This is a genomic window from Lacrimispora struthionigena (genome assembly GCF_048627165.1).
Classification (GTDB): Bacteria; Bacillota; Clostridia; order Lachnospirales; family Lachnospiraceae; genus Lacrimispora.
In genome coordinates, this window is the sequence record NZ_JBMBWP010000002.1 from 3,260,958 (window position 1) to 3,318,628 (window position 57,671).

Below are 57,671 nucleotides of genomic sequence, written 5' to 3' on the forward strand. Positions count from 1 at the left end.
GAGAAATCAGTGTTTACCGAAATATAGAGTGGTATGAAGCTGCATTGGCAATATTAGTGGCCGCTGCCGCAGCTGCAGCTGTGTGCGGTGGTGTAAAAAGTCAGTATTCCATGACAAAAGAGAGGGGAAGAGCCGCTAACTCCCTTCTGGCTTACCGGGCTGACTGCGAGTTTCGATATTCAAGGCAAAATGATAATTTAGTGAATAGCGTTGTGACCCATGTGATCATACCCCGTGATACTGGGGGAAGTAACCACTCTTCTGGAGGCGGAGGCATGTCTTCTGGGGGACAAAGTACGGTTCATACTAATTCCGGTCGCACCATGGGGGGCGGGGGAAGGAAATTTTAAAACAGGATAGAAGTTTAAAAAGCTATATACATCCCAGCTTTTTAAAACTTCTATCCTGTTTTTTAATCTATAAAGTTTCGTCAGTTATGATAGATTTGTTTCTAAATAGCAAAGTGAATCGTTCTCCAGCTATGGAGAGCCCAACCCCTGCGGCAACCAGAAGACCACCTGAAAAGGTTGCCATAGTAAAACCTTTCCTGGTAATCAGATCCAGTATAATTCCTGTAAAAATCTGTCCCGTAAAGGATAGAAGCGTAAGTCTGAATGAAGGGATTTTGGGAACTGTTACATTGAAAAGTAAAACAGTGATAACTCCTAAAGTTCCTCCAAGGTAGATCCAGACATGAGGCGAAAGTGTGAAATTTTGAAAGACTGCTTCATTTCTTCCGAAGAGAAACAGAAGAATCAGTGTTACCGGAAGTCCTGTCAGATGATTGATAAAGGAACCCTTAAGAGCTCCGGTATGTTTTGACAAACCAGCATTGACCGTGCGGGAGAGAACGATGGTAGTCCCGCTTAGAAAAGAGATCAGAACCGGGAATGCTGTTCCGTAAAACGAATGATTCAGCATGACAACAATGCCAAGAAACGCCAGGATCAGTCCAGCCAGCGTGTGCTTTTTAGGCGGATATGCTGTCATACCAAAGAGTCCCAGCCAGTCTATCACAAGGGAAGCCATTGCCTGTCCCAGAAGTCCTAAGGCAATGATTCCTGTTATGCTGATTTTCCCATATGCGAAATTACTAAATGCAGTGGTCAGCACTCCGATGATTCCGCCTGTATATAGCCACCAGGGGAGTTTTTCTTCTGACTTCTGACTGGAGTCACGAAGAAACTGAAGCAGTAGGAATGCAAATAAAACGCCTACGATATGGATGATAACAGCCGCTCCAAATACCCCGTACTGTGCTGTCAGACCTCCATTGAGTGCAATCATAAAGGATATAATAACGCCGGCAAGTAAAGAAAGAAAATTATACATAAAATCACCTCCGATTTCGAATCCAAGCATACCATACCCCGTTGACAAGACGGTATGACATATGTCATACTCCTGAAAGAGACAGGAAGGAGGCAATGCAGATGAATATCACGGAACAGAGGATCAGAAATATATTTCTTCAGTTTCATTTATCAGACATGGATCTTGGTGATTCTGCTTTGCTTCGGTTTGCACCTGGAGAGCTGATCTTACAGGAAGGTATGGAGATGGAATACTTTCTTCTGGTCGTTTCCGGAAAAGCAAAGGTCTGTTCTGCTTCTGCCAATGGAAAGGATCTTTTGCTTTGCTATTATATTTCAGAAGGGATCATTGGGGATGTGGAGTTAATGACGGGTTCCCATATTGCAAATGCTACCATCAGTGCAGTGACAGAGTTTATCTGCATCGGTCTTCCCTATAAAAAGTACGAAGAGAAATTAAAACAGAATCTCCCTTTTGTCAATGACATAGGGAAAGAACTGGCATCAAAGCTCATAAGAAGTTCCAAAAAGAGTGTGATAACCGCCCTTCATACCTGTGAAGAACGGCTTTGTGCGTTTATTCTGTTTGCGGAACAGGAAGGAATTTTCCTGGAGACACTGGCAGATACGTCAAAATCCATTGGAGCCAGCTACCGCCAGACATTCCGGGTTATGAACATGCTTTGCAGGGACGGTGTTATAAGAAAGGAAAACAGGGTATACCGGATTGTTGACCGAAAGGAGCTTTTATCCCGCACCCCGGATTTCTATCTGGAGTGAGGAAGAATGATCGGGTTAGTCCAGAATCAAAGGTACCGGCTGGTCCACAATCATGGAGTTCTCCGTAATCTGGCAGTCATATGCAAGGATGTGGACTCCTGCAGCTAAGGCCTTTTTTAAGGCTTCTTTAAATTCAGGCTGGGTTTCTTCGTTGGGAGAGAAACCGGTCATTCCTTTCATCTGGATCACAAACAGGAGATAGGCCTCATATCCGTCATTTTTTGCATGAATCAGTTCTTCGATATGCTTGATCCCCCTTATTGTGGGAGCATCAGGAAAAAGAGCATGGTTGTGATTTTCCAAGGTCACCCCTTTTACCTCCATGAATGCAGGTGTGCGGGTTACACATCCGGACTCATCTTTGCCGATTAACTGAAAAGCCAGATCAAATCGGGATTGACCATAGGTAACCTCTCTTTTCACATCACAAACTGATTCAGATCCAAGGATCCATTCATAAGCTGCTAAATTAGGTGCCTGGGAATCCATATTGATTAACAGTGTGTCTTTTTCCCTTTTTTTATAGACCCCGATTAGAGAGTATTCTGTTTTCCTGCCGAGGACAGAGGCTTCCGGATGATACTGAAGGAGTACTGTAACGCCCGGCAGCAGAAGTTCTTTGCACCGGCCTGTATTTTTAACATGGCAGATTACGGTCTTTTCTTCTCCGTCCCCTGATAAAATCTGCACATAAGCGATAAAGCGGTTTGGGCGGTTTATAAAACTGCCTTTTACAATATTAGGATAGTTCAATGTGACAGTGACTCCTTTCTGTATTTCTGACAGTATCTTACCACATCATCAGCGGAGATGCAAATTAGAAAAGTGTCCTCTATACAAGAACATATGTCCGCAATAAGAAAACTTTTTTGCCTGTTTTTCTTGCACCTAAGTTTAAAGTGTGCTACAATGCTGGCAAGGTTTTTTCAATCACACTTATTAAGAGAGAGCAGGAAAGGAACGCGATACCATGGAATTATCCTATCAGAGTACCAGAGGCAAAGAAGCCAATGTGACGGCTTCCCAGGCAATTTTAAAAGGGCTGGCAGCAGATGGCGGGTTGTTTATGCCAAGCTTTATCCCGAAGCTAGACAAGACCATGAAAGAACTTTCTACATTGACATATCAGGAAACTGCTTATGAAGTCATGAAGCTGTTTCTCACCGATTACACAGAGGAGGAATTAAAAAGCTGTATTAACCGAGCCTATGACAGCAAGTTTGATACGGAAGAAATTGCCCCTCTTGCCAAAGCGGACGGTGCATACTATCTGGAATTATACCATGGCAGCACCATTGCGTTTAAAGATATGGCACTTTCCATACTTCCCCACCTGATGACCGTTGCTGCTAAAAAGAATCAGGTAAAGAATAAGATCGTGATACTGACGGCAACCTCCGGAGATACGGGGAAAGCAGCCATGGCCGGATTTGCCGATGTGGAAGGAACGGAGATTATTGTTTTCTATCCTAAAAACGGAGTGAGCCGTGTCCAGGAGCTTCAGATGTCAACACAAAAAGGAAAGAATACCCACGTAGCAGCCATACATGGGAATTTTGACGATGCCCAGACTGGTGTGAAAAAAATCTTTGGTGATCACGAATTTGCTGCTCAGTTAGAAGAGAAGGGTTATCAGCTGTCTTCTGCGAATTCAATCAATATAGGAAGACTGGTTCCTCAGGTGGTTTATTATGTATATGCATATGGGAAGCTGCTGTCAGGCGGAGAGATATCTGATGGAGAACGAATTAATGTGGCAGTTCCCACAGGTAACTTTGGAAATATTCTGGCTGCTTATATAGCCAAGCAGATGGGAGCGCCTATTGATAAATTAATCTGTGCTTCCAATGAAAATAAAGTTCTCTATGATTTCTTTCAGTCAGGAACTTATGACAGAAACAGAGAGTTTATACTCACCAGTTCCCCATCCATGGATATCCTGATCTCCAGTAACTTAGAACGTCTCATCTATTTAAGCACCGGCAGCGATGCTGCGGTAAATGCAGGGCTGATGAAGGAACTTAGTGAAACAGGAAGCTATACCGTCACACCAGCCATGAAAAAGTTCATGGAAGATTTTGTAGGCGGATTTGCAGAGGAAACAGAAAATCAGACAACGATTAAGGAGCTGTTTGACAGTACCGGTTATCTGATTGATACCCATACAGGTGTGGCAGCGTCTGTTTATCATCAGTATAAGAAGCAGACGGCGGATGAGACGAAGACAGTGATTGCTTCCACAGCCAGCCCATATAAGTTTTCTGGAAGTGTTTTAGAGGCTCTGGAAGGAAAGAAGTCTGAGGAAGATGAATTTAAGATTATTGACCGTTTATCGGATGTATCAGGAACCGAGATTCCCCAGGCAGTTGAAGAAATCCGCACGGCTCCTGTCCTTCATCAGAGTGAGTGTGACAGGGATAAAATGAAAGAGACAGTTATGAGCTTTTTAGCTTAAAATAGTTTTGAAAGTAAATGTAACTTTGTTATAAAAAAAACAATCTTTGAAAAAATAATCTTTCCAAATAAGTTAAAATAGGTTATAATAAAAAAATGTAAGACAATAAATAATATGGAGGTCTGTGATATGTTAGTTTCAGCAAAAGAGATGCTTGAAAAAGCAAGAGATGGAAAATACGCAGTTGGACAGTTCAACATCAACAACCTTGAGTGGACAAAGGCTGTTTTACTGACAGCCGAAGAACTGAAATCCCCGGTTATTCTGGGAGTTTCCGAAGGCGCTGGCAAATACATGACAGGTTATAAAACTGTAACAGCTATGGTAAAAGCCATGATAGAGGAATTAAAGATCAGCGTTCCAGTGGCACTTCATCTGGATCACGGTTCTTATGAAGGCTGTTATAAGTGCATCGAGGCAGGTTTTTCTTCCATCATGTTTGATGGTTCCCATTATCCAATCGCTGAGAATGTGGAAAAGACAACCGAGCTTGTAAAGGTTTGTAATGAAAAGGGCCTTTCCATCGAAGCAGAAGTTGGTTCTATCGGCGGCGAGGAAGACGGCGTAGTTGGTATGGGTGAGTGTGCAGATCCTGATGAGTGCAAGCAGATCGCTGACTTAGGCGTAACCATGCTGGCAGCAGGAATTGGTAACATCCATGGAAAATATCCGGCAAACTGGGCTGGTTTAAGCTTTGATACTCTGGCAGCTGTAAAAGATAAAGTAGGCGGCATGCCACTTGTTCTTCATGGTGGGACAGGTATTCCGGAAGATCAGATTAAAAAGGCTATCAGTCTTGGCGTAGCTAAGATCAATGTTAACACAGAGTGCCAGCTTACCTTTGCTGAAGCAACCCGTAAGTATATTGAAGCAGGCAAAGATTTAGAGGGTAAGGGATTTGATCCCCGTAAGCTTCTTGCTCCTGGAACAGATGCCATTAAAGCAACTGTGAAAGAGAAGATGGAGTTATTCGGTTCTGTTGGAAAAGCTTAAAAACCTTCTAAAAAAAATATTTTTGAAAAAAGTACTTGATTTTTTTAGGAAAATGGTTTATTTTAATTAAGAACAATGGCGTTCTCCTTATGATAGGAGGGCGCCTTTTCTGATTTATGCGCATATTCAGATAATGAGGAGACTAAAATAACAATCAGACTTAATTTTATTAAGTAGAAATTAAATATGAGAGGATGGAAAATTTATGAGCGAAGTTGTGAATGTAGCCGAGCTGTTCGGTAAGAATGTATTTAACGAGACCGTTATGAGAGAGCGTCTGCCTAAAAGCGTTTTCAAGAAGTTAAAGAAAACAATTGAAGACGGTGCAGAACTGGATCCTTCCATTGCAGATGTAGTAGCTCATGCAATGAAGGATTGGGCAATTGAGAGAGGCGCAACTCACTATACACACTGGTTCCAGCCGCTGACAGGCATTACTGCCGAGAAGCATGACTCCTTCATCTCCTCTCCCACATCAGAAGGTAAGGTAATCATGGAGTTTTCCGGTAAAGAGCTGGTAAAAGGCGAACCAGATGCCTCTTCCTTCCCTTCCGGTGGATTAAGAGCAACCTTTGAAGCAAGAGGTTATACTGCATGGGATTGTACCTCACCTGCATTTTTAAGAGAAGATGCAATTGGTGTTACACTTTGTATTCCCACTGCTTTCTGTTCTTATACAGGAGAAGCGCTCGATAAAAAAACTCCTCTCTTAAGATCAATGGAAGCGGTTGATGAGCAGGCATTAAGAATCTTAAGACTGTTTGGTAACACCACTTCAAAGAGAGTCACTCCTTCCGTTGGACCGGAACAGGAATATTTCATTGTTGATCATGAAAAGTATTTACAGAGAAAAGACTTAATTTACGCTGGAAGAACCTTATTCGGTGCAATGCCTCCTAAGGGACAGGAAATGGAAGACCATTACTTTGGTTCCATTCGTGAAAGAATTGCAGCGTATATGAAGGAAGTAAATGAAGAACTCTGGAAGCTTGGCGTACCCGCAAAGACCCAGCATAATGAGGTTGCACCTGCTCAGCATGAGCTGGCACCAATCTATGAGCAGGCCAATGTGGCAGTTGATCACAATCATGTTGTTATGGAAACCTTAAAGAAGGTTGCAGGACGTCACGGATTAAACTGTCTGCTTCATGAGAAGCCATTTGCAGGCGTAAATGGTTCCGGTAAGCATAACAACTGGTCCTTAACCAGTGACGACGGTATTAATTTATTAAATCCAGGCGAAACACCACATGAGAACATTCAGTTCTTACTGGTATTATCCTGTATCTTAAAGGCAGTTGACAGGCATGCCGATCTTCTTCGTCAGTCTGCAGCAGATGTTGGAAACGATCACAGACTTGGCGCAAACGAGGCACCTCCTGCAATTATTTCCGTATTCATCGGCGAACAGCTTGAGGACGTAGTGGATCAGCTTTGCAGCACAGGTGAAGCAACTCACTCCAAGTCAGGCGGTACCTTAAAGACAGGCGTTAAGACTCTGCCAGATTTATTTAAAGATGCAACTGACAGAAACAGAACTTCACCATTTGCATTCACCGGCAATAAATTTGAATTCCGTATGGTAGGTTCTTCTGATTCCATCTCATCACCTAACGTTGTATTAAATACCATTACAGCAGAGGCATTTAAGGAAGCGGCAGATGTACTTGAGAAAGCAGAAGACTTTGATACGGCTGTACATGATATGATTAAAGAGCAGCTGGCAGCACATAGGAGAGTAATCTTTAACGGCAATGGTTATTCTGATGCATGGGTAGAAGAAGCAGAGAGAAGAGGACTTCCAAACATCAAAGCAATGGTTGATGCAATCCCTGCACTTACAAAAGAAAAATCCATCAGCATGTTTGAATCATTCAAGGTATTTACTAAGGCTGAGTTAGAGTCCCGTGTTGAGATCGAATATGAGACCTATTCAAAAGCCATTAATATTGAAGCAAGAACCATGATTGATATGGCAGGAAAGCAGCTGATTCCGGCTGTTGTGAAATATACAACCGTTCTTGCAGATTCTTTAGGAAAGGTTAAGTCAGCATGTCCGTCTGCTGATACCAGTGTACAGGAAGAACTTCTCACCGAAGTGAGCGCATATCTTTCTGATATGAAGGTAGCACTTTCCGCTCTCATTGATACTACTGACAAATGTGCGGCAATTGGAGAAAACAAAGAACAGGCAGCTGCTTACCACAGTGAAGTAGTACCTGCAATGGCAGCTCTTCGTGAGCCGGCAGATAAGCTGGAGATGATTGTAGATAAGGATTTATGGCCACTTCCAAGCTACGGCGATCTGATTTTTGAAGTATAATAAAAAGTGATGACTGGCTGGAAAGCATACCGGTACGCCCGGATGGCTTTCCAGCCTTTTTCGTATTTCACTGGATTTCCGTTATAAGATCTGCTAAAATAGAAAAAAACCAGAAAAGAAGGCTAATATGATGGAAACAATGACATATGTAACAACCATATTGGAAAAAATCGTGAATATTCCAAGTCCCAGCGGATACACCAAAGAAGTGTTAAAGGCAGTGGAGAAGGAAGCTGCAGGGTTTGGATATGCTTGCTGTTATAATAAAAAAGGCGGACTGATTATTGAAGTTCCAGGTGAAGAAAAGGAAGTTCTTGGTTTATCCGCTCATGTTGATACGCTGGGCGCCATGGTGCGTTCCATTACCTCAAAAGGGATGCTCATTATGGTTCCAGTCGGCGGTTATATGATGGAGTCCATAGAGGGAATGTACTGCAAAGTTCATACCAGAACCGGAAAGACTTATACCGGTACAATCCTTACCAAAGAGCCTTCTGTTCATACTTATGACGACGCCAGAACTTTGGAAAGAAAGCCAAAGAACATGGAAGTACGGTTAGATGAGATGGTTGACAGTGAGGAAGATGTGAGAAAGCTGGAGATATCACAAGGTGATTATATCAGTTTTGATCCCATGTTTTCCTATACAGAAAGCGGCTATATCAAATCCCGCCATTTAGATGACAAGGCTTCAGTCGCAGTTCTTTTAGGAGTTTTAAAAGACATCAGTGAATCTGGGAGAAAGCCGAAAAAGACGTTAAAAATTGCAATCAGCAATTATGAAGAGGTGGGATTTGGCGCAAGCTGGATACCGGAAGACATTGAAGAGTTTATTGCAGTGGATATGGGGGCTCTTGGAGATGATTTATCAGGGGACGAACGAAAGGTATCGATCTGTGCTCTGGACTCATCCGGACCTTATGATTATGAGATGACCAACCGTCTCATTTCCCTGGCAAAGGAGAAAAAGATTGATTATGCTGTGGATGTATTCCCACATTACGGTTCTGACGCCGGCGCAGCCATCCGTGGGGGACATAACATCAGGGCTGCACTGATTGGACAGGGCGTACATGCTTCCCATGGAACAGAGCGGACCCATGTAAAAGGAATGGAACAGACATTAAAGCTGATTGAGGCTTATATAGAACTGATATAAAAAAAGGAGGTCCTGTGGGTAGGACCTCCTTTTTTCAGCCTTCTATGGAGATGTAATTGTTCTGTTCTATCTCAGTTTTCTTATTCTTTGGAACGGACAGCTTCAGAATTCCATTTTCAAATTTAGCACGTATATCTTCCTCTTTTACAGCATTGCCTACATAGAAACTACGGCTCATGCTACCAGAATAGCGTTCCCGGCGGATATAACGGCCCTCTTTGTCTTTTTCTTCTTTATTCTCTCCTTTTGATGCAGTTATGGTTAAATAGCCGTCTGTGAGCCGGGCTTTAATATCCTCCTTTTGAAATCCTGGAAGATCGATATCCAGTTCATAGCCGTCATCAACTTCCTTTACATCAGTTTTCATACCTTCTTTTGTGCCGAAAAAGGAACGGTCAAAGGGGAAATCCATCCAGTTACTCAATAAACTCTCACCAAAAATGCTAGGCATCATCATAGGTCATATCTCCTTTCCAATGATTAAATGATTTATTTGTTATATATGTAATATAACACGCATTGTTAGCACTGTCAACGGGTGAGTGCTAATTTAATAAAAAATTTATTTTTTGCTGTTATACCCCCAATTTCTTTCAAAATAATGAATATGGTAGTATGTTTTATTGTTTTTATGATATAATCATAGCCAGACAAAAACAAACGTATTTTGAGGTAAAGAATGAAACCACATACATTTGCAATCTGTGCATATAAGGATTCGCCTTATCTGGAATCCTGTATCCGATCGATTAAAACCCAAAGTGTGGAATCCGATGTGATTTTGTGTACTTCCACGCCAAGTACCTATATAAGAGGTCTGGCTGATCAGTACGGGATTCCCCTTTTTATCAGACACGAGAAAAGCAGTATCCGGGATGACTGGAATTTTGCCTATTACATGGCAGATGCCACATTTGTGACCATTGCCCACCAGGATGATCTGTATCAGAAAGACTATGTAAAAAATCTGCTGAATTGTTATGAACGATATCCGGACATGACTTTATTTACCGGCGGTTATGTTGTTGTAAAGAAGGACAAGCTGGCAGCATTTGAGCCGGTTGAATTTATCAAGCGGATTTTACGTCTGCCTTTAAGGCTGCGCTTCCTTAGTCATCTGTCCTGGGTTAAAAAAAGTGTCCTGCTTTTTGGAAATTCCATATGCTGTCCTGCATGTGCATATAATAAGGAACAATTGGGGGAACCACTCTTTACCTCCCCCTATCATTTTGCCCTGGACTGGGATACGCTTTACGAGCTGTCTAAGCGGCCAGGACGTTTTATCTGTGTGGAGAAACCCATTCTTTATTATCGGGTCCATGACGAAGCAGCGACAAAGGCAGCCATAGAGGATAACAGCCGTATAAAAGAAGAGACAGAGATGTTTAAAAAGATGTGGCCGGGACCAGTTGTAAAAGTGCTGATGCATTTTTACCGGAAGGCTTACCATGAATATGAATAAGAAAATGTCAGGAGGAAGCAGGATGAAGGTTGTATTATTAGCAGGGGGTCTTGGAACGAGAATCAGCGAGGAGAGTCATTTAAAACCAAAGCCAATGATTGAAATCGGTGAAAAGCCCATTTTATGGCATATTATGAAATATTATTCCCAGTTTGGATTCCATGATTTTGTGATCTGTCTGGGATACAAGCAGTATGTAGTGAAAGAATTTTTTGCGGATTATTTTCTTCATACCTCCGATGTGACGTTTGACCTTGCCAACAACAGCATGGAGGTACATAATAATTATTCCGAACCGTGGAAGGTAACCCTTGTGGACACGGGACTCAATACCATGACTGGCGGAAGAGTCAAACGGATACAGCCCTTTATAGGAGAGGAGCCGTTTATGCTTACCTATGGAGACGGAGTCTGTGATGTGGACTTAAATGCACTTTTAAAATTCCATGAAAGCCACGGGAAAATTGCAAGCATGACAACGGTTAATATTGCCCAGTTAAAGGGCGTTTTAGATATTGATGATAGCGATGTGGTGCGTTCCTTCCGGGAAAAGGACGAGACCGATGCCAGCCTGATCAACGGCGGATTTATGGTATTTAATCCTGAGATTTTTTCTTATCTGGAAGATGACTCCACAGTTCTGGAGCAGAAGCCATTACAGAGACTGGCAGCAGAAGGAGAACTGATGAGCTTCCATCACACCGGCTTCTGGCAGTGCATGGATACCCAGAGAGAGATGAAGAAGCTGGAAGATTTATGGCAGTCCGGGAAAGCACCCTGGAAGATATGGGAGAAATAATATGACGAATAAAACAAATGACCGCTGGAAGGAATTTTCTGAATTTTACAAAGGAAAGAGAGTTCTTCTTACCGGGCATACCGGTTTTAAAGGGGCATGGCTCAGCCGTATGCTGATAAAAGCAGGAGCAGAGGTAACTGGGTACTCACTCCAGTCACCAACGGATCCCGCTCTGTTTGAAGTAGCAGATATATCCGGACAGATGAATTCTGTCATTGGAGATATCCGGGATTTAAAACATTTAAAATCTGTTTTTGAATTGGCTAAACCGGAGATAGTTTTTCATTTAGCAGCACAACCCATTGTAAGAGATTCCTATAAGGATCCGGTTTACACCTATGAAACCAATGTGATGGGCACGGTGAATATTTTAGAATGTATCCGCCTTACTGAGACGGTTCGTTCTTTTCTCAATGTAACAACTGATAAAGTATATGAAAATAAGGAATGGGAATATGGTTACCGGGAATGTGATCCCTTAGATGGCTATGACCCATACTCCAACAGCAAATCCTGTTCGGAACTGGTGACCCACAGCTATGCCAAGTCTTTCTTTTCCCAGGGCAAAACAGCGATCTCCACTTCAAGGGCTGGCAATGTTATAGGGGGAGGAGATTTCGCTAATGACAGAATTATTCCGGACTGCATCCGGTCTGCCATGAAAAAACAGGAAATCGTACTTAGAAATCCTGATTCTACAAGACCTTACCAGCATGTCTTAGAGCCTCTGGCTGTATATATGACAATAGCCATGAAGCAGTATGAGAATTCTTCTTATCAGGGATACTATAATGTGGGTCCCGACGATAAGGACTGTGTCACAACCGGAGAGTTAACCCATTTATTCTGTGAAGCATGGGGGCAGGGAATTACCTGGTCTGTCACACCCGATGGAGGACCTCATGAGGCAAACTTCTTAAAGCTGGACTGTTCAAAGGTGAAAAAGGTATTTGGCTGGACACCCAGGTATGGAGTGAAGGAAGCCGTGGAAAAGACCGTGGAATGGACCAGAGAATATCTGGCCGGAGCAGATATGATTGAGGTAATGGACCGGCAGATCGAAGAATTTTTTAACTAATAGATTAAGAGAGGAAATAATTCTATGTTTGATAAAAAAACAGAAAAAGAAGCAAGGGAAGAAATCCTTGCACTTGTAAAGGAATACTGTGATACGTATCACAATCAGAAAAAGCCGTTTGAAGAAGGTGACAGGATTTCCTATGCGTCCAGAGTATATGACAGCAAGGAAATGGTTAATCTGGTAGACAGTTCTCTGGAGTTCTGGCTTACCTCAGGACGCTATACCGATGAATTTGAGAAGAAATTTTGTAAATATTTAAATGTGAGGTTTTGTTCCCTGGTCAATTCAGGATCATCAGCAAATTTACTGGCATTTATGGCACTTACTTCCCCGCTTTTAAAAGAGCGTCAGATTAAAAGAGGAGATGAAGTAATTACAGTAGCGGCAGGGTTCCCCACAACCGTAACGCCAATGATTCAATATGGCGCAGTACCAGTATTTGTTGACGTGACCATTCCCCAGTACAACATCGATGTTACCATGCTGGAGGCAGCACGCTCTGAGAAGACAAAGGCAGTCATGATTGCCCATACACTTGGGAATCCTTATGATTTAACGGCAGTTAAGGCATTCTGCGATAAATATAACTTATGGCTTGTGGAAGATAACTGCGATGCACTGGGCACTGTTTATACCTTAGATGGGAAAGAGCATTTCTCAGGTACCATCGGAGATATTGGAACCTCCAGCTTTTACCCGCCTCACCACATGACCATGGGAGAGGGCGGAGCTGTTTACACCAACGATTCCCTGTTAAACCGGATTATCCGTTCTTTCCGGGATTGGGGACGTGACTGTGTGTGTCCTTCCGGTACAGACAATTTATGTGGACACCGGTTTGACCGCCAGTACGGCGAACTTCCACTGGGATATGACCATAAGTACGTTTACTCTCATTTCGGCTATAATTTAAAGGCAACGGATATGCAGGCTTCCATTGGCTGTGCACAGATAGAGAAGTTCCCCTCCTTTGTTGAACGCAGACGTCATAATTTCAGCCGTCTTTACGAGGCATTAAAAGATACAGAGGGAAAACTGATTCTTCCGGAGGCCTGTCCTGGATCACGACCAAGCTGGTTCGGATTTCTTATTACCTGTAAAGAGGGCGTTGACAGAAACCAGCTGGTTCAGTATGTGGAATCAAAAGGTGTACAGACCAGAATGCTCTTTGCAGGCAATTTAACCAAACATCCATGCTTTAATCAGATGCGGGAATCAGGAAGCGGATACCGGGTTGTAGGTGAACTGAAGAATACGGACCGGATTATGCAGGATACATTCTGGATTGGAGTTTATCCGGGTATGACCGATGAGATGATCGATTACATGGCAAAGACCATAAAAGAGGGCTTAAACCAGCAGGCTTAAGTTTTGTTTTTCTGATTCAGTCAGAATGGAGGAGTTATGAAGGAGTATGATTTGACCAAGGTGCATCAGGCGAATCTGGGTATTCTAAAAGAGATTGACCGGATCTGCCGAAAGCACGGGATCCAATATTTACTGGATGCCGGGACACTTCTGGGTGCTGTCAGACACAAAGGATTTATTCCCTGGGATGATGATGCAGATGTGGCGTTTACCCGTACCAATTATGAGGCGTTTTTGCAGGTGGTACGGTCGGAGCTGCCGGAAGACATGGAACTTCTTGAACCAAAGGATCTGAGAAGAGGAAAGGCCTTTTACGATTTCACAGCCAGAATTATTTATAAGAAAAGCAGAACCCATGAGGATACTGCTGAGATGAAATATTATGAAGGCAGACTGAATCATCTGTGGGTAGATTTATTTACCATTGATGAATTGCCGGAAAACAAGATTTCATCAACCGTAACTTTGCTGCTTCATACCGTTATCTATGGACTTTCCATGGGACACAGATATAAGCTTGATTTAAGAAAATACAGTCTGTTAAATGGAATATGCGTGGGAATTCTGGCGTTGATTGGCAAGTTAATTCCCATGGGGGTGTTAAGAAAACTTCAATACTGGGCAGCTGTGAAAGACCGGAAGAAAAAAAGCAGTCTGCGTTATTATAGTAATTATCAACCGGATTATTTATATGTGACCTTAAAGAAAGAATGGTGTGAGGAAACTGTGGATCTGGAATTCGAGGATACCAAACTGATGGCACCCAAGGGCTGGCATGAAGTTCTTACCTGGATTTATGGAGATTATAAGAAACTTCCTCCAAAGGAGAAGCAGGTACCCTCTCACTCTAGTACGGAAATTCAGATTTATGAATAAAAAAAGACTGCTGCAGATTTTGCAGCAGTCTTTTTTCAGGAATGTTCTAAATATTCCTTTGCATCCCGAAAGAAGCTGATGATAATGAGAAGAATGATAATGCCGATGGGGAAAGCGGCAATAATGGATACAGTCTGTAAATTTGCCATCGAATTTTCTGAGAAAATAAGTGCAATTGGAAATAGCATCAGAAGGATAGCCCAAAACAGCTTTACGTGTTTATGAGGCTCTTCATCTTCCGGCAGCTCCTTATAGGAATAGGAAGCGGCAACCAGTGTGAGTGCATCGAATGAGGTGGCATAAAAAGCAATCATGGTAAGAGCTAAAAGCACCAGACCCATCTTGAAAAATGGAAGTGTTTCTAAAATAGCCATAATAGTCTGATAAAGGTTTTGTGTTGCCTGGTAGATGCCCATAACATCAAGAATACCCTTTGTCTGAAGAGCAAGACTGTAATTACCTAATATAATAAAAGAAGTAAACGTTCCTGACAAGCCAAAGAAATATCCCCCCAGAACAGTCTGTCTGATCGTCCGCCCTTTGCTGATGGCGCCGATAAAAAAGGGAGTGGCCACACACCACACCATCCAGTATGCCCAGTAAAAGATGGTCCAGTTCTGAGGAAAGGAAGAGGTGCGAAGTGCATCAGTCCAGGTGGACAGACCGATAAAGTTTTGTGTCAGGTTACCGATTGCTGTTATTCCTGTTTCAATGGTATACCTGGCCTGACCTCCGCCAATGAGAACATAAAGGAGAAGCCCGAAGAATAAGTAGGTACAGGAATCAGCAAGCTTTGAAATTCCCTTCATGCCAAAATATACTGTAAACGTATATACTGCGCAGATAATGATCAGGATTGCTATGGTTAAGTATCTGGATTCAGGCAGTCCGGTCACCCGGCTGACTGCCATGGAAAGAAGCGGTGTTGCGAGAGAAAATGTGGTAGCTGTTCCTGCCAGTAAAGCGAAAACAGCGATTAAATCAATCAGTTTCCCGGCTGGCCCGTCTACCAGTTTACCAAGGATCGGACGGCAGGCCTCTGAATACTTTTGTTTTGTCCGTTTCTTTACATGAAGCATAAAACCAAATGCAACGGCCAGAACCAGATAAAAGCTCCATGGTATTGGACCCCAGTGAAACAGAGGATAGGTGGAAGCCCAGTCCTGTACAGAGCCCATATCTTTTATATGGGGCTCCCCTGCATAGAGCAGCCATTCACAAAGAGAGTAAAATAATATGTCAGCTGCCAGACCTGCGGTAAACATCATGGCTCCCCATTTGAAATTTGAATATTGGGGTTTCTCACAGTCTCCCAGCCTGATTGCTCCATATCTGGAAAAGGCCATGTAGAGGGAGCAGATAAATGTGAATAGTCCTATGATCAGGTAGTAGCTGCCCAGCTCATTTCCAATAAAGGATCGTATGGAGGCCAACACAGCACCTGATGCCTTGGGATATGTAAGAAACAGGATACATAATAAAACGATTGCTGCAAATGGTACCAGTGTGGTCATAATATCCAGCTTTTTTATCAATGATATTTTCTCTTTGTTGTTCATGACATGGCTCCTTTATAGTTCAAAAATAATATTTATATCTCAATATTGAACATGATACCACGGTCTATAAAAAAATGCAAGGCTGAATCATATAAATTTATTTTTCAAGCCTCAGCTAAAACCTTAATACAGAGGAAAAACAAGCCATTAATACCAGCAAAAAGTCTAACGCAATTGTGAAGTTTTTCTGACTTTTTGCTGAAAGCACTACAAAAAAAGGACAGGATCGGATATAATGGTGATGTTCATTAAGGAGGATATTATGATGAGGAACAAAGTGCTAATGATATGTGCCGTATCAGCGATGCTGTTAACGGGCTGTACCCAGAGCCATATTCTTGCAGGCGGTGGTCCTGCAGAACCTGTCTTTGAAACGCAGCAGGGAATCGTATTGGACTGGACTCAGATTGGAAATGATATGGATGAAGAGTTTGTGGATAATAATGAATATCCTATGGCTCTCAGTGTAAACTACAGCATGGATCCGAAGGAGAAAAAACTTGATTTAAATCTGGTTGTTAAAGCAGGGACGACTCCGGATGAAGCAGTTACATTTGCAAATGCCGCAGTTCGCTATTTAAACGATGTGGTAGCAGATCAGGATTTCAGCTTTGAGAAATCAAGTGAGACTTCTTACGGCGGCTTTTTTAAGGATTATGATCTGCATATAATTGTTATGCCGGATTATACAATGAAAGAGCAGCAGTACTGGCTGGTAGATATGGATATTCCAAAAGGCTCTGACCAGAAGATTGTACCAAAGGAAGGTGCAGTTGTAATGGAAACAACCGCAGCGGATGATACAGAAGAAGCGGATGATACGGAAGCAGCAGATGAAACAGAAGCGGAGCAGACACAGGCTTCCAAGTAAAGAATGTATGAAAAGCATGGATAAACGCGAGGCGTTTTAAGATCCATGCTTTTTTAATATAAGAATATAAATATTAGTTGGAATCAACAGCCAGTCCGCTGTGATACGAATAATTACCCAGTTCCCGTAGCAATTTGTTATGATCCAGGCTGTTTAACGGGACAGGAGACGTGAGTTCTTCATTTAACCGGAAGAATACATTTCCGCATTTGGACATGGACTGATGGAACAGCTCCGGAAAGGAAGCTTTGGAAGCAAGCCTGCGGTCCCAGGGATTGCACCACGTATCATGGTTAAGATTAAATGTCACTACCGGGTCAGAGGTAATATCAGTAACCAGTTTACGGGAAGCAACAGGATTTTTAAGAAATAAGGATTCCACAAATTCAATGCTGTTTTTCTTTCTGCTGTTTGGATCTGCAAGTGTCCGGCAGCCCAGACGCATCGCCAGGATGGATCGGGATACCATACGGGGGGTGACCTGATAATTATTCCGATAATTTAAGGGATAGTAGGTTTCATTGATGCAGGATGATAAAAAACCGGAAATAAACTGCATTTCCTGACCGTTCAAGCAGATGGTTGCAGCCTGGTTAAACTGGGAAGGCTTTTTTTGCTTATAGATCATGAGTAACAGTGCATCTATATCATTCTCAAGCATGGCATGAAGCCCATGGTGATAGTTTCCGGAGTTTTTGATATCGTACTCGATCCTGCCATATACATAAGGATGGCAGATGGAGTCTCCAATATAGTGACAGAAGTAACCGCTCATGTATGCGATGGCCTGCTCACGCTGCTGTCTTGATTCAATGGCTCCAATATGATTTAGGCAGGTAACGAAAAAGCTATTTACGTGATTTTCATGCATATAGGAACCTACATTGCGGTAATCCCTGTGACGAAGAATGGGGATATTATAAAAAAATATATCCGGACCCTGTAGACCCAGCTGATAGAGCCAGCGATATTTGGATATGATTCGTTTTAAAGGAGTGTTTGGCATATTGTTGTATGCTTTAACGCCTAATAAGTAATGGGTGGTAAAACCGGGCATATTGTTCACCTCGCGTTAGTTGTTTAAATTCAGCACATAGTAAGATTATATCATAGTAAAGTTAAATTTGTATAAAAATGAATGGAAATTTTCATACAATCATTCCGGCACGAATATGTGATAAAGAGGACATAAGGGAGCACAAGGAATGATTCATTACATACACGAAATGGTATGGGGACCCTGGCTGTTAATCCTGTTTCTGGGAATTGGGATCATTTATTCGGTTAAAACCGGATTTTTTCAAATCAGAAAGCTTGCTTATTGGTGGAAACAGACCATTGGGAGCATACAGGAGGAAGACGAAGAGGGAGACAAAGGAGATGTGACCAGATTTCAGACCGCCTGTACAGCTCTTGCAGCAACAATAGGGACTGGAAATATTGTGGGTGTGGCGACTGCTTTGACAGCCGGAGGACCTGGAGCCATCTTCTGGATGTGGGTATCTGCTGTAATCGGTATGATGACAGGATATGCAGAAACCATGTTAGGAATCCGGTACCGTTACAAAGATCAGAACGGAGCATGGGTCTGCGGGCCTATGGTATATCTGGAAAGAGGGTTGAAACTGCCGGCGCTTGGTATGATTTACAGCTTTCTCTGCATCATGGTATCTCTTGGCATGGGAAGTATGGTTCAGTCTAACTCCATTGCGGAAACGCTTAAATACTCCTTTCAGGTTCCAACTGGGTTGGTGGGGATTTTTCTGACCGGACTGGTGTGCCTCGTTATTCTAGGCGGAATCAGCCGGATTGCTTCTGTTTCGGAACGTATGATTCCCATTGCCTCCGGAATTTATATGCTGTTCTCCATGGTTGTTATTATGTCCTGTTATGATAAAATTCCATATATTTTTCATGTTATTTTTCGGGATGCATTTCAGCCTGTATCTGTATTTTCAGGAGCAGCCGGTTTTGGAATCAGTAAAAGCCTTCAATACGGCATTTCAAGAGGTGTTTTCTCCAATGAAGCCGGTCTTGGCAGTATGGCTGTTTTACATGGAGCAGCGGAAAATACCACGCCTGAAAAACAAGGAATGTGGGCAATGTTTGAAGTTTTCTTTGATACGATTATTATTTGCACCATGACCGCCTTTGTTATTTTGTGTATGACAGAAGGGGACGCGGCAGGCTCCGGCTATGACGGTGCGGCCCTTACCGCATTCAGCTTTTCTAAACGACTGGGTGGACTTGGGGAATATGTAGTATCCGGTTCCATGCTGGTATTTGCATTTGCAACTATAATTGCCTGGTATTATCTTGGAAAGCAGGCTGCGGGATATCTGGCGGAAAGCCTGAAAAAGCGAAACATTCTCTATCTGCTGCAGCGTATTTTAAGAGGTAAGATCTATACACTTCTCTATCTGTGTGCAGTCTTTGTGGGATGCCTGGCGAAACTTGAGACAGTTTGGGAATTTTCAGACATCTGGAATGGGCTGATGGCAGTTCCAAATATTATTGCGCTTATTTTTTTAATGAAAGAAGTGAGAGTACCGGAATAGAAAATGGTAGTCCCACGTATTCTGCAGTATAATACTGCAATATGGGAGCAGGCGAAATGCCTGCTCCTTATTACATCTATAAGGGCAGGGTTTTGAAATATAAGCTTAAGTGGCACATTTTTGATTCTGAATCATGTTGCAGGTTGAACCATCGAGGTGTCTGGTGATATCATATGGATGGAGTTAAAAAAGTGGTAAACAAATGAGATATATAAAGGAGGGTTCCCAAAATGTGTACAAGTTTTGCAGTATACAGTCAAAAAAAAGCTATTTATGGTATGAATTTTGATACTGAAGATATTGACTTAAAACTGAAAGTCAGTAATTATAATGATATGAACTTATTTTTCTTTTCGGCCTTAGTAAATAACCAATACAGGGATATTGCTGGTTTTAATAGTGAAGGTCTTTTTATTTGTACTCAGGCAGTCCAATATAACCCAGGTTTTAAATCAAGCTGTGACGAAAATGATTGGTTTGCTTTTGATACGTTTGATGAGGCGCTGAAAAAAACAAGAAAAGCATCTGAATTTTATGACATACTTAATAAAAGAGTAATCTCGTATCCTAGAAATCCATTATATCCAGATTTAGGGTTACATACTATTATTGCTGACAAAACTGGTGATGCCTTTATTCTGGAAGAAGGAAATGAAACAAATATAATAAGTCCAATTCACAAAGACCTTATTATTATGACTAATTTCCCAAACGGGGATTTTAAAAAAGTAAATTATGATAAAGTGTATGGGATTGGAGCTGACAGATATATTTGTGCTCATGAATATATTCAGAATAATATTCATGGCTTTGGCATAAATGAAGCCTTTGAAGCTTTAAGGAAAACCAGTCAGGAGAATACTCTGTGTTCAATCGTATATGAAGCAACAAAAAATGAAATTTATATAAGTTTTAAAAAGAATTTAAGCAAGAAATGGAAAATTTCGGTTATCGAAAAGACAATCCAATCTTTAGATGGATTTTTAAACAATAATAAAATTCAATTTACAAATGAAGAAATATTTGTAAAGGATCTCATTTGTTTATATTAGTGGGTATAATAAGGCTGTATCTTTATTTAAGGAGGTAATGCCCTATGACAACAAGCAAAATATCCAATCGATTAATACATGAAAAAAGCCCTTATCTACTTCAGCATGCTTACAATCCAGTGGACTGGTGGCCTTGGTGTGAACAAGCATTTACAAAAGCAAAAGCGGAAGACAAACCAATTTTTTTATCCATCGGCTATTCTACCTGTCACTGGTGCCATGTCATGGCTCATGAGTCCTTTGAAGATCAGGAGGTGGCAGGCCTGTTAAACGAAAATTATGTTTCTATTAAAGTAGACCGTGAGGAACGGCCTGATATTGACTCGGTTTACATGTCGGTCTGCCAGGCACTTACAGGCTCAGGCGGCTGGCCACTGACAATTATTATGACTCCGGATCAGAAGCCTTTTTATGCGGCCACTTATCTGCCAAAACACAGCAGATGGGGAAATACCGGACTGATTGAGGTTTTGAATGCCATAGACGGCCTTTGGAAAAATGACAGGAAAAAGGTGCTGCAGGCCGGAGAAGAAATAACCCGGTATCTAAATGGAGAGGAAAAAAACAGTGGGGGAAGTAAGGATGATCCCGGTAAGGAATTGTTCTTAACGGCTGCCGCGCAGTTAAAGCGTTCCTATGATAAAACATGGGGTGGTTTTGGGAGAGCCCCAAAGTTCCCCATGCCCCATAATCTGATTTTTCTCCTTCGCCACTCCATCTATGAAAAGGATGAGTCTGCCAGAGAGATATGTGAATCAACCTTAAGGCATATGTACCGGGGTGGGATTTACGATCATATTGGGGGAGGGTTTTCCCGTTACTCTACCGATGAAAAGTGGCTGGTTCCTCATTTTGAGAAAATGCTCTATGATAATGCCCTGCTTTCTTATGCCTATCTGGAAGCTTATAAAATAACCAGAGAACCATTTTACCAGTCAGCAGCCAGAGGAATATTGGGTTACATTATGAAAACCCTTACTGATAAAGATGGTGGATTTTATTGTGGAGAGGATGCAGACAGCGAAGGGGTAGAAGGAAAGTTCTACGTTTTTGACCGGGATGAAATCACACAAATTCTAAAAGAAGATGCCCCATTTTACTGTCAGTGGTTTGGAATTACAAAAGACGGAAATTTTGAAGGGAAAAATATCTTAAATCTCATTAATAATCATGATTATGAAAAAAAAGATGAAAAGATTATCGCGCTTAGCAGGAAGCTTTATGATTATCGTCTTATGCGGACGGAACTTCATAAAGATGACAAAATTCTGACCTCCTGGAATGGTCTGATGATTGCAGGGATGGCAAAGGGGTATCAGATTCTTTTGGAGGAAGTATATTTACAGGCAGCCAGAAATGCACAAGCATTTATTGAAGAAACGCTGACGGACAAGGAGGGCAGACTATTTATCCGCTACCGGGATGGAGAAACCGGACATGATGGTCAACTGGATGATTATGCATTTTACGCGTTCGGATTGTTAGAACTATATCAGGCATGCTTTGAGATATCATATCTTCAAAAAGCAGTCAGTATTTGTGAAAAGATGGTCAGCTTATTTTTTGATGAGGAAAATGGCGGATTTTATATGTATGCACATGACAGAGAAAAACTGATCAGCCGCCCCAAGGAACTGTATGATGGTGCTTTGCCTTCAGGCAATTCTGTGGCTGCATACGTGATAGGGAAACTTTATCATTTAACCGGTGAAATTACATGGCAGGAAATATTAAATAAGCAGTTAAAGTGGATGGGAAGAGAAACACAGACCAGTCCGGCGAATCATAGTTTTACACTTTTGGCGTTTCAGACGGTTCTTTATTCTCATACACAGCTAGTTGCAGTCTCGTCTCAGCCGGGAATCGAGAACGAACTTGCCGGTTTAAAAAGGGAAGTTCTCACGGATATTGAGATTATATTTAAAAATCCGGAAAATGAAGTGCTTCTTTCAAAAATCGCTCCGTTTACAAAGGATTATCCCGTAGATTCTGAAAAAAGCCAGTTTTATCTCTGTAAAAACGGAACGTGCTTAAAACCCGTGGATTGTATTTCCCAATTAAAAGAAGCAATTGAATCTATATCATCATAAATCGGACAGTCAGCCATATATATAATTAAATAATCAAAACCAGGGGAATGACAATGTGTACGGCTATGACATTGCAGACGAAAGAAGGGGAGGTTTTTTTCGGAAGAAATATGGATTTTTCCTATGAAATAGATCCTCACTTTTTCAGAGTTCCTAAAAGCTATCAATGGATCAATGCTCTCACCGGTTCCTGGATGCAGGATGATTATAGCTTTATTGGAATTGGGCAGGAGACAGACGGACTTTTGGGATTCTTTGACGGAGTGAATGAAAGAGGATTTGCAGCGGCAGCTCTTTACTTTGCAGGATATGCCAGATATGAAGAAATGGGAAAGGGAGAAAATCGGTTTCCCATTGCTTCCTTTGAATTTCTTCATTATATATTAGGAAAATGCGGGTCAGTTCAGGAACTAAAAACACTGGCAGCCCAGGTTTCCATCATTGGGATGGAAGACCCGGTTACAGGATCGGCGGCACCTCTTCACTGGATTGCAACAGACCGGGCCGGTGCCTGTGCGGTAATTGAACTAACTGGTAAGGGACTGATTATTTTTGATAATCCCATGGGTGTTCTGGCAAATAGTCCGGATCTTCCCTGGCATATGACCAATTTAAGAAATTATATGGAGGCAAGCCCTGACCAATTGGAAGAAGTCAGCTGGAGCGGCATAAAGCTTACTCCATTCGGTCAGGCTGGAGGAACAAGAGCACTTCCAGGTGGCTTTACCTCTCCCGATCGTTTTGTCCGTACAGCATTTTTAAAATCATTTCTTCCAGTTCCCCAAAATCGGAAAGAAGCTGTGGTATCCTGTTTTCACGTCATGGAAGGGGTGACGATACCAAAAGGAGCAGTCATGACAAGCCGTGGGTCTTATGATTACACAAAGTATACGGCATTTTTAAATACTGCAACATGTGAGTACTATTTTAAAACCTATGATAGTCTCCAGGTTTGTGTGGCGGGATTATTTGAAAATAATATGGATATCATGCAACCGGTTCAACTGGGATGAATACGTCAAATTCCAAAGGGAATAATAAAAAGGAACTGCCAGGCCGGCAGTTCCTTAAAAGTTATTTCAAAAAGGGAGGAGAGCTGATAACGGAATTATCAGCTCAAGTATTATGAAAAAAATCTTATAAACATATTTAATTTACATTTTTAGTATAACCATGAAACGTGAAGAAATCATGTTGTTTGTGTAAAAGATTTTTGAATGAAATTGAAACAAAGTATGAACAGCTAGACAAAAACTTAATGATTTGATAAAATACACACATATGTTAAACTTTAAACAAGAAAGGGAAAAAACATGAACAATCCTGTTATTACAATTACAATGGAGAACGGTGATGTGATAAAAGCTGAGCTTTACCCTGAAATTGCACCGAATACAGTGAATAATTTTATCAGTCTTGTAAAAAAAGGCTACTATGACGGACTGATTTTCCACAGAGTCATCAACGGATTTATGATTCAGGGCGGATGCCCACAGGGAACCGGAACCGGCGGCCCTGGATATTCCATTAAAGGTGAATTCAGCCAGAATGGAGTTTCCAATACCTTAAAGCATTCTGAGGGAGTCCTTTCCATGGCAAGAGCCATGAGCCCGGATTCAGCAGGCTCACAGTTTTTTATCATGCATAAGGCGGCTCCTCATTTAGATGGCGCTTATGCTGCATTTGGAAAAGTAATCGAAGGCATGGATATTGTCAATAAGATTGCAGACGTGAAAACCGATTACAACGACCGTCCGATGGCTGAACAGAAGATACAGTCTATGTCAGTAGATACCTTCGGAGAAGAGTATCAGGAACCGGAGACTTTATAAATTATGGTGTGGGAACGGGAGATTGCCATTGAAGGGAAGAATTTCCAGGTTACCATATCAGACGAATATGAAGCCCTGCGCTCTGCTTTTGCAGAAGGCAGGGCTGTTATTGGTTTATGGGACCGAAATCGGACGGACCAGTGTCTCTCGCCGGCGTCCTATCTGGTGGAATCTTATGAGGATATTACAACGGAACTTTTAGAACGTGTGGTCCGGAGAAAAGAGGGGATGCCCTGGAATATTACAGACACCAGACGTCTGCTGATCCGGGAGTTTGTGACTGGTGACGCAGATGAAATTCCAAATGAGCCGGATGGAGGAGAGGCGGGAGCCCTTTTTTATAGCAGAGACTCATTAGAAAGCTATATCCGGCAGCAGTATGGATTTTATGAATATGGAATATGGGCTCTTTATGACAGAGAAAAAAAGGTCATTGTTGGAAAAGCAGGGCTGTTTAATTTTGATCCTGGGGATAATGAGGAGTTGTACTCCTTCATGAAAAAAAATGATACCCCGCTGGAACTGGGATATCATATTTTTACACCTTACAGGCGTCAGGGATATGCAAAAGAAGCATGCCAGGCGATATTAACATATGCCGCCTCTTCTCTGACAGACAGGATCTACGCCAGAGTTCTGGACGAAAACCGCGCCTCTGTCAATCTTTTAAAAAACCTGGGATTTCACCTTACAGGCCGTACACATAGCGGATCAGCTTCACCGCAGTGTCTGTACGAGTGGAATTGCTTATAATGCCTAAAATCGGATCATTCATGGTTAATCCTGTCTTCTTCAGGAAATCCGTATTACCGATTTTAATACCACAGGCAATTGTCTCGCCAGTCTCTGAATTGGTAACCTCATAGAGCTGATCCTTTACCTGGTCGTAGACGTCAGGGGGAAGAACCTCTTTTAAGTCTAAAAAGCCGCCCATCTCACCAAAGTGGTCGATGCTGTCCTTTCTTGCGATCATTACGTCCAGCTCTTTGCTGGAGATCAGGGCAGACAGCTTAGCCAGCTCTGCGTAGGTAAATTCAGTCATATTGGAATTGTCAAAACTTATGGACATGGAATGGTCCACATCAATCTTTGTCTCGTCGGTCAGACCCAGGTATTCACGAAAGCCCTGGTCAAAGTATTCGCTTACCAGGTCCTTTTCACTTTCAGGCTGACTGTTTAAAATGACGCAGGAAAGAGCAGTTTCAAACCGGTTATTGTGTACGGCAGAGAAAATTGAGAGTATAAGGAAAACAGCTACTACAGTTCCGATTATGGGTATCTTATAGTATTCCCAGATGTACCATAGTCTGTCCTTTAAGCTCATATTCTTTAACTTATTCTTTTCTTCCTGCAGTGAATCTTTTAAAGTTTTGTCTTCATAGGGGGTCATATTATACGCCTCTTTCTGTTCTTAATCCGGATACTTTTATGATTATATCACAGATTTAACAAATTTCCTCTATCTATAATTATAAAAAATTGATGAAATGGAGGAGAATGTTTGCTTTTTAAAAATAAATCCGCTATAATGATTTTTGACGTTAACGAGAGAAGGGGAATGACATATGTTATCAGGTTTTTTTAATTATGATAATCCGGTCTGGCGCTTTATCGGCAAGTTCGGAGATTTAATTATTCTAAATGTTTTATGGCTGGTCTGCAGTCTCCCAATTTTCACCATAGGAGCTTCTACAACTGCAGTGTATTATGTGACGCTGAAACTTGCAAGAGACGATGACGGCTATACCATACGCTCCTTTTTTAAATCCTTTAAAGAGAATTTCAAGCAGTCTACCATAATATGGCTGATCCTTCTTTTGGCAGGAGCCATTCTGGGTGTGGACTTATATTTCTTTGCCCGGCTTTTTAATGGTTCTTCCACGGTTAAGACGGTTATGCTTACTGTATTTCTGGCCATGGCTTTAATCTATGCTGCTGTAGCCATGTATATTTTCCCGCTTCAGTCCAGATTTTATAATCCGCTGAAACGTACATTTTTCAATGCGTTCTTTATGTCCATCCGCCATTTATTCCGTACAATTGGTATGATCGTCATAGATGGTGTGCTGGTTGCAGCCGGTTTTGTATTTATGATTCCACCTGTACTGATGATTTTTATGCTGTTCGGTTTTCCACTTTTGGCATTTATTAATTCCTATATTTTATCGCCCGTATTTAATATTTATATGCCAAAGGAAGAGCGGGTAGAGGAAGAGGGATTAAGACCGTTATTTACCGATGACAGTGAGCCTGTAAGCAGTATTCTGATGGCAAAGGGTGATGAGACAAAGACTGACGACCAGAAACTTACAGACGATGATAGAACAAAGTAAAAAGACAGATTACACCGGTCCCCTGGATTTTAAAGTCCCAAGGGGACCTTTTTTTGTATCCATGATCGTTCAAAGTTTGGACACGCTATGGACACAAAAAAACGATATACTTGAGATTGATACGAGAAATGTTTTGGAGGCAGAATATGACCGAAGAAGAATACTTAAGTTTCATTCAGCCCTACGAAGATGCGCTGAATAACATACAGGTCAGGATCGATGTGCTGAATAAGGATTACAGAAGGAAACAGCTGAATTATCCCATTCATCATGTCCAGTACCGGATAAAACAGAAAGAAAGCATTGAAAATAAATTAACCAAATGCGGAAACGATACAACCACGGATGCAGCCAGAAACTGTCTGACTGATATTGGGGGAATCCGGGTGATCTGTTATTTTGTCAGAGATATCTATGGAATAGTAGATTTGCTGCGTAAGCAGACAGACATTGTAGTAATAAAGGAAAGCGATTATATCAGGACACCAAAAGAAAACGGATACAGAAGCTATCACATTGTGTTCGGAGTTCCGGTTTATCATACAGACGGCATGGAGTATTATCCTGTAGAAGTTCAGCTTCGCACTATGGCTATGGATCTGTGGGCCAGCATGGAGCATCGGATCTGCTACAAAGGGGAAAAAAAGGATGAAGCAGCGGCTGAATTTATCAACTATGGTGCTGCTTTAAAACAGATGGAGGAGGAGATGGAAGGGTTTTTATCGGAATGATAGCAGTAAAAAACCCCGGCGATGTTATGCCGGGGTTTTTTGGAAGTAAGATATATAAAAATATGAGGGAAAGCTGATTATTTATCCATACGGAAGCCAGTATAAGCTGACATCCCGTGTTCGTGGATATCCAGACCATCCAACTGCTCCTGATCGGATACTCTTAACCCAATGGTCTTTTTAATAACGGTGAAGATGATAGCTGCCATTACTCCGGCATAAGCCACCACAGATACAACACCGATTAACTGAGGCAGGAAGCTGACACCTTCGCCGAATACTCCGGTAAGAAGGGTGCCCAGAAGACCGCAGCAGCCGTGAACGCCAACTGCACCTACCGGATCATCAATCTTAACAACTTTATCAATGAATTCAATCGCAAGAACCACTACGAAACCTGCAATGGCACCAATAATCATTGCTTCATAAGGAGTTACTACATCACAGCCAGCTGTAATGGCAACCAGACCAGCTAAGGAACCATTTAAGGTCATGGAGACATCGGGTTTACCATAACGTTTCCAGGTGAACAACAGTGTTACCAAAGTGGAAGCAGCCGCAGCCAGGTTTGTAGTCATGGCAATATCACCTACCGTTGTAGTAGCAGCGGTTGTAGATCCGCAGTTAAAACCAAACCAGCAGAACCAGAGTATAAATACACCAAGAACGCCTAAAGGAATGTTGTGTCCTGGTATTGCGTTGGGAGTTCCGTCTTCATTATATTTTCCGATACGGGGACCAACGATCTTTGCTCCAACCAGAGCACAGATACCGCCTACCATATGAACGGCAGTAGAGCCTGCGAAATCATGGAAACCAATACTTGACAGCCAGCCGCCGCCCCAGATCCAGTGACCGGTAATCGGATAGATAAAGACGCTGATACATGCGGAATAGATTAAATAGGAAGAAAATTTAGTACGTTCAGCCATTGCCCCGGAAACGATTGTTGCAGCGGTTGCACAGAATACGGTATGAAAGATCATAAATACTGCAATGGGAAGTCCATTGAATATTCCATCGGAATCTGCAAGAGAATAGGGGTTAAAAAATCCGGATCCGCCAAGGATTCCTCCAATGTTGTTTCCGAACATAAGAGGAAAACCTAAAATGAAGAAGAATAGGGAACCAAGGACAAAGTCCATCATGTTTTTCATACAGATATTTCCAGCGTTTTTTGCCCTTGTAAAACCAGTCTCAACCAATGCGAAACCTGCCTGCATAAAGTAGACCAAAATTGCACCCAGCATAGTCCAGATAATGTTTAGTAACAAAGTAGTATTTTCCATAATTATAACTCCTCCTGAATTTTATGTTGGAATAGCACGGAATGTAAAATAAAAGAGGATAACTGCCTTTGTAAAGGCAATTATCCTCATCGATAATTTATATTCATTCCATATTCAGTTGATATCTTTCCGTTTTTTCTACAAAGCCTCCCGGCCATGTTCACCAGTTCGGATTCGTACTGCATCCTGAACATCGTAGACAAATATTTTACCATCTCCAAATGTACCGGTATTAATTTCTTCCACGACTGCGTCAATAATTGGATCAGCCAGTTCTTTTGGTACGACTGTCTCAACTTTAACTTTAGGGAGCAGATTTACATTATACTTGGTACCACGGTACATCTGAGTATAGCCTTTCTGATTTCCATAACCCATGACATTGCTGATCATAAGCCCGTTAACTTTACAGCCTTCCAGTACTTCTTTCAGGGCTTCAAGCTTTTCTGGCTTGATAATAATTTCCAATTTTTTCATACAGCACTACCTCCTTAAGTTAATAATACAAAAAAGAGCAGTTCCACTTATGGAACGCCCTCGTTCGTTATAACAACATTATACATGGATCCTGAAGAATGTCAAATATAAAATTTTAACAACATGACTATGAATATTTATGAAAAGTTAACAAAACTTTAATGAAAGAAAGGATGGACAAAAGAATATAAAACACTTGTGCTTTTATGTACTTGGGTATATAATAAATACTGTATACAAAAAAATAGAAAAATACAATCCGAAAACCGAAAAGTGAGGGATGTTTGCTTATGATAAGGCATCTGGGATTAAAGGCCTATGGAAAGATCAATCTGGGTTTAGACGTGTTAAGAAAGCGGGATGATGGTTACCATGAAGTTCGGATGATCATGCAGACTGTGGGTCTATATGATAAGATTGATATATATTTAAAAGAAACACCTGGGATTGAAGTCGTTACAAATTTATACTATCTGCCGGTGAATGAGAATAATCTTGTTTACAAAGCGGCAAAGCTTCTTATGGATGAATTTCATGTTCCTCATGGGATCCGGATTCACTTAAAAAAATTTATCCCGGTTTCCGCAGGTATGGCGGGAGGAAGCAGTGATGCTGCCGCAGTGTTGTTTGGGGTAAATAAGATGTTTCAGCTTGGTCTTACAAGGGAAGAGCTGATGAACCGGGGGGTAAAGATTGGAGCAGATGTTCCTTATTGTATTATGAGAGGAACTGCATTATCGGAAGGAATTGGAGAGATCCTCACCCCTCTGACAGATATGCCCCAGTGTCAGGTGCTGATTGCAAAACCTTCTGTAAGCGTTTCCACCAAGTTCGTTTATGACCATCTAAATCTGGCTGAACTGAAAAAGGAAGATCACCCAGATATTGACGGAATGATAGAGGCGATTAAAAGTCATGACATTTATAAGGTGTCAGAGCGTCTTGGCAATGTATTAGAGACTGTAACTATCACGGAATATCCCGTGATAGCAGACATAAAAGAAAAACTGAAGGAGCTGGGTGCCGTTAATGCACTGATGAGCGGAAGCGGTCCTACGGTTTTTGGTATTTTTACCAATCCGATCGCCGCAGGCAGAGCATATGAAGAACTGCGGTATGGAGAATGCAGGAATATGGCGAAACAAGTTTATTTAACGAATTTTTATAATACCAAGGAGGTACCCAATGGGTAATGATCTAAAAGTCAATATGAATGAATATCTGCCGCTTCGTGATGTGGTATTTAATACCTTAAGGCAGGCTATACTAAAAGGAGAGCTGGCACCAGGGGAACGTCTGATGGAGATTCAGCTGGCAGAGCGTCTCGGGGTCAGCCGTACCCCCATCAGGGAAGCAATCCGTAAGCTGGAACTGGAAGGCCTGGTTCTCATGATTCCGAGAAAAGGTGCCGAAGTGGCTAAAATTTCTGAGAAAAGCTTAAGAGATGTGTTGGAAGTACGTCGTTCATTGGAAGAGCTGGCGATTGAACTGGCCTGTCAGCGTATGACACCGGAGGCAGTTGCAGAACTGGAGATGAAGCAGGATCAGTTTCGGAATGCAGTGCTGAATGGAAGACCTATGGATATTGCTGAGACAGATGAGGCTTATCATGATGTGATTTACAAAGGTACCTGTAACGACAGACTGATACAGATGATCAATAATTTAAGAGAACAGATGTACCGGTATCGCCTGGAATATATCAAAGATGAAGATAAACGTCAGGTACTTCTTTTAGAGCATGACAACATATTAAAGGCAGTAAGGCAGCGCAGAGTGGATGAAGCTAAGGTAGCTATGCGGGAACATATCGACAATCAGGAAATTACAGTATCCAAAAACATTAAGGGACAGGAATAGAAAGAGGATTGATATGACATTTAAAGAAAAATATCTGGCTGGTGAAATTGATTTTGAGACAATCGATGATTATATTGACGAATGGAATAGCAGCACAACATCAGACACGCTTGCCACTTTCCTGGGGCTCAATGAAGAGGAAGAGGACCTATGGATTGAGGAAAGTGATGAAGCCTTAAAAGACTATCTGGACAGGAATAAATAAACTAATCTGGAAAATTATTAAATAAATATAACCTTTATTGACAAGGTGACAGGGTGTCATTATAATAAATGACATGTTGTCACCTTTTAATTTTATACAAAGTCATGCGGAATAAATAATAGAAATGAGGTGTAAGGATGCCTACGGAGCGTTTTTATAATCTTCCGGCGGAGAAAAAGAAAATAATACGGGATGCTGCAACCGAGGAGTTTATCAGAGTGCCCTTTGAAAAGGCTTCAATTAATAAGATAATACAGAGCGCAGGAATTTCAAGAGGAAGTTTTTACACTTATTTTGTTGATAAGCGGGATGTGCTGGGATATATTTTTGAAGACGCTGGAGATAATTTCCAGGAGTCATGGGTCAGATGTGCACAGAAAAGTAATGGTGATTTATGGAAGACAGCGGAGTCTTTTTTGCAATATTCCATTAATAATACCCAAGAAAAGGTCTTAAGGCTGGTTGAAAATATTCTGGATAGTGAAAAACTTTTTGGAGTAGTTCATAATTTGTGTCATGAGAAAAAGGATAAACAGACTGAATTGCGTGAGGTAATGTATCGTTGTATTGATATGTCAGATTTCAGGTATACAGATATTGATACTTTTGGCAGATTAGTTTCCATGATCCTTTTTGAACTCGCCCGCTGTATGGGCTGGTATTACCATCATCCGGAAGATGAAGAAAAAATTAAGAAAATTTTTCAGGAAAAATTAGACATTTTACAGTATGGAATTCGAAAATAATAATTAGAATCATATTATGACTGAGAAGATAATAAGGAGCTTGATATGACAAAGAAAAAAGTATTTATAATTGCAGGGACTGTTGTAGTTGTGGCTGTTCTCGCAGGGCTTATGCTTCCTAAGATTCTTAATGGGGGCAAGGAAGAGCTGATAGCTGAAGCGCCGCCGGTGGTAACCGCCCAGAAGCCGGAGATCCGGACAATAGAAATTAATAATGAACTGATTGGTACCATTGAACCGGACAGCATCGTTCATGTTACACCACTTGGCTCAGGAGAAGTAACCAATGTAGCTGTGAAAACCGGAGATACCGTGACAGCAGGGCAGCTGCTTTGTGTGATTGATACAAAGCTGGTTGAAAGCACACGGATTCAGATGGAAACTTCCAGAATCACTTATGAGGATGCAAAGAAAAATCTGGACCGTTATACGGTTCTTCATGCAGCAGGTGATGTTGCAGAAGCCGATTATCAGTCCACTGTAGACAAGGTGGATATGGCCAGGCTTCAATACGAAAATGCAAAGATTACTTATAATAACCAGTTGGAGAGCAGCCAGGTGACTGCCCCCATTTCCGGTAAAGTAGAAAGCTTTAATATCAGCCTTCATGATATGATTTCTCCTCAGACAACAATCTGTGTAATATCAGGTGATGGCGGAAAGTCTCTTACCTTTTATGTTTCTGAGCGTATTATAAGCGGATTGAAGGCCGGTGATGTTATTCGGGTAGAGAAAAACGGTACAGATCATGAAGCGACCATAACGGAAGTAAGTACCATGGTCGACAGTGGAAGCGGATTATTTAAAGTGAAAGCTTCTATTCCTTCCGGAGATTCACTTGCTACAGGAACCTCTGTAAAGCTTTATGTAACGGCACAGAAAGCAGAAAATGTACTTACGGTTCCTGTTGACAGTGTTTATTATGAGTCAGGAAATCCATTTATCTATACATATTCCAATGGAACATTGAAAAAGAATGCAGTTACCATCGGGCTTACAAATAATGAGTTTGCAGAGGTTCAGTCTGGAATTGGCGCAGATGATCAGGTAGTCACCACATGGACCAGCGAATTATACGACGGCTCAAAAGTAACTCTGGCGGAGACCGCTGCGGAAACTGCTACAGAAACCGAGACGACACAAGATAATGGACCCGAGGTAGAGACTTCTGCTTCTGCACAATAAGGGGGCGGTAAAATGGGAATGACAAAATTTGTATTAAAGCGGCCCATAACTGCCATATTAGCAGTTTTATGCCTTCTTGTATTTGGATTATCCTCCGTTATTTCTTCCAAACTGGAATTGACACCGGAGATGAATTTCCCCATGCTTTTAGTAACAACCACCTATGCAGGAGCAAGCCCGGAGGATATTAACGATCTGGTTACTAAACCAATCGAAGAGTCTGTAGGTACTCTTTCCGGTGTTAAAAATATTCAGTCCAGCTCTCAGCAGAATATTTCTATCGTGTACATGGAATATAATTACGGTACCGATATGAATAAGGCATACAATGATTTAAAAAAGAAAATGGACGGTCTGGATCTTCCAAAGGATGTAGAAAAGCCCTCCATTATGGAATTTAACATTAATGATATGCCATCCATGACGCTTTCCATCAAAGATCCATCCCAAAACAATCTTTACAATTATGTAAACGATAAGATTGTCCCTGAATTTGAGAAAATTACCTCCGTCGCCAGTGTCAATATCAGCGGCGGCCAGGAAGGTTATGTAAGAGTGAATCTGATACCTGAAAAGATGAAGCAGTATCATCTTACTATGGACTCCATCAGCCAGGCGATTAAAGCAGCTGATTTTACATATCCCGCTGGCAAAACAGAAGTGGGAAAACGGGATTTATCGGTAAGTACCGGTGTAGAGGTAAAGACGGTGGAAGCCTTAAAAAAGGTCCCCATTGTAGCCAGTGAAGGAAAGACCATCTACATGGAAGATATTGCCGATATTTCAGAAACCAATCAGAAGCAGACTGCCATAGGCCGGTATAACGGAGATGACACGATCACCTTATCCCTTAGTAAGCAGCAGAAAAACAGTGCAGTTGATGTTTCAAGAGCAGTTAAGAAAACCATTGATTCTCTGGAAAAGGATTATCCGAATCTGCAGGTAGTAATTGTGGATGATACCAGTGACCAGATTATCACAGCTCTTAGCAGTGTAAAAGATACCATGATCGCAGCAGTTATTATTTCCATGATTATCATTTTCCTCTTCTTTGGAGATATTAAAGCTTCCCTGATCGTAGGAACCTCTATCCCGGTTTCCATTCTGGTCTCTCTTATTATGATGGCAGCCATGGGATTTTCTTTAAACGTTATTACCATGAGTAGTATAGTATTAGGTGTCGGAATGATGGTGGATAACTCCATCGTAGTACTGGAAAGTTGTTTCCGATCGCAGAAGGGTACTGGTTTCAGGGAATATATGAGTGCGGCATTAGAGGGAACCGGCATTGTAATGCAGTCCGTTCTTGGCGGTACTCTGACAACGTGCGTCGTGTTTATACCTCTGGCGTTTTTAGCAGGTCTGACTGGGCAGTTATTTAAGCCTCTCGGATTTACAATTGTATTCTGTATGATGGCTTCCTTTTTCTCTGCCATTACCATTGTACCATTATGTTACTCCAGGTTCCGTCCAGTGGAACGGCAGCATTCTCCCATGGGAGGAATTGTAAGGGGTCTTCAGAGTATTTACAGAAAGATTGTTGATAAGCTTTTAAATAAGCGTGCTCTGGTTATGGTAATATCAGTGCTGTTGTTATTGGCATCTTTTGGCTTTGCATCAAAACTGGGATTTGAACTGATGCCTTCCGTGGATCAGGGAACTATTACCATCACAGCTCAGATGAAACCAGGAATTAAAGTTGAAGAAGCCGATAAGATATTAAAAAAACTGGAGGGAATTGTCACCAGTGAAGAAGATTTGAAATCTTATATGGTTAGTTATGGTGGGGAGTCTCTGAGCTTTTCCGGAGGGACCAACGGAACTGTAACAGCATATCTGAAAAAAGATAGAAAGCTCACAACGGACCAGGTGGTTAATAAATGGAAAAAATTGATGAACCAGGTTCCTGATTGCAATGTGACTGTGAATTCAACCTCCAGTACGAGTGATATGAGCAGTGGCAATAAGCACGATTATGAAGTTATTCTTCAAAGTGCTCAATTAGATCAGTTAAAACAGGTCTCCGACCAGATGGTAAATGAATTAAGCGCCCGTCCGGAGATGATTAAAGTACATTCCGATCTGGAAAATGCAGCACCGGTAATCAAAGTTCGTGTAGATCCCATCCAGGCAGCGGCAGAGGGCGTCAGTCCTGCGGCAGTTGGAGGAATGCTGAACGGAATGTTAAGCGGTGTAAAAGCGATGACTATGGATGTAAATGGTCAGAACGTGGATGTTAAAGTACAATATCCGGATGACACCTATAATACTCTGGAAAAGGTGGAAGGTGTTCTGGTACCTAATAACCTTGGTGGATCTGTGGCACTGACTGATATCGCTAAAATTGGTTATGAAGACAGCCCTACAGCCATTAATAGAAAGAATAAGCAGTATCTGGTTACTATAACAGGTTCATTCACAGATGCCGTAAAGAATAAGAAAGAGAAAGCGGCAGCAATAAAGGAACTTGACAGTAAAGTTACGGGTAAATACTTAAATGATAGTGTAACAAGGGCAAAAAACAGTGAAGATGCCTCCATGCAGGAAGAGTTGGGAAATCTTATGAAAGCCATTTTAATTGCTACATTCCTGGTGTTTGTAGTAATGGCGGCTCAGTTTGAATCCTTCAAATTTTCCCTTATGGTTATGACCACCATTCCATTCAGCTTAATTGGATCTTTTGGCTGTTTGCTGGCAGCAGGTGTTGCAATCAGCATGCCTTCCATGCTGGGCTTTCTGATGTTAATCGGTACAGTTGTTAACTCGGGAATTCTTTATATTGATACAGTTAACCAGTATCGTGCCTCCATGGATAAACGAACCGCATTGATTGAAGCCGGTGCTACCAGACTTCGACCCATCCTCATGACTACACTGACTACCATTGTATCCATGATTCCTCTGGCGTTGGGGATTGGCTCCAACACTGAGACGATGCAGGGGCTTGCACTGGTTAATGTGGGTGGTCTTACTGCCTCCACCATATTATCAATGCTTATGCTGCCAATCTACTATTCTCTGATGAGTGGAAAAATAGATAAAACCCAGCTGCCGGATTAATACCGGCAGCAATAAAAAATATTATTTGACTGATATGGAAGAATGTGGCTTGGCTCTTTTTGACAGCATGTGATATGATAATATAAGAATGAAGTATAAAAATCCCAGTTAAGGAGGATTTAGGATGAGAAAGTGGAAACAGATTGGCGCATTTACTCTTGCAGCAGTGATGACCTTCTCCGGACCGGCATCGACTGTCTGGGCTGGAAGTCCGGAGTTTTCAAGGACTGCTGAGGAGTGGGCAAAGCTTAGAGATAATGTGATGGAATACGATGAACTGGCAGGGCTGATTCGTGAGTATAACGTAACAGTTCAAAAGAACCAGCTTGATATCAGCGACAAGAAAAAAGATGATAAAGTTACCCGGGATCAATATGCTCAGTACTACCGTGATGCAGCATTTGATGCCAGAAGCAATGTCTCTGGTGATGACCCGGTGTCAGATGCGCAGGCTCAGGTAGCTGCAGCGCAGGCTGAAGAGGCCGCAGATAAGGTTACTGAAGATATAACTGTGCACCAACTTACCTATGATCAGCAGGAAGCTGGCCTGGTAGCGTCTGCTCAGTCCTCTATGATATCATATTTTCAACAGAAATTAGAGTTGGAGTCAGCAAAAGACAGCCTGGAATATATGGAAGCTCAGTATCAGGCGATTCTTGTAAAGCAAAGTGCAGGAATGGCAACCTTATCTGATGTGCTTGCAGCCAAGGAAGGTGTTCAGAGTACTCAGGCGTCCATTGAGAAACTTACCGGGTCAATTGAAGAGACAAGACAGAAACTTCTTGTTATGTTGGGCTGGAAGTATAGCGATACACCTGAAATCAGGGATATACCAGCTGTTGATTTTGAACATATTGCTGCGATGAATCCGGAAACAGATAAAGATGCTGCGCTGGAAAAAAATTATACTTTTAATATCAATAAAAGAAAGCTGGCCAATGCAGTGGCTGAACTGACGAAAGAAACATTAAAGCGTACGGTTTCCAGCAATGAGCAGAATATCAAATCTGAAATTGTAAAGAACTATCAGGCTGTTCAGCAAGCCAAAGCCTCTTATGAACAGGCAAAGGGAGAATTTGAACTGGAAAGTAAGAATATGGAGACAGCGGAGCGTAAGCAGCAGATCGGAACTTTAAGCAGACTTGATTACATGAAGCAAAAGAATACATTTAACACAAAAGATAATGCTATGAAAAAAGCCCAGCTTACATTATTTCAGGCAGTTCAGACCTATGACAATGCTGTTAACGGGCTAGCTTCGGCAGGAGGCTGATGATATGAGAAATAAAAAAGTTTTGCCATTCTGTCTGGCGGCTCTGTTAACGGCTTCCTCGGTATTTCCCGCATATGGAGCTGTTGGACCGGGGCAGTCAGAAAAACCAATTCCTGAGGGAATAACAGCGGAACAGTGGAGTAAATTAAATGACAGCAACATAGAATTTGGTGAACTTTCCGACCTGGTCCGGTATTTTAATCCGGATTTGCAGAATATAGTGGATTCTGCAAATTCGAATATAGATAATCTTAAGTACGTTTATAATGAGCTTGTAGGAATCGAAATGAAAAATAAAATAAAGGAACTTGAGGATCAGGCGAAGGAACTTAAGCCAACCGGTATGACTAATGAAGACGGAATTCCTGTATATAAGGTTTTAGAGGGAACAGTAAAAAGTATAAAGACCCAGACTGATAAGTTACAATGGACTCTTAAAACCCTTAACCAATCCAATTCCCAGATCAACTCCGGTATTACACAGGCATCAAGGCAATATGAGTATTATGCCGATCAGCTTATGATCGGATATAACAACGCTGTTGCAAACCGGGCACTGCTTCAAAAAGCATCGGAAGTATGTAATTCTGCTTATGAAGCTCAGCAGTTAGGTCAGCAGGTTGGCACGGCAACACAAAATGATGTGCTGTCTGCAAAAAAGGAAGTACTTACCACTCAGGCTTCTGTATTAAGTCTGGATCAGACGGTTGATGGTCTGCGGCGCTCACTGGCCCTGATGACAGGGTATTCCTTAGATTCCCTGCCAAATGTAGGAGATCTCCCGGAACTGGACCTGTCTGCGATTTCCAACCTGGACCTTGAAGGCGATACAGCAAAAGCCATAGGCAATAATTATGATCTTATCGATATGCGTCGTACCAATTCCAATAAGACTTCTACGGGAATGGAAAATAAAAAGGCAAGAGTATCGGAAGCCGAACAAAATGTTGCAGTCACCATGCAATCTTTTTATCAGAATCTGAAGCAGGCAAAGACCGCGTATGAAGCAGCCAATACCTCCTACGAGAAGGCAGTGCTTGATAAAGGGAAAGCAGAGCGTTCTTTCCAGATGGGTATGTTAAGTAAAATTACATATCTTCAGTCTCAAATGGCATTTTTGCAGGCAGAGGGAGCAAAGCAAAGTGCATACGCAGAGCTGTATCAGGCATTCACTACGTACCAGTGGGCTGTAAAGGGAATCATTGTGGATTCTGCGAAATAGTGGTTTTTTTATTCACAGGCAGCAGATCCAAAACTTTAAGCTTTACATGGATTTTAACCGGTTCTTTTCTTAATTTCAAATAATCAGATTCATCCATGGAGTGGCGCAGGATCTCTTTTGAGGTATCCGGAACGACTGCATAGGAAGAATCGGTAAAGCATAGCGGAGGATAGAGGACGCACCACCAGTTGCGTCCTTTTCCTTCGCCGATTTTTACCCTTACTGCTTCGTAAGTTCCGCAGGGGAATACCATATCTCCGTAGGTTTTGGTTGGAAAGTAGCAATTGGTCAGTTCCATATGTGCGGGATAATCATATCCCAGGTTCTTCATGTAGTTTTCTGCTTTTTTCTCCAAAATGGATTCGTGGGAGCGGATATAGGTTTTTGTATCTTCCAGGGATGCATTTTCACCAAGGTCTTCATATATTGAATTGAGAAGCATGGTGCGTACTTTTAATTTTAAATTCTGGTCCCCAGTGCTGTTACTGTTTGCAAGAACATGAAACCGCAGGATATCAGGGGCAATCCTGGCGGCAAGGGCCTCGTCGCTTGATCTGTCATTTGCCAGTGTCAGTAAAAAAGCAATGAGCAGACAGGTAATACATAAGAATAAATCACGTTTCTGTTTCATAGGGTACCTCCTTTTTTCTGGAATCTATTTGTAATTGTAACCATATGTGCTATAATATAAACGCTGTAAATCAAGAATTTATTAAGGAGATTGGAATGAGTAAGAAAACTGCGGTTGTATTATTTGGCGGACAGTCATCGGAGCACGTTGTTTCCTGTATGTCAGTTGTCAATGTGATAGACCATATAAATAAAGATAAATATGATCTGCTTTTGATCGGAATCACTGAGGAAGGACACTGGATTAAAACGGAGTCTGTAAAGGAAATCAAAGACGGGACCTGGAGAGAGGGAAGTGTTCGTGCAGTTCTTTCTCCTGATGCCGGCATGGGGGCTGTTATATTACTTAATGGAACCAAGACAGAATTTGTTAAGGCAGATGTGGTATTTCCTGTGCTCCATGGTCTGCTGGGCGAAGATGGAACCGTCCAGGGTCTGCTGGAACTTTCCAGAATTCCATACGTGGGATGCGGTGTACTTTCTTCTGCCGTTTCCATGGATAAATTATATACAAAGATTATTGTTGACGACCTTGGTGTGCGTCAGGCGGCCTATGTTCCAGTCATGCGCCATCAGTTAAAGAATATGGAGCAGGTAATCGCCAGAGTAGAAGAACGGTTTGATTATCCCGTATTTGTAAAGCCCTCCAATGCCGGGTCTTCCAAGGGTGTGAGCCGTGCAGAAGACAAAAAGGAACTTGAGACAGCATTACTTGAGGCTGCCAGACACGACCGTAAGATTCTGGTAGAAGAGATGATTGTAGGCAGAGAGATTGAATGTGCTGTTTTAGGCGGCGGCAATCAGCCGGTTAAGGCCTCTGGTGTAGGAGAGATTCTTGCAGCGGCTGAATTTTATGACTTCGATGCAAAGTATAACAATGCGGATTCAAAAACAGTAATCGATCCCCAATTGCCTGATGGTGCTGCGGAACGTGTAAGAGAAGCAGCAAAAGCGGTATTCCAGGCAGTGGATGGCCGGGGGCTGGCAAGAGTGGATTTCTTTGTTAAAAGTGATGGAACGGTTGTATTTAATGAGATTAATACCATGCCGGGATTTACGGCAATCAGTATGTATCCTATGCTTTGGGAAGCAGCTGGAATAAACAAGGATCAGCTCGTTAATTGTCTTATGGAAGACGCTTTGAGCCGGTTTGACGATTAAGGAGCAGATATTATGGCAGATAGAAATTCTCCCATTGGAGTATTTGATTCCGGTGTAGGCGGACTTACGGTTGCAAGAGAAATCATGAGGCAGATGCCGGATGAAAGAATTGTATATTTTGGTGATACGGCACGGGTGCCTTATGGAAATAAATCCTGCAACACTGTTATCCGCTTTACCAGACAGATCATTCGTTTTCTTATGACCCAGGATGTAAAAGCAATTGTAATTGCCTGTAATACGGCCACTGCCTGTGCCCTGGAGACAGTAGAGAATGATCTGGATATCCCCATCATCGGAGTCATTCACGCAGGTGCAAGAACTGCAATTGAATCCACCAAGAATGGTAAGATTGGAATTATCGGAACCGAAGGAACCATAAGAAGCGGTGTATACACACGGGTAATAAAAGAAATGCGGGAAGACATTGAAGTGACTGGAAAGCCCTGTCCCCTCCTGGTGCCCCTGGTTGAGGAAGGACTGCTTCACGATTCCGTTACAGATGAAATAGCATCCCGATATCTAAGCGAATTAAAAGGCAAATACATTGATACACTGATATTAGGCTGCACCCATTACCCACTTTTGCGCTCCACTGTAGGCAGGCTGATGGGTCCGGAAGTTACTTTAGTTAATCCAGCTTATGAGACAGCTCTGGAATTAAAGCAGGTTCTGGAGGAAAATGGGCTGATCTGTGATCAAGACGGCAGCAGCATTGATAAATATCATTTCTATGTCAGTGATCTGGCGGAAAAGTTCACAAGCTTTGCTGCCTCCATTCTTCCAGGTCAGGTGAAAGAGACGAGACAAATAAATATAGAAGAGTACTAGAGGAGTTATAAACGATGACGAGAGATGTTCTGATCAGTATCAGTGGTGCACAAATCGTGGAAGATGATAATCAGGCTGTGGAAATGATCACAAGAGGTGATTATTTTTTAAAAAACGGCAACCATTATATTCTTTATGATGAAGTTCAGGAAGGGTTAGAAGGCGTGACCAGAAACACCATTAAGATTCATCCGGCAGGAATGGATATTATAAAAAGAGGAAGCACCAGTGTTCATATGACCTTTGAAAAGGAAAAGAAAAACATTTCCTGCTATGCAACACCATTTGGAGAGCTGATGATCGGGATCAGAACCAACGATATCAGGATTGCGGAGGAAGAGGACCGTTTAAAGGTTCAGGTGGATTATTCTCTGGATATTAATTACCAGCATGTTTCAGAATGTAACATTGTACTGGAAGTCTGTTCCAAAGATACTGCCAGTATTCATCTTCTGAATTAAAAAAAGACATATACTATGTCTTTTTTTTATGGTCAGAAGATTGTATCCTTAACCAGGGGAATTGCCCCGTATTTTCCCAGAAGATAATCTTTGGAGAAGCTGGCATCAGACCGGACTTTAATATCAGCAAGGGTATAGAGTCTGGACTCTCCGTATTCATTCATATCTACAAAAGCCACCTCATCACGCCGAAACTGCTGGTTATTTAAAATGGAGATGTCATGAGTTGAGAAAATAAGCTGTATATTCTTGTTCATGTCTTGCTGAAATGAATCAACAATAAATTTGGTAACAGTGGGATGAAATTCACCGGAAATGCTGTCAACCATCAAGATGCCACCGTTTTTGCACAGCTCAAAGATTCTTAAAAACATAAACAGGTTCTTTAGAGTGCCGGAGGAAATCTCTGTTATATCCATATATTTAATAAACGACTGACCACTTGACCGGGATTTAGTGAGATATCCCAGTTTTGGGATCCCGTTTTCAATTATAATATCTTCTACAGGTATCCCCAGCTTGCGAAGCTGACTCAGGCTGAAATTGATTGCATCCGGATTTTCCAGGATTTTAAATAGCTTTCCGTCCATTAAGGTATTACCAAGAATTTGAAACATCTCAAGATCATCAAAGTAATAGTGAATTTTACTGGAGAAAAAGTTCTCAAAAGGCTTCATAATTGCGTTTATTTCGGGAATATCCATAGATGACAAAATAGAACAAAACAGCCGGTTGTCATGAGGGCGGATTCCGGATTTGGAACGCATGCATTTTTCATAGAAACGACCGTAGGAAAGCTCCGTTGCTGTACGTGAAAATACCAGGTGATGATCAACGGTTAGGTGTTCCGTCAGGATGTTTTGGGAACAGATAGAGATCCCATACTCATAGATCCTGTTGCCGCTTATAAAAGATATTTCCATTTCAGTTGGAGGAGTCTCTGGCTCGCCCCGTTCAAAGGGAACAATTTTGTCCATGGAGTTCAGCTGCAAAAGATTAATAAACCGGTTTTTATAAGATGCCTGGGAAGGAAACAGCTGCCAGAAAATCAGAGAGTGAAAACTGGCAAAGGCAAGAAAAATATTGGTTTTCCCGCTTGAATTTGGTCCATAAAAAGCCAGTGTCTTTATCAGCTTCTGGTTGTCAAATGATATGAGGTGGTCCGGAAGTTCTTTGTAGGTGACCGCCTTCATATTAACAAATGTCTCGTCCAAAAAGGAACGGAAGTTCTTAAATCGAAAAGAGATTAGCATCACGTATTATCCTCCTTTTTGAAATTATATCTCAGAAATCAGAAAAAAGAAACATAAAATAATAAAAAAATACGCTCACCATGTGATAATTTCGTCAAGCAGCTGCTGTTGCTCCTGGCTGGAGCGGGTGAGATAGATTCTGGTTGTTTCAATGCTTTCGTGCCCCATTAAATCTGCAAGCAGTGATATGTCATTGTTGCGGGCTAAAAAATTCTTTGCAAAACGATGTCGGAACGAATGCGGGTAAACGGTATCCGGATTTATTCCATAACGGCAGGCCAGATGTTTTAGCTGATAATTAATGCCACGGGGAGTAATTAAATGTCCTCCTTTATTTAAAAACAGGAAGCCGCTTTCTACTCCACGCTCCTGACACCAGGCCAGTGCCTCTTCGCAGAGGGAATCGGGAAAGTAAATTCGCCGTATCTTTCCTCCCTTGGAATAGAGATCTAAATAACCAAGCTTTAAATGTTCCTCTTTTATCTGAATCAGTTCGCTGACCCGCGCCCCCGTAGCAGCAAGGAATCGCACAATAAAATACCAGAAATAATTTTTTTCTTCTTTCAGTTTTTCCTTAAAGATCTCATAATCCTCATTGGATATAATGGTATCCAAAAAGGTTTTCTGCTGTACTTTAACAGAAGGAAGGCGGTAGGAGGATAATACAATGGAATCCACTTCATTGGTCTCTGTTAAAAAACGGGAAAAATGATTAATGGCATAAATACGCTGGTTCACAGTGGCCGGACGGTAACGGGGAATTAAATAGCTCTTATACTGCTGCAGATTCTCAGGGGTAACCTCATCATACAAAGTGAAAAAAAGGCGCACACTGCCTGCATATGCAGTCATTGAGTTGACTGACAAATTCCGTTTCTTCAGATATTTTCTAAATTCATTTAATAATTCATCATTCACCATAATCTTCTACCAATTCACAATCTGATTTACAATCTGTTTTTGTTCCGTACTGCTTCTATGCAGATAAATTCTGGTGGTTTCAATACTCTCATGACCCAGAATATCCGAAAGCATGGAAATATCTCCGCATTTTTCAATGAAATTCTTGGCAAAACGATGGCGGAAGGAGTGAGGATAGACCACTTTTGGATCCAGCCCGTATAAAGCTGTAAATTTTTTCAGCTGTCCCCGTATTCCGGCAGGAGTAATTGGTTCGCCGTAACGATTTAAGAAAACGTATCCACTGACACGGCTGATCCGATTCAGCCAGTTAAGAGCTTCTGTGCGCAGGTTTTTTGGAACGTAAATTCGCCTGATTTTGTTATCTTTGGAGTAAATATCCATGTATCCCCGTTTCACGTGTTCCACTTTTACCATTACAAGCTCACTGACCCGCACTCCGGTTGCAGCCATAAACCACACCACAAAATAATACAGCATGTTTCCATCCCGGATGAGACAGTTTTTCAGATACTCATAGTCCGCCTGACTGATGATATTCTCCAAAAAAGTTTTCTGCTGAATTCGTATCATCAGCATTTTCGAAGAAGTAAGCTTTAACGATTCCATATAACAATTCAGGGCACGAATTCGTAAATTTACAGTCTGTGGCTTGTAATGTTCCATTAAATAGCACTTATAGAGCATGAGATTGTCATGGCTGACTACATGGTAGAGGCCAAGAAACTGTCTGACTGCAAACAGATATACGTGAATGGTATTTGCAGACATATTGTTGATTTTTAAATATTCCTGGAAATCATCAAGGCTTTGCTCGACGACGCTTTTGTCCCCGGTTGCAATTTCGTTTATTTCGTTTCCTTTCGTCATATCGTTCCATCTCCCTTTTAGAATCAAACAAGAACAGTTTAACACAAGTATATAAACTGTTCATTAAAAAATCAAGAAAAATTCGAAAAAATAGTAAAAATAAAGCATAAATAGTGGATAAAATGGGTTTTGCTTTCGATAATTTCCAATATTAGAAGTATAATGGCTTTGTGATGCAATTAGGAATTTCACCTAAAATATTTCAAAAAGAAAAAAAGGAGAGTGCATTTATTATGAGAAAGCAGACAAAATTAGTTGCTGTTTTATCTACAGCAGCACTGCTGGCATTAGGTGCTTCCATGTCTTCTTTCGCAGCGACTGGCTGGCAGGAAGAAAATGGTACATGGGTGTATTACAACAGAAGCGGAGACAAGGAAACAGAGAAATGGGCTAAATCCGGTGACAACTGGTTCTACTTAAACGACAGCGGTGAGATGTCGACTGATGTTATCGTGGAATACAATGACGACTACTATTATGTAGATGACAACGGCGCTATGGTAACCAATCAGTGGGTATCCATGGAGAACGAGGATTACGACGGCGGTGAGGATGATGAAGAACCTGTAAATCACTGGTACTATTTCGGTTCCAATGGTAAAGCTTATAAGAGCTCAACCAGCAGCGATACCGCAGCTTTTAAAAATATTAACGGCAAAGAGTACGTTTTTGATGACGAAGGCAAGATGCTTTACGGCTGGATCAACGACGACGGGGAAAGAGAAACCGGCGATGACGCATGGAAAGAAGGAATTTACTACTGCGGCAAAGAAGATGATGGTGCAAAGACCATAGGCTGGTCAAGTATCGAAATCAAAGACGATGATTACGATGATGCTGCAAAAGATGGAAACGCAAGAGTTTCCAGCCACAATACCTTTGATGATGAAGAGCAGGAGCGTTGGTTCTGGTTCAAGAGCAATGGTAAGAAACAGACAAGTAAAGACGGAAAAACCATCAATGGCAAGAAGTACAGCTTTGATGAGTGGGGCCGTATGAATGCAGAGTGGATTCTTTGGGATGCAACTGCAACAACCGCAAAAGCAACCGCTGCCACAGCTTCTACCGGACAGGGCGCAAATGATTATACCAGAGAATGGAGATATTTCGGTTCTCCTGAAGATGGCGCAAGAATCACCAAGGGCTGGTTCAAGGTTGTTCCTGATGAGAATCTGCACTTAGAGAAATACAATGATGATGAAGATTTCTGGTATTATTCAGACAATGACGGACAGCTGGTTGCCGGTGAAATCAAGACCATTAATGGTAAGAAGTACGCCTTTGACTCCAAAGGAAGAATGAAGAGCGGCATGAAGTTCTATAAGTTTGAAGATAACAACCCAAATAAAGATATCGTTGAAATTGTTGATGACGATGATGACAATTACCCATTTGATACAGAAGACCGCTTCAAAGACAATGCAAATCACTGGCTGGATGAAGGCTACTACTTATATTATTTCGGCAGCGGCAGCGATGGTTCCATGAAGACAAATAAACAGAATGTTGAAATCGACGGAGAGTCATTCAGTTTCTTCTTTAATAAATCCGGTACATTTAAAGGGGCCGGTAAAACAGGCGTTGATGATGACAAGTATTATCTGGCTGGTATGCTGTTAAAAGCAGATAAGGATGACAAATATTCTGTAGTTAAAATTAAAGAGACTAAAGACGGCGGAGTAACAAAGACAACATATAACATTCTTGATACAGATGAATTTATGGATGATCTTGATACAGAAGGCAAGGCAAGTGCCGATGGCAAGAGCTGGCTTGTAAAAGATGATGAAAAGCTGGCAGTTAAAGACAAGTATGACGAGTACTACAACGTTAACTATGAAGCAGCCAGAAAGGCTGGAATTACCTATAAGCTTGTAAATACTTCTGGTACTGTTCAGAAGAATAAGCACAAAGCAAAAGATGGTGATGACCGCTGCTACGATCAGAAGGGAAATGATATTACTTCTCTTTACGTAGAAAGCTAATAATGCTCTGACAAAGACAAGATAAAACATATGGCGGATTTTTTCCGCCATATGTTTTATCCATAAGATGACAAGTTGTCATTTATTTTATAAAATTTATAAACTTTTTATATTTAAGAAATTGGAGGAATTTATGCCAACACAGCGTTTTTTACATTTGCCTGATATAAAACGTGAAAAAATAAAACAGGCGGCAATTCGGGAGTTTTCCAGATTCTCCTTTTCCGATGTTTCTATCAACCAGATTATTAAAGCGGCTGATATCTCCAGAGGTAGTTTTTATACATATTTTGAAGATAAGGATGATTTGCTGTCTTATTTGCTTCATGATTTTCAGGAATCCTGTAAGCTATGGTTCAATAAAAATATGGAATTATGTGAAGGTAATATTTATCAGGTGTTCTGGAATTCAATCCTGGTATTAATTCACTACGGGCGGGAACAACAGGATTTTATATTTTATAAAAACATTTTTATGGATGCAAAGTTGATGACTGAAACAAGCATCATAGGCTTCAAAGAATTTTTTAATAAAAGCAGGGAAGAGAAGGAACTAATCCGCGATTGCTTTGATAAGCTGGATCGTAACATCTGTCCGGTTTCCGATGTGGATGAGCTTTCGGATCTGCTGGAACTTTTGCTATTCCTTGTGGCGAAATCCATGGCTATGTATTTTATGGAATCGGCAGATATAGATGAAATACTACATGGGATCGAATTTCAGTTTAAGATTGTGGAAGAAGGAGTGCGTCTAAAAACACAGAGAAAGACAGGATAGGAGTAATTACAATGGTTAATAGAAAAAGCAAACAATTTGTATCCATTCTTTTATCGGCAGTCTTGTTGTTTCCAGCAAATGAGGTATACGCAAGCCCGGTATTTTCAAGATCCGATGCAGAGTGGGAAAAGCTACAGGATAATACTATGGAATACGAAGAAATTGAGGACTTAATTCATGAATACAATGCCACAGTTTTAAATAACCAGGTGGAATATTCCAAGCAGAGAGATGATCCCACTGCAGATGATGTGGCGCGGTCTTACCGGGATGATGCAGCAGATCTGCGCTCAACCATAACTGGAGATAATGATCTTGCAGATGCCATGGCAGAAGCACAGGCACGGTCATTGGAGAAAAAAGCAGATGATAATGTATTTGATTTAGAGGTAATGCGCTATTCCAACATTCAGACTGAAAAAAATCTCACGATTATAGCTCAGTCCAATATGATTTCCTACTATAAGTCCATTCTTAATCTGGAAGTATTAAAACAGAATCAAAAGCTGCTTACCGAAGTACTTCGGGTGACGGAAGTACAAAGAGGCATCGGGTCTTCTACCAATGTAGAGGTATTGAATGCAAAAAACAATCTGCAGAAGACAGAGACGGCCATTATTCAGACAGAAGCTTCTATTAATAAGCTGAAGAAATCACTTTGTGTCATGTTAGGCTGGGGCTATCAGGCGTCACCGGATATGAGACCGGTGCCTGCTTCTGACGCTGCCAGAATATCCGGGTTTCACCCCGATTTGGATTACTCCAAAGCCGTTGATAATAATTATGAACTTAAAATAAATCAGAGAAAGCTGGAGAATGCTGTATCAGAAGTGGTAAAAGATTCTTATCGGATTAAAATCAGGGATAACAAAGATAAAATAGGTGCAGATCTGGATAAGAGATACCGGGAGGTTTTACAGGCTGAGGTTGCTTATCATGAGGCCGAAAGTGCATTAGAGGAATCAGCAAGAAAAATGGAGATTGCTTCTCAGAAAATGCAACTGGGTACCACAGGCCAACTGGAATATTTACAGCAGCAGACAGATTATCTGACAAAGCAGAATGCACTTAAAATTGCAGATATGGACTGGTTTTGGACAATGGAACAGTATGACTGGTCGGTAAATGGGCTGGCATCGGTAGAGTAAGGAGGGGATAACCATGCATAGGAATACGAAAAAATTGTGGCAGGTTGTGCTTCTTACAGCAGTTATTGTGTCCATAACAGGAAATGCCCTGGTGTTTCCGGTGTATGCAGCACAAATGGCAGAACCGGGAAAAGCAAAAAATGCCGTTCCAGAAGGATATGACCAAAGGCAGTGGGAATTACTCCAGGATAATGTTTTAGAGTATGAAGAACTGGGAGACCGGATTCAGTTATTTAATCCCAATATGATTTCTGCAAATGAAATGTACTGGTCCGCCATGGATGATGTAAAGGACCAGTATATGGCGGCTTATGAAGATGCAGGGGATTATAAGGAAGACGCGGATGATTTAAAAGATGCAGGCGGTTTATCCACCATGGATGGGCAGATCCTGTATGCTACTTTGCGGGCTTATGAAAAGGCAATGAAAAGTGCTGGAGACAAGATCAGCAGAGCTTATAATTACAACACTAAATCCGACGCCTCCTCCTACGAACCAGTCAGAAAAGGGGCAAAACAGCTGACCAGCGGAGCCCAGCAGGCAATGATTGGCTACAATATGGCATCAGCCCAGCAAAAAACACTGCGGACAATGAACGAAATGTATGAAAAGCTTTATCAGTCTGCTGTTTCCATGCAAGGTTTGGGAATGGCAACAGATGCAGATGTGACAGCCGCTAAAAAAAACCTGCTCAATGCAGAAAGCGCACTTACTGGTCTCGACAATACGGTAGAAAGTCTTGGTTCAACAGTGAAACTCCTGGCAGGCTGGACGGGGGAGGGCAAACCACAGATTCAGTCTGTGCCCACTTCTGATTTAAGTAAAATAGAGGAGCTGAACTTGCAGGAGGATACAGCCGATGCTATCCGCAATAATTATACACTGATTGAGGAACGTCACAGAAAAACAGATAGAAGTTCTACCAGAGTAAAATCAAAGTTTCGAAGTGAAGCGCAGATGGAACAGAATCTGTCCATTCAGATGGAGCAGCTCTATCAGGATATTTTACAAAATAAAAAAAATTATGAAGCTGCCTGCACGGCATATGATGAGGCAATTGTTGTAAAAAATGCCACTGAGATTCAGTTTAAAAATGGTTCCATCAGCCAGATTGAATATTTGGGACAGATGCTGTCTTACTATCAGGCAGAAGGAGAAAAAACAAATGCAGACTTGTCGCTGCGCCAGGCGATGGAGTTGTATTACTGGGCGACAGAAGGGTTACTGGATATCTAAAACTCAGATAATGGCTTGAATTTTACATCAAGGGATTTGAGAAAGGAAAATGAGATGAAGAGTAAGAAAAGACTGGTTATTGCTGTGGTTATTATAGCTGCTGCCGGCATTATAGGATTTGGTGTTTTTGGAAAGAAAAAAGAAGAGATTCCGTTTGAAACCCGGCCGCTTGTATCTGCCGAGAAGCCTCAGACAGGGGATATCACCCTTTATACAGATTTAACGGGAACGGTAGAGCCTGAGCTAAAAGCCAATGTAATGCCCAAAATGAACGGAGAGGTGCTGGAGGTTTATTTTCGGGCAGGAGATATGGTGGAGGCAGGTCAGCCTCTTTGTAAAATTGATTCAGATGCTTTGACTACTTTGAAAATAAATGTGGATTCAGCTGCAATAGCAGTAACTGACAGTCAGAACACACTTGCCAGAACAGAGGCGCTTTATACAACAGGGGCGGTATCCCATCAGTCTCTGGAACAGGCTCAGAACGGGGCGAATAATGCCAGACTGGCATACGAAGCAGCAAAAAACCAGTATGACCTGCAGTTAAAGTACACGACAGTGACAGCACCCATAAGCGGTGTAGTGGAATCCCGTACAGTTGAACCACATGATCATATTACTGTCAGTTCAGAAATCTGCAAAATTTCAGGTACAAACCAGATACAGATTACCTTTGGCATTACGGAAAAAACGTTACAGAATATGGCAGTAAATGATACTGTATCAGTGGAAAAAAACGGAGTTCAATATGATGGCACTGTAACTGAAATCAGTTCCGTTGTTAATTCCCAGACCGGTCTTTACGATGTAAAGGCGGTTCTTGCAGATTCAAAAGGTCTGACAACGGGAACCAGGGTCAAGATTACTGCAGTTATGAGCAGGGCAGCAGGTGTTATGACAATTCCAGTAGATGCAGTAAGCTACGATGCCAGTGTCCCCTTTGTTTACTGCTATGAAAATGGCATAGCCAAAAAAACAGAGATATCTGCTGGGATATATGACAAAGATAAAATGGAGATAAAGTCAGGAATTACATATGACAGCGTTGTAATAACCAGCTGGAGCAATGAACTGATAGATGGAGCAGAGGTTCTGCTGGAAGAGAGTAATACATCACAGGAAACAGAGACAGAGACACCTGCCGTTGCAGTTACAAAGGCAGGTGAATAAAATGGTTAATTTAACAAAATTTGCAGTAAGAAGGCCTGTGACCATCATTCTATGTCTGATTACAATCGCATATTTTGGAGTTCAGTCTCTGCTAGGGACAAAAGTAGAACTTACTCCTGAAATGGATCTTCCCATGCTGGTTATTGGTACTGTCTATGCGGGAGCCAGTCCGGAGGACATCAATGACTTAATTACCACCAAGCAGGAAGATGCCATATCATCTCTTGACAGCGTGGACACAATTAATTCTTACTCAAAAGATAACGTATCCATTGTACTGGTACAATATAAATATGGAACAAATTTAGATACAGCCTATATCAACCTGAAAAAAGCAATTGATGGAATCCGCAATGATATGCCAGATGATATTGAAGAGCCCAGAATACTGGAACTGAATCTGACATCAGGAGCTGCCGTAACACTTGCAGTTAGTGGAAACGTTGGTCAGAACCTGTATACATATGTGGATAATAAAATTGTTCCGGAATTTGAAAAGCTCAGTTCTGTCAGTGAGGTATCTGTTTCCGGCGGACAAAAGAGTTATGTGAGTGTTCAGCTTGATCCGGAAAAAATGAAACAATATCATTTAAGCATGCCGGCAGTTGCCCAGATTGTTGGCGCAGCAGATTTTACAATCCCAGCTGGAGATATTGATGTGGGAAGGCAAAAACTGAATGTCAGTGTTGGAAATGATTACAATAATACTGACAGCCTGAAAAATATTGCAATACCGCTGGCCAATGGAGATACCATCCATCTATCAGATATTGCTGATGTATATGATGCCCTGAAAGATGAGGATTCCATAGGGCGATACAACGGAGAAAATATTATTTCACTGGATATAAAGAAGCAGTCGGACTCCACTGCAATAGAAGTTTCAAAGCAGGTATCCCAACAGGTAGCCAGTATACTGGCAGATAATCCCGGTATTAATATTACAGTTGTCAATGATTCCAGCAATGTTATTAAGGAATCCATTTCAAATGTAGTGCAGACCATGGTAATGGCAATTATTCTCTCCATGATCATCTTGTGGCTGTTTTATGGAGACTTACGTGCATCTGTTATTGTAGGAACTTCAATACCAATCTCTGTGGTACTGTCTCTGATCTGCATGAGTGCCATGGGCTTTTCCTTAAACGTTATTTCACTGACCTCACTGGTACTTGGAGTCGGTATGATGGTTGATAACTCCATCAATGTTCTGGATGGCTGTTTCCGGGCAAAAGAAACAAGAAATTACTATGATGCCGCAATAGAGGGAAGCCGGATTATGATTGGATCCATTACAGGTGGCACCATAACTACCTGTGTTGTATTTTTTCCTCTTGTTTTTTTAAACGGTATGTCAGGGCAGCTATTTATACAGCTGGGTTATACTATTGTATTTTGTATGGTCGCATCTTTATTTTCTGCTGTAACCATTGTTCCTTTAAGCTTTGTACAATGGCATCCGGTAGAGAAAGAAAAGTCACCGGTAAACGGACTCATCAAGTCATTGCAGAATTGGTATAGAAAGAATATCCCTTATCTTTTAAAAAAGACAAAAGTGGTATTTACTGTCAGTATATTGCTTCTGGCAGCTGCTTTTGCAATGGCATCAAAACTGAGAGTCGATTTGATGACAACTGTGGATGAAGGAATTATCAGTATGTCAATTAAGATGAGGCCGGGATTGTCAATTGGTGCATTAAATCAGTCATTGGCAGGTATGGAAGAGTTTGTTACAAATGATGAAAATGTGGATCATTATCTTGTGACTTATGGCGCCGGAGGACTTAGTATAGATTCTTCCAGTACAATAAATTTAAATGCCTATTTAAAAGATGACAGAAAACAAACGACTGATCAGGTAATTAATAAGTGGAGAGGTCAGCTGGCCGATTTTAAAGACTGTTCCGTAACATTAAAAGAAGGAAGCAGCACCATGTCCAGCACCATGATGTCGGGAGATCAAATTGAGGTTGATCTTCAAAGTACCAATTATGAAACTCTGAAAAAAGCAAGTGCCCAATTAGTTACAGAACTGCAAAAAAGAGAAGATGTCATGCAGGTTCATTCCAGTGTAGAGAATGCAGCTCCTGTTGTGAAGGTGCGGATTGACCCGGTAAAAGCTCAGGCAGAAGGACTCACTCCTGCTGTCATAGGTTCCAATGTCTATACTGCATTAAGTGGTGTTAAGGCATCAACCATTCGTGTTGATGGAGAAGATATTGATGTAAAAGCTGAGTATGCTAAAGATAAATATGATGCGATAGAAGAACTGCAGGGAATGATGATTACAACGGCTTCCGGAACAACGCTTCCATTAAGCGATCTGGCTGATATCTATTATAAAGACAGTCCGCAGCAGATTGAACGTAAAAATAAGCAGTATAAAGTGGCAATCACCATGCAGCCTCAGTCTGAATATTTAAAAACGGCTAAAGATGATGTAAAAAAATTTGTTAAAAACTATAAACTGCCTGCTGGTGTGAAACCTATGACAAATGATCTGGATAAGATTATGAATGAAGAACTTGGTGCATTGGGAGGAGCTTTGTTTACCGGTGTTTTCCTGGTATTTATTGTTATGGCGATCCAGTTTGAGTCACCCAAATATTCCGCAATGGTAATGACTTCCATACCATTTAGTCTGATTGGTTCCTTTGGCCTTTTATTTGCAGCTGATGCACCAATTGACATGGTATCCATGCTTGGATTTTTAATGTTAGTCGGTACGGTTGTAAATAATGGAATTCTTTATGTGGAGACAGTCAACCAGATGTTAGGAGAGATGCCGCTGGACAAAGCACTGGTGGAAGCAGGCGCGATCCGTATGAGACCAATCTTTATGACTACCTTAACGACAGTGATATCCATGGTTCCCAACGCTTTTGCATATGGTAAATCAGGTAAAATGATGCAGGGACTGGCTTTGGTAAATGTAGGTGGATTACTTGCTTCCACAGCTTTAACACTTCTTTTGCTTCCCACATTTTATCGTGTTGTCTACAAATGGGGGCGTAAGAAAATCGGTGGTGAAGGCGAAATGATCTGTGATTGATTCTAATTTATGAACCACTAAGAAAGGAGGGAAAACAAATTTGTTTTCCCTCCTTAAATCAGGTTCTTAACCTTTTAGTGCTTTCTCGTAATTATTTGATACTTCCTTCCAGTTTACCACATCGAAGAAAGCTTTGATATAATCAGCCCTTAGATTCTTATACTTAAGATAATAAGCGTGTTCCCAGACATCAATTCCAAGAATTGGTACCTTACCGCCTCCTTCCATCAACGGATTATCCTGGTTGGGACTTGATGAGAGATGCAGCTTACCAGCCTTGTCAGCTGAGAGCCAACCCCAGCCAGATCCAAACTGTCCGGCTGCCAGAGCGCTTAACTGAACCTTAAACTGTGAGAAGCTTCCAAAAGCATCGTCAAGAGCCGCCTTTAGCGGACCATCTGGTTCTCCGCCGCCATCAGGGCTCATTGTGGAGAAATACAGGTTATGATTATAAAAACCGCCTCCATTGTTCCTGATTGTCTTTCTAAGTGCCTCATCCGGAATCTTATCGAGAGAGGAGAGAAGGGAAACAATATCCATATTCTCCGCTCCGGCTATTTTTGCTGCATCATTTAGATTCTTTGTATAGGCTGCGTGATGCTTGGAATAGTGTGTTTCCATTGTAAGTGCATCGATGTGGGGTTCTAAAGCTTCATATTTATAAGGTAAAATAATTTGTTCAAACATAGTGGTTCTCCTTTCGGGTTCTCATTTATATTGAAATTTAATTTTTTGATTATTGGTTAGTTATTACTAACTACCTTGTAGCTTGATTATATCATATATTTCCACTATGTCAATAGATTTATCTGACATTTTGAAAATTAATTATTCAAAGACAAATAAAAATGCCGATGAACGAGTTTAATCGCTCATCGGCATCTATCACAGACGTTCCGGTGATAGGAATCGTAACCTGGTCTAATGATTGTTCTTTTTAAACCTGTCCCAAAAAGATTTCTTCTTCGGCGCCGGAGGTACTGCTTTACCACGGAGGCTTTTGATTTCGGTTATGTAGATACCGCTAATCACAACCTTTGCTTCTGTCTTAACAGGAAGCACATCGAAAACCTTTGCGTCTGCAATCAATGTCATAACTTTTGGTCCGACCTTTGCTTTTACGATCGGCAGCTTGGTACGGCGCATGTACTTTGGCGTTTGTTCATACACGATCTTTGGGAGCCCGGCATCCTTTAGCCTCATCTTTTTCTTATCGATCACAAGCATGGAAACGGTCTGTGCCGCAGCTTCCAATGCCTGCTGCTGTTCTACCTGACGCTTTTCCAGCTTTCTTCCAAGAAAGTAAAGGACTGCCAGAGCTATCACTACGATGAAAAGAATCACTAATAATACGTTTAAAAATGTGCTCACCGGGAATACCTCCAATAGTTCATATTGTAAATTGGGCCTATCTGCAATAGTATAACACATTTTTCTGGGAAATACAAGCAAAAAATGCTTGACACCTTGACAGCACTATGATATTATGGAATGTGCACTATTGTGGCTTTGTGTGCCTTATTGGGACATTTATGCCCAAAACAGAAATGAATAGAAAGAAAACAGGGGTGAAACGTCAATGGAGAAAAGCAGAATGCGTCCGGTCCCGGCCGGTAAGAGCCTGAGAATGAGTTTCTCAAGACAAAAAGAAGTGCTTGAGATGCCAAACCTGATTGAGATTCAGAAGAATTCCTATCAGTGGTTCCTTGATGAAGGATTGAAGGAAGTCTTTGAAGACATCTCTCCAATTGCAGACTTTGCTGGACACTTAAGTCTTGAGTTTGTCGATTTTACATTATGTAAGGATGACATCAAGTACACAATAGAAGAATGCAAAGAACGAGATGCAACTTACGCAGCTCCTTTAAAGGTAAAAGTAAGACTTTGCAATAAAGATAAAGATGAAATTAATGAACATGAGATCTTCATGGGCGATCTTCCGCTTATGACAGATACCGGATCCTTCGTGATTAACGGTGCCGAACGTGTTATTGTAAGCCAGCTGGTACGTTCCCCAGGTATATATTATGGTATCGAACACGATAAGGTAGGTAAGGAATTATATGCATGTACGGTAATTCCAAACCGTGGTGCATGGCTGGAGTATGAAACTGACTCCAACGACATCTTCTACGTACGTGTGGACAGAACCAGAAAGGTTCCCGTAACCGTCCTGATTCGTGCTCTTGGTTATGGTACCAATGCAGAGATTATTGATCTGTTTGGTGAGGAACCAAAATTACTGGCCAGTTTTGGTAAAGATACTTCTGATAATTACCAGGATGGCTTATTGGAGTTATATAAGAAGATCCGCCCAGGTGAGCCTTTATCTGTTGATAGTGCTGAAAGTTTGTTAAATAGTATGTTCTTCGACCCGAGACGGTACGATCTGGCCAAAGTCGGACGATATAAATTCAATAAAAAGCTTCACTTTAAAAACCGCATCACTGGTCATGTTCTGGCTGAGAATGTGGTGGATACCACAACCGGCGAAATCTTAGCAGAGGCTGGAACGACTGTAGACAAGCAGCTCGCGATTACTATTCAGAATGCAGCTGTTCCGTTCGTGTGGCTGGAAGGTGTGGAGCACAAACAGAAAGTTCTTTCCAACTTAATGGTTGACTTGTCAGCCCATGTGAAATTTGATCCAAAGGATGCCGGGATTACAGAATTAGTATTCTACCCAGCTCTTGAAAAAATCCTGTCAGAAGTTGGAAGCGACGACGAAGAAGCATTAAAGAAGGCAATTCACAGACACGTGAATGAGCTGATTCCTAAGCATATTACAAAGGAAGATATTTTAGCTTCCATCAACTATAACATGCATCTGGAAGAAGAAGTAGGTAACGCAGATGATATCGATCATCTGGGCAACAGAAGAATCCGTGCGGTAGGAGAACTGCTCCAGAATCAGTACCGGATTGGTCTGTCCAGAATGGAACGTGTTGTCCGTGAGCGTATGACCACACAGGATATGGATGGCATTACGCCACAGTCTCTGATTAATATCAAGCCGGTTACTGCGGCTGTTAAGGAATTCTTCGGCAGTTCCCAGCTGTCCCAGTTCATGGATCAGAATAACCCGCTTGCTGAGCTTACCCATAAAAGACGTTTATCTGCTTTGGGACCTGGAGGTCTTTCCAGAGACCGTGCCGGATTCGAGGTTCGAGACGTTCACTATACTCATTACGGCCGTATGTGCCCGATTGAGACACCAGAAGG

Annotated in this window: 52 protein-coding genes (2 of these 52 cut by a window edge); 38 read left to right on the plus strand and 14 right to left on the minus strand. The window is 41.6% G+C overall.

All coding sequences use genetic code 11. The features are described 5' to 3' along the window. Positions 1-350, plus strand: the final stretch of a protein-coding gene (locus ACOAOT_RS24395; RefSeq protein ID WP_420219311.1) for a TPM domain-containing protein. Its footprint begins 544 nt before the window's first position; the window shows 350 of its 894 coding nt (coding positions 545-894); its start codon lies off the left edge, out of view; it ends in the stop codon at positions 348-350. A gap of 67 nt (positions 351-417) precedes the next feature. On the opposite strand, the gene ACOAOT_RS24400 is transcribed toward ACOAOT_RS24395, so the two are convergent. Beyond that, positions 418-1,332 (minus strand): DMT family transporter, encoded by a 915-nt coding sequence (locus ACOAOT_RS24400; protein WP_420219312.1) that lies wholly within the window; start codon positions 1,330-1,332, stop codon positions 418-420. 101 nt (positions 1,333-1,433) lie between these two features. Between ACOAOT_RS24400 and ACOAOT_RS24405 the strand changes: the two genes are divergently transcribed. Next, complete coding sequence (locus ACOAOT_RS24405) at positions 1,434-2,093, plus strand: cyclic nucleotide-binding domain-containing protein (protein ID WP_420219313.1); 660 nt, start codon at positions 1,434-1,436, stop codon at positions 2,091-2,093. Positions 2,094-2,108: 15 nt separating this feature from the next. Here the strand turns inward: ACOAOT_RS24405 and sfsA are convergent, their stop codons facing one another. Continuing rightward, entirely contained in the window at positions 2,109-2,846 is a 738-nt protein-coding gene (sfsA, locus tag ACOAOT_RS24410) for a DNA/RNA nuclease SfsA (protein WP_420219314.1), read from the minus strand. A 217-nt stretch (positions 2,847-3,063) separates the two neighbouring features. Between sfsA and thrC the strand changes: the two genes are divergently transcribed. The 4 genes from thrC to ACOAOT_RS24430 all read left to right on the plus strand — a co-directional run bounded on the left by thrC (position 3,064) and on the right by ACOAOT_RS24430 (position 9,023). Next, positions 3,064-4,548, plus strand: coding sequence for a threonine synthase (gene thrC / locus ACOAOT_RS24415; RefSeq protein ID WP_420219315.1), 1,485 nt, complete (start codon positions 3,064-3,066; stop codon positions 4,546-4,548). 129 nt (positions 4,549-4,677) lie between these two features. Beyond that, positions 4,678-5,541, plus strand: a complete 864-nt coding sequence (gene fba / locus ACOAOT_RS24420) for a class II fructose-1,6-bisphosphate aldolase (protein WP_277405840.1) — start codon at positions 4,678-4,680, stop codon at positions 5,539-5,541. A gap of 205 nt (positions 5,542-5,746) precedes the next feature. Next, the gene (locus ACOAOT_RS24425) at positions 5,747-7,864 is read left to right on the plus strand and encodes a glutamine synthetase III family protein (protein ID WP_420219316.1); all 2,118 of its coding nucleotides are present in this window, start codon (positions 5,747-5,749) and stop codon (positions 7,862-7,864) included. Positions 7,865-7,994: 130 nt separating this feature from the next. Beyond that, positions 7,995-9,023 carry a M42 family metallopeptidase gene (locus ACOAOT_RS24430; protein ID WP_420219479.1) on the plus strand — a complete coding sequence of 343 codons (1,029 nt, stop codon included), beginning with the start codon at positions 7,995-7,997 and terminating at the stop codon, positions 9,021-9,023. Positions 9,024-9,057: 34 nt separating this feature from the next. On the opposite strand, the gene ACOAOT_RS24435 is transcribed toward ACOAOT_RS24430, so the two are convergent. Next, a complete protein-coding gene (locus tag ACOAOT_RS24435; protein WP_420219317.1) occupies positions 9,058-9,480 on the minus strand; it encodes an Hsp20/alpha crystallin family protein in 423 nt (140 codons plus the stop codon). A 222-nt stretch (positions 9,481-9,702) separates the two neighbouring features. Here ACOAOT_RS24435 and ACOAOT_RS24440 point away from each other — a divergent pair, with 222 nt between their 5' ends. The 5 genes from ACOAOT_RS24440 to ACOAOT_RS24460 are packed head-to-tail and all read left to right on the plus strand — an operon-like array spanning position 9,703 to position 14,609. Continuing rightward, positions 9,703-10,485, plus strand: coding sequence for a glycosyltransferase family A protein (locus ACOAOT_RS24440; RefSeq protein ID WP_420219318.1), 783 nt, complete (start codon positions 9,703-9,705; stop codon positions 10,483-10,485). 22 nt (positions 10,486-10,507) lie between these two features. After that, positions 10,508-11,284: a glucose-1-phosphate cytidylyltransferase gene (rfbF, locus tag ACOAOT_RS24445; protein ID WP_420219319.1), complete on the plus strand. Its 777-nt coding sequence runs from the start codon at positions 10,508-10,510 to the stop codon at positions 11,282-11,284. A 1-nt stretch (position 11,285) separates the two neighbouring features. Further along, positions 11,286-12,362, plus strand: coding sequence for a CDP-glucose 4,6-dehydratase (gene rfbG / locus ACOAOT_RS24450; protein WP_420219320.1), 1,077 nt, complete (start codon positions 11,286-11,288; stop codon positions 12,360-12,362). Positions 12,363-12,386: 24 nt separating this feature from the next. Then, positions 12,387-13,733, plus strand: a complete 1,347-nt coding sequence (rfbH, locus tag ACOAOT_RS24455) for a lipopolysaccharide biosynthesis protein RfbH (RefSeq protein WP_420219321.1) — start codon at positions 12,387-12,389, stop codon at positions 13,731-13,733. 36 nt (positions 13,734-13,769) lie between these two features. Continuing rightward, positions 13,770-14,609, plus strand: a complete 840-nt coding sequence (locus ACOAOT_RS24460; RefSeq protein WP_420219322.1) for a LicD family protein — start codon at positions 13,770-13,772, stop codon at positions 14,607-14,609. Between the two features lie 35 nt (positions 14,610-14,644). Here the strand turns inward: ACOAOT_RS24460 and ACOAOT_RS24465 are convergent, their stop codons facing one another. Continuing rightward, on the minus strand, positions 14,645-16,168 hold the full coding sequence (locus ACOAOT_RS24465; protein WP_420219323.1) for a BCCT family transporter: 1,524 nt from the start codon (positions 16,166-16,168) through the stop codon (positions 14,645-14,647). Between the two features lie 262 nt (positions 16,169-16,430). Here ACOAOT_RS24465 and ACOAOT_RS24470 point away from each other — a divergent pair, with 262 nt between their 5' ends. Next, positions 16,431-17,039 carry a hypothetical protein gene (locus tag ACOAOT_RS24470; RefSeq protein ID WP_420219324.1) on the plus strand — a complete coding sequence of 203 codons (609 nt, stop codon included), beginning with the start codon at positions 16,431-16,433 and terminating at the stop codon, positions 17,037-17,039. A 73-nt stretch (positions 17,040-17,112) separates the two neighbouring features. Here ACOAOT_RS24470 and ACOAOT_RS24475 read toward each other — a convergent pair whose 3' ends face one another. Next, positions 17,113-18,096, minus strand: a complete 984-nt coding sequence (locus ACOAOT_RS24475) for a zinc dependent phospholipase C family protein (protein ID WP_420219325.1) — start codon at positions 18,094-18,096, stop codon at positions 17,113-17,115. 148 nt (positions 18,097-18,244) lie between these two features. On the opposite strand from ACOAOT_RS24475, the gene ACOAOT_RS24480 reads away from it, so the two are divergent. The 6 genes from ACOAOT_RS24480 (at position 18,245) to ACOAOT_RS24505 (ending at position 25,324) form a co-directional block, all read left to right on the plus strand. After that, positions 18,245-19,597 carry an alanine/glycine:cation symporter family protein gene (locus ACOAOT_RS24480; RefSeq protein WP_420219326.1) on the plus strand — a complete coding sequence of 451 codons (1,353 nt, stop codon included), beginning with the start codon at positions 18,245-18,247 and terminating at the stop codon, positions 19,595-19,597. Positions 19,598-19,827: 230 nt separating this feature from the next. Then, positions 19,828-20,649, plus strand: coding sequence for an Ntn hydrolase family protein (locus ACOAOT_RS24485; RefSeq protein WP_420219327.1), 822 nt, complete (start codon positions 19,828-19,830; stop codon positions 20,647-20,649). Between the two features lie 44 nt (positions 20,650-20,693). After that, positions 20,694-22,739 (plus strand): thioredoxin domain-containing protein, encoded by a 2,046-nt coding sequence (locus ACOAOT_RS24490; protein ID WP_420219328.1) that lies wholly within the window; start codon positions 20,694-20,696, stop codon positions 22,737-22,739. A gap of 53 nt (positions 22,740-22,792) precedes the next feature. Further along, positions 22,793-23,752 carry a linear amide C-N hydrolase gene (locus ACOAOT_RS24495; RefSeq protein ID WP_420219329.1) on the plus strand — a complete coding sequence of 320 codons (960 nt, stop codon included), beginning with the start codon at positions 22,793-22,795 and terminating at the stop codon, positions 23,750-23,752. Between the two features lie 300 nt (positions 23,753-24,052). Beyond that, positions 24,053-24,571, plus strand: a complete 519-nt coding sequence (locus tag ACOAOT_RS24500; RefSeq protein WP_170820738.1) for a peptidylprolyl isomerase — start codon at positions 24,053-24,055, stop codon at positions 24,569-24,571. A gap of 3 nt (positions 24,572-24,574) precedes the next feature. Continuing rightward, a complete protein-coding gene (locus tag ACOAOT_RS24505) occupies positions 24,575-25,324 on the plus strand; it encodes a GNAT family N-acetyltransferase (RefSeq protein ID WP_420219330.1) in 750 nt (249 codons plus the stop codon). Here ACOAOT_RS24505 and ACOAOT_RS24510 read toward each other — a convergent pair. Next, entirely contained in the window at positions 25,260-25,961 is a 702-nt protein-coding gene (locus ACOAOT_RS24510) for a hypothetical protein (protein ID WP_420219331.1), read from the minus strand. The two genes, ACOAOT_RS24505 and ACOAOT_RS24510, sit on opposite strands and share 65 nt — an antisense overlap. 175 nt (positions 25,962-26,136) lie before the next feature. Between ACOAOT_RS24510 and ACOAOT_RS24515 the strand changes: the two genes are divergently transcribed. Next, on the plus strand, positions 26,137-26,904 hold the full coding sequence (locus ACOAOT_RS24515; RefSeq protein ID WP_420219332.1) for a YesL family protein: 768 nt from the start codon (positions 26,137-26,139) through the stop codon (positions 26,902-26,904). 146 nt (positions 26,905-27,050) lie between these two features. Next, the gene (locus tag ACOAOT_RS24520; protein WP_420219333.1) at positions 27,051-27,635 is read left to right on the plus strand and encodes a GTP pyrophosphokinase; all 585 of its coding nucleotides are present in this window, start codon (positions 27,051-27,053) and stop codon (positions 27,633-27,635) included. Between the two features lie 77 nt (positions 27,636-27,712). On the opposite strand, the gene ACOAOT_RS24525 is transcribed toward ACOAOT_RS24520, so the two are convergent. Further along, the gene (locus ACOAOT_RS24525; RefSeq protein ID WP_420219334.1) at positions 27,713-28,924 is read right to left on the minus strand and encodes an ammonium transporter; all 1,212 of its coding nucleotides are present in this window, start codon (positions 28,922-28,924) and stop codon (positions 27,713-27,715) included. Between the two features lie 138 nt (positions 28,925-29,062). Continuing rightward, on the minus strand, positions 29,063-29,401 hold the full coding sequence (locus tag ACOAOT_RS24530) for a P-II family nitrogen regulator (RefSeq protein WP_420219335.1): 339 nt from the start codon (positions 29,399-29,401) through the stop codon (positions 29,063-29,065). A gap of 290 nt (positions 29,402-29,691) precedes the next feature. Here ACOAOT_RS24530 and ispE point away from each other — a divergent pair, with 290 nt between their 5' ends. The 8 genes from ispE (at position 29,692) to ACOAOT_RS24570 (ending at position 38,952) form a co-directional block, all read left to right on the plus strand. Beyond that, positions 29,692-30,594 carry a 4-(cytidine 5'-diphospho)-2-C-methyl-D-erythritol kinase gene (gene ispE / locus ACOAOT_RS24535; RefSeq protein ID WP_420219336.1) on the plus strand — a complete coding sequence of 301 codons (903 nt, stop codon included), beginning with the start codon at positions 29,692-29,694 and terminating at the stop codon, positions 30,592-30,594. Then, entirely contained in the window at positions 30,587-31,261 is a 675-nt protein-coding gene (locus tag ACOAOT_RS24540; RefSeq protein WP_420219337.1) for a GntR family transcriptional regulator, read from the plus strand. The genes ispE and ACOAOT_RS24540 overlap by 8 nt, the downstream gene beginning before the upstream one ends. 13 nt (positions 31,262-31,274) lie before the next feature. Next, positions 31,275-31,466 carry a hypothetical protein gene (locus tag ACOAOT_RS24545; RefSeq protein ID WP_420219338.1) on the plus strand — a complete coding sequence of 64 codons (192 nt, stop codon included), beginning with the start codon at positions 31,275-31,277 and terminating at the stop codon, positions 31,464-31,466. Between the two features lie 137 nt (positions 31,467-31,603). Further along, positions 31,604-32,212, plus strand: a complete 609-nt coding sequence (locus ACOAOT_RS24550) for a TetR/AcrR family transcriptional regulator (RefSeq protein ID WP_420219339.1) — start codon at positions 31,604-31,606, stop codon at positions 32,210-32,212. 45 nt (positions 32,213-32,257) lie between these two features. Further along, complete coding sequence (locus tag ACOAOT_RS24555; protein ID WP_420219340.1) at positions 32,258-33,397, plus strand: efflux RND transporter periplasmic adaptor subunit; 1,140 nt, start codon at positions 32,258-32,260, stop codon at positions 33,395-33,397. A 12-nt stretch (positions 33,398-33,409) separates the two neighbouring features. Then, on the plus strand, positions 33,410-36,457 hold the full coding sequence (locus ACOAOT_RS24560) for an efflux RND transporter permease subunit (protein WP_420219341.1): 3,048 nt from the start codon (positions 33,410-33,412) through the stop codon (positions 36,455-36,457). A 124-nt stretch (positions 36,458-36,581) separates the two neighbouring features. After that, a complete protein-coding gene (locus ACOAOT_RS24565; RefSeq protein ID WP_420219342.1) occupies positions 36,582-37,730 on the plus strand; it encodes a TolC family protein in 1,149 nt (382 codons plus the stop codon). Between the two features lie 4 nt (positions 37,731-37,734). Beyond that, a complete protein-coding gene (locus tag ACOAOT_RS24570) occupies positions 37,735-38,952 on the plus strand; it encodes a TolC family protein (RefSeq protein ID WP_420219343.1) in 1,218 nt (405 codons plus the stop codon). Here ACOAOT_RS24570 and spoIIR read toward each other — a convergent pair. After that, positions 38,930-39,583 carry a stage II sporulation protein R gene (gene spoIIR / locus ACOAOT_RS24575; RefSeq protein ID WP_420219344.1) on the minus strand — a complete coding sequence of 218 codons (654 nt, stop codon included), beginning with the start codon at positions 39,581-39,583 and terminating at the stop codon, positions 38,930-38,932. The genes ACOAOT_RS24570 and spoIIR overlap by 23 nt on opposite strands. Positions 39,584-39,678: 95 nt before the next feature. Between spoIIR and ACOAOT_RS24580 the strand changes: the two genes are divergently transcribed. Genes ACOAOT_RS24580 through ACOAOT_RS24590 form a run of 3 tightly spaced genes read left to right on the plus strand, consistent with a single transcriptional unit; the run spans position 39,679 to position 42,035 of the window. After that, positions 39,679-40,743, plus strand: coding sequence for a D-alanine--D-alanine ligase family protein (locus ACOAOT_RS24580; RefSeq protein ID WP_420219345.1), 1,065 nt, complete (start codon positions 39,679-39,681; stop codon positions 40,741-40,743). A 12-nt stretch (positions 40,744-40,755) separates the two neighbouring features. Then, on the plus strand, positions 40,756-41,574 hold the full coding sequence (gene murI / locus ACOAOT_RS24585) for a glutamate racemase (protein WP_420219346.1): 819 nt from the start codon (positions 40,756-40,758) through the stop codon (positions 41,572-41,574). A gap of 14 nt (positions 41,575-41,588) precedes the next feature. After that, positions 41,589-42,035, plus strand: coding sequence for a YwiB family protein (locus ACOAOT_RS24590; protein WP_420219347.1), 447 nt, complete (start codon positions 41,589-41,591; stop codon positions 42,033-42,035). A gap of 32 nt (positions 42,036-42,067) precedes the next feature. Here the strand turns inward: ACOAOT_RS24590 and ACOAOT_RS24595 are convergent, their stop codons facing one another. The 3 genes from ACOAOT_RS24595 to ACOAOT_RS24605 form a co-directional block, all read right to left on the minus strand. After that, positions 42,068-43,288 (minus strand): AAA family ATPase, encoded by a 1,221-nt coding sequence (locus ACOAOT_RS24595; RefSeq protein WP_420219480.1) that lies wholly within the window; start codon positions 43,286-43,288, stop codon positions 42,068-42,070. A gap of 75 nt (positions 43,289-43,363) precedes the next feature. Further along, positions 43,364-44,209 carry a tyrosine-type recombinase/integrase gene (locus ACOAOT_RS24600; RefSeq protein WP_420219348.1) on the minus strand — a complete coding sequence of 282 codons (846 nt, stop codon included), beginning with the start codon at positions 44,207-44,209 and terminating at the stop codon, positions 43,364-43,366. 6 nt (positions 44,210-44,215) lie between these two features. Then, the gene (locus tag ACOAOT_RS24605) at positions 44,216-45,079 is read right to left on the minus strand and encodes a tyrosine-type recombinase/integrase (RefSeq protein WP_420219349.1); all 864 of its coding nucleotides are present in this window, start codon (positions 45,077-45,079) and stop codon (positions 44,216-44,218) included. Positions 45,080-45,312: 233 nt separating this feature from the next. Here ACOAOT_RS24605 and ACOAOT_RS24610 point away from each other — a divergent pair, with 233 nt between their 5' ends. The 6 genes from ACOAOT_RS24610 to ACOAOT_RS24635 all read left to right on the plus strand — a co-directional run bounded on the left by ACOAOT_RS24610 (position 45,313) and on the right by ACOAOT_RS24635 (position 54,449). Next, positions 45,313-47,064: a cell wall-binding protein gene (locus ACOAOT_RS24610; RefSeq protein ID WP_420219350.1), complete on the plus strand. Its 1,752-nt coding sequence runs from the start codon at positions 45,313-45,315 to the stop codon at positions 47,062-47,064. Between the two features lie 133 nt (positions 47,065-47,197). Next, on the plus strand, positions 47,198-47,842 hold the full coding sequence (locus ACOAOT_RS24615; protein WP_420219351.1) for a TetR/AcrR family transcriptional regulator: 645 nt from the start codon (positions 47,198-47,200) through the stop codon (positions 47,840-47,842). Positions 47,843-47,853: 11 nt separating this feature from the next. Then, positions 47,854-48,990, plus strand: coding sequence for a TolC family protein (locus tag ACOAOT_RS24620; RefSeq protein WP_420219352.1), 1,137 nt, complete (start codon positions 47,854-47,856; stop codon positions 48,988-48,990). Positions 48,991-49,003: 13 nt separating this feature from the next. Further along, positions 49,004-50,227, plus strand: a complete 1,224-nt coding sequence (locus tag ACOAOT_RS24625; RefSeq protein ID WP_420219353.1) for a TolC family protein — start codon at positions 49,004-49,006, stop codon at positions 50,225-50,227. A 54-nt stretch (positions 50,228-50,281) separates the two neighbouring features. Next, positions 50,282-51,397 carry an efflux RND transporter periplasmic adaptor subunit gene (locus tag ACOAOT_RS24630; protein WP_420219354.1) on the plus strand — a complete coding sequence of 372 codons (1,116 nt, stop codon included), beginning with the start codon at positions 50,282-50,284 and terminating at the stop codon, positions 51,395-51,397. Position 51,398: 1 nt separating this feature from the next. Continuing rightward, positions 51,399-54,449, plus strand: coding sequence for an efflux RND transporter permease subunit (locus tag ACOAOT_RS24635; RefSeq protein WP_420219355.1), 3,051 nt, complete (start codon positions 51,399-51,401; stop codon positions 54,447-54,449). Between the two features lie 66 nt (positions 54,450-54,515). Here ACOAOT_RS24635 and ACOAOT_RS24640 read toward each other — a convergent pair whose 3' ends face one another. Then, on the minus strand, positions 54,516-55,136 hold the full coding sequence (locus ACOAOT_RS24640; RefSeq protein WP_420219356.1) for a superoxide dismutase: 621 nt from the start codon (positions 55,134-55,136) through the stop codon (positions 54,516-54,518). A 234-nt stretch (positions 55,137-55,370) separates the two neighbouring features. Further along, positions 55,371-55,820 (minus strand): hypothetical protein, encoded by a 450-nt coding sequence (locus tag ACOAOT_RS24645; RefSeq protein WP_117417327.1) that lies wholly within the window; start codon positions 55,818-55,820, stop codon positions 55,371-55,373. 208 nt (positions 55,821-56,028) lie between these two features. On the opposite strand from ACOAOT_RS24645, the gene rpoB reads away from it, so the two are divergent. Then, positions 56,029-57,671 carry the 5' end (the start) of a DNA-directed RNA polymerase subunit beta gene (rpoB, locus tag ACOAOT_RS24650; protein WP_420219357.1) on the plus strand. Its footprint extends 2,224 nt past the window's final position, so 1,643 of the gene's 3,867 nt are visible here — the first part of the coding sequence; its start codon is at positions 56,029-56,031; its stop codon lies off the right edge, out of view.

Bases quoted from the DNA above. Each gene is read 5' to 3' on its own strand.
- ACOAOT_RS24400 (WP_420219312.1), bottom strand. From the start codon at position 1,332: ATGTATAATTTTCTTTCTTTACTTGCCGGCGTTATTATATCCTTTATG.
- ACOAOT_RS24405 (WP_420219313.1), top strand. From the start codon at position 1,434: ATGAATATCACGGAACAGAGGATCAGAAATATATTTCTTCAGTTTCAT.
- thrC (WP_420219315.1), top strand. From the start codon at position 3,064: ATGGAATTATCCTATCAGAGTACCAGAGGCAAAGAAGCCAATGTGACG.
- fba (WP_277405840.1), top strand. From the start codon at position 4,678: ATGTTAGTTTCAGCAAAAGAGATGCTTGAAAAAGCAAGAGATGGAAAA.
- ACOAOT_RS24425 (WP_420219316.1), top strand. From the start codon at position 5,747: ATGAGCGAAGTTGTGAATGTAGCCGAGCTGTTCGGTAAGAATGTATTT.
- ACOAOT_RS24430 (WP_420219479.1), top strand. From the start codon at position 7,995: ATGGAAACAATGACATATGTAACAACCATATTGGAAAAAATCGTGAAT.
- ACOAOT_RS24435 (WP_420219317.1), bottom strand. From the start codon at position 9,480: ATGATGATGCCTAGCATTTTTGGTGAGAGTTTATTGAGTAACTGGATG.
- ACOAOT_RS24440 (WP_420219318.1), top strand. From the start codon at position 9,703: ATGAAACCACATACATTTGCAATCTGTGCATATAAGGATTCGCCTTAT.
- rfbF (WP_420219319.1), top strand. From the start codon at position 10,508: ATGAAGGTTGTATTATTAGCAGGGGGTCTTGGAACGAGAATCAGCGAG.
- rfbG (WP_420219320.1), top strand. From the start codon at position 11,286: ATGACGAATAAAACAAATGACCGCTGGAAGGAATTTTCTGAATTTTAC.
- rfbH (WP_420219321.1), top strand. From the start codon at position 12,387: ATGTTTGATAAAAAAACAGAAAAAGAAGCAAGGGAAGAAATCCTTGCA.
- ACOAOT_RS24460 (WP_420219322.1), top strand. From the start codon at position 13,770: ATGAAGGAGTATGATTTGACCAAGGTGCATCAGGCGAATCTGGGTATT.
- ACOAOT_RS24465 (WP_420219323.1), bottom strand. From the start codon at position 16,168: ATGAACAACAAAGAGAAAATATCATTGATAAAAAAGCTGGATATTATG.
- ACOAOT_RS24470 (WP_420219324.1), top strand. From the start codon at position 16,431: ATGATGAGGAACAAAGTGCTAATGATATGTGCCGTATCAGCGATGCTG.
- ACOAOT_RS24475 (WP_420219325.1), bottom strand. From the start codon at position 18,096: ATGCCCGGTTTTACCACCCATTACTTATTAGGCGTTAAAGCATACAAC.
- ACOAOT_RS24480 (WP_420219326.1), top strand. From the start codon at position 18,245: ATGATTCATTACATACACGAAATGGTATGGGGACCCTGGCTGTTAATC.
- ACOAOT_RS24485 (WP_420219327.1), top strand. From the start codon at position 19,828: ATGTGTACAAGTTTTGCAGTATACAGTCAAAAAAAAGCTATTTATGGT.
- ACOAOT_RS24490 (WP_420219328.1), top strand. From the start codon at position 20,694: ATGACAACAAGCAAAATATCCAATCGATTAATACATGAAAAAAGCCCT.
- ACOAOT_RS24495 (WP_420219329.1), top strand. From the start codon at position 22,793: ATGTGTACGGCTATGACATTGCAGACGAAAGAAGGGGAGGTTTTTTTC.
- ACOAOT_RS24500 (WP_170820738.1), top strand. From the start codon at position 24,053: ATGAACAATCCTGTTATTACAATTACAATGGAGAACGGTGATGTGATA.
- ACOAOT_RS24505 (WP_420219330.1), top strand. From the start codon at position 24,575: ATGGTGTGGGAACGGGAGATTGCCATTGAAGGGAAGAATTTCCAGGTT.
- ACOAOT_RS24510 (WP_420219331.1), bottom strand. From the start codon at position 25,961: ATGACCCCCTATGAAGACAAAACTTTAAAAGATTCACTGCAGGAAGAA.
- ACOAOT_RS24515 (WP_420219332.1), top strand. From the start codon at position 26,137: ATGTTATCAGGTTTTTTTAATTATGATAATCCGGTCTGGCGCTTTATC.
- ACOAOT_RS24520 (WP_420219333.1), top strand. From the start codon at position 27,051: ATGACCGAAGAAGAATACTTAAGTTTCATTCAGCCCTACGAAGATGCG.
- ACOAOT_RS24525 (WP_420219334.1), bottom strand. From the start codon at position 28,924: ATGGAAAATACTACTTTGTTACTAAACATTATCTGGACTATGCTGGGT.
- ACOAOT_RS24530 (WP_420219335.1), bottom strand. From the start codon at position 29,401: ATGAAAAAATTGGAAATTATTATCAAGCCAGAAAAGCTTGAAGCCCTG.
- ispE (WP_420219336.1), top strand. From the start codon at position 29,692: ATGATAAGGCATCTGGGATTAAAGGCCTATGGAAAGATCAATCTGGGT.
- ACOAOT_RS24540 (WP_420219337.1), top strand. From the start codon at position 30,587: ATGGGTAATGATCTAAAAGTCAATATGAATGAATATCTGCCGCTTCGT.
- ACOAOT_RS24545 (WP_420219338.1), top strand. From the start codon at position 31,275: ATGACATTTAAAGAAAAATATCTGGCTGGTGAAATTGATTTTGAGACA.
- ACOAOT_RS24550 (WP_420219339.1), top strand. From the start codon at position 31,604: ATGCCTACGGAGCGTTTTTATAATCTTCCGGCGGAGAAAAAGAAAATA.
- ACOAOT_RS24555 (WP_420219340.1), top strand. From the start codon at position 32,258: ATGACAAAGAAAAAAGTATTTATAATTGCAGGGACTGTTGTAGTTGTG.
- ACOAOT_RS24560 (WP_420219341.1), top strand. From the start codon at position 33,410: ATGGGAATGACAAAATTTGTATTAAAGCGGCCCATAACTGCCATATTA.
- ACOAOT_RS24565 (WP_420219342.1), top strand. From the start codon at position 36,582: ATGAGAAAGTGGAAACAGATTGGCGCATTTACTCTTGCAGCAGTGATG.
- ACOAOT_RS24570 (WP_420219343.1), top strand. From the start codon at position 37,735: ATGAGAAATAAAAAAGTTTTGCCATTCTGTCTGGCGGCTCTGTTAACG.
- spoIIR (WP_420219344.1), bottom strand. From the start codon at position 39,583: ATGAAACAGAAACGTGATTTATTCTTATGTATTACCTGTCTGCTCATT.
- ACOAOT_RS24580 (WP_420219345.1), top strand. From the start codon at position 39,679: ATGAGTAAGAAAACTGCGGTTGTATTATTTGGCGGACAGTCATCGGAG.
- murI (WP_420219346.1), top strand. From the start codon at position 40,756: ATGGCAGATAGAAATTCTCCCATTGGAGTATTTGATTCCGGTGTAGGC.
- ACOAOT_RS24590 (WP_420219347.1), top strand. From the start codon at position 41,589: ATGACGAGAGATGTTCTGATCAGTATCAGTGGTGCACAAATCGTGGAA.
- ACOAOT_RS24595 (WP_420219480.1), bottom strand. From the start codon at position 43,288: ATGCTAATCTCTTTTCGATTTAAGAACTTCCGTTCCTTTTTGGACGAG.
- ACOAOT_RS24600 (WP_420219348.1), bottom strand. From the start codon at position 44,209: ATGGTGAATGATGAATTATTAAATGAATTTAGAAAATATCTGAAGAAA.
- ACOAOT_RS24605 (WP_420219349.1), bottom strand. From the start codon at position 45,079: ATGACGAAAGGAAACGAAATAAACGAAATTGCAACCGGGGACAAAAGC.
- ACOAOT_RS24610 (WP_420219350.1), top strand. From the start codon at position 45,313: ATGAGAAAGCAGACAAAATTAGTTGCTGTTTTATCTACAGCAGCACTG.
- ACOAOT_RS24615 (WP_420219351.1), top strand. From the start codon at position 47,198: ATGCCAACACAGCGTTTTTTACATTTGCCTGATATAAAACGTGAAAAA.
- ACOAOT_RS24620 (WP_420219352.1), top strand. From the start codon at position 47,854: ATGGTTAATAGAAAAAGCAAACAATTTGTATCCATTCTTTTATCGGCA.
- ACOAOT_RS24625 (WP_420219353.1), top strand. From the start codon at position 49,004: ATGCATAGGAATACGAAAAAATTGTGGCAGGTTGTGCTTCTTACAGCA.
- ACOAOT_RS24630 (WP_420219354.1), top strand. From the start codon at position 50,282: ATGAAGAGTAAGAAAAGACTGGTTATTGCTGTGGTTATTATAGCTGCT.
- ACOAOT_RS24635 (WP_420219355.1), top strand. From the start codon at position 51,399: ATGGTTAATTTAACAAAATTTGCAGTAAGAAGGCCTGTGACCATCATT.
- ACOAOT_RS24640 (WP_420219356.1), bottom strand. From the start codon at position 55,136: ATGTTTGAACAAATTATTTTACCTTATAAATATGAAGCTTTAGAACCC.